Here is a 57,671-nt window from a genome sequence, read left to right as displayed (position 1 = left end):
CCCGATGACTGAGCGCATTGTATTTCTGGGGCGTTGCAAAGGTAATGACTCCCACAGAATCCTTGATCTCCAAGCGAATTTTTTCGTATGTCACGGGGGATCACCTCCGTCTTAGTTCTCCGGATTCTCTTCTGCAAAGAACGCATCGCGCCACTTGAAGGCGGCAGCAAGTCCTTCCTTATTTTGAATTTCAAAGAACTTTGCGGCCTCCGGGGTCTCGCTCATCAGCACGTCCGCAAAGATCTCCTCGTTGAAGTGGATAGCATCCAGCATACCACTGATTTCATAATTGCGGTTGATTGCCTCCTTGTTCAGCCGCATCGCCGGCACGGGCACCTTGACCAGCTTCTTGGCGAGCGCCATGACCTCTTCTTCCAGCTTGTCGTCCGGAACACAAGCTGTTACCAAGCCGATGCGCTCCGCCTCGGAAGCAGAAATGCGATCGCCGGTCAGAAGCAGTGCCTTGGTTTTCTTCATGCCAATCAGGTTCGGCATAATATTGCCGAACGGAGGCGCGGAGTTGAACTGGATCTCAGGCTCGCCCAGCATGCAGCTTTCTGCCGCAATCGTAAAGTCGCATACCATGGCCAGATCACAGCCGCCGCCCAGCGCATAGCCTTGGATCTGTGCAATGACCGGCTTTCTGCAGTTCCAAATGGAGAACATCAGACGGTTTCCATGCTTTGCGTGGGTGCGCCACTGCAGCACCGTCGTAAACGGCTCCTCTCTCGGAGAGAGATCGTAGCCGGCGCAGAAGGCCTTGCCTGCACCCTTGACAATGAGTACCCGAATCTCCTCGTCCTGATCCAGTTCCGTAACCGCCGCATACATCTCATTCAGCAGTGTATCCGTGAGAGAGTTGCGCTTGTCCGGACGATTCAGGGTGATAATGCCGATTTTTCCCCGCCTCTCTACGATAACGGTCTCCATCTCTTTGATATTGTTTGCCATCATTCATATCTCCTTTTCATTTGATTTTTTATTCATTTTCCAAGGACATGCTCGTTATTTTTTTGAGTGTCTCCTCTGCCCGCGCCATGATCTCTTCCACGATTTCTGCCGCCGTCTGTACCTTCTTCAGCGGTTCCACGCTCTGTCCCACCATGACCATGCCGTTCATGCCATCCTCTGAAATGCCTTCTCTTGCAATGGTCGGCGTCATATTTGCCGCAAACTTGTTGAGCTCCTCCGTCGGGACACCGGCGAGTTCCATCTCCAGATATTTCTCCGAAAAAGCACTGCGCAGTCCGCGCATTCCCTTGCCGCGGGTGGTTCCGATGGTGATACAGGCCTCGTCATCTGCCGCAATGATCTTCGCCACATTTTTGGGATGGAAGGAGCCGCACTCACTGGCCAGCAGGAACCGGGAGCCAATCTGCACCCCTGCCGCCCCCATCGCCAGTGCAGCCGCAAGACCTCTTCCGTCTGCAATCCCTCCGGCGGCAACCACGGGAATTTCTACCTCCGGAATGACATTCGTCATCAGTGACATGGTTGTCATGGTTCCGATATGTCCGCCGGACTCCATTCCCTCCACAATAATGCCGTCAACGCCGGCTGCCTCCATCCGCTTGGCAAGGCGGGTATTGGGTGCAATGGACAACACCTTCACACCTGCGTCCTTCAGCATCGGGATATAGGGTCTTGGGTCACCGGCTCCTGTGGTCACAAACGGAACATGTTCCTCTGCAATCACCCTAGCACTTTGCCAAACCCGATCTGCAAAGCGTCCCGCCATGTTGAGATTAACGCCGAAGGGTTGATCAGTAAGTTTTTTGATCTTCCGAATGTTCTCTCTCAGCTGTTCCAAGTCCCAGGCGTCCGTCAAAATTCCTGCACCGCCTGCATTGGAGACGGCAGAGACCAGATCGGGTGTGGAAATTGCATACATCGCACCTTGCAAAATGGGGTAGCGAATGTTCAAAAGTTCCGTTAAACGTGTACGCATACGCATCACCCTTCATCCGCAAAGAGCGCATCCCGCCACTTGAATGCAGCGGCAAGCCCCTCCTTTGCGGCCACAGCGAAAAACTGTTCGTTTTCCAGAGTCTTGGTCATATGTACTGCAGCAAAAATTCGTGCTCCCTCGTCCAACGCCTCGCACATTCCCTTCAGCCTGTAAAACTGATTGATGGCCGCCTTGTTCATCTGCATAGCGGGAACAGGGATTTTCACAAGCCTTTGGGCGAGGGACATCACGGTTTCGTCCAGGGTTTCTGCCGGAGTCAAACTGGTAACCATCCCTGCCTGCTCAGCTATGGCCGCGTCAATGCGGTCGCCGGTCAGAAGAACTTGCTTGGCTCTCTTCATGCCTGTCATCCAGGGCAGTTGGACGAGCGGGGTGGAGGAGCTGAATTGAATTTCCGGCTCCCCAAAAACTGCATTATCTGCCGCAATTGTGAAGTCGCAGGCCATTGCCAAGTCACAGCCGCCGCCCAGGGCATAGCCCTGCACTGCTGCAATGGTTGGCTTTTTGCACTCCCACAAGGCCATGAAGGTCCGGTTGCCCAGTTTCGCATGTTCATGCCAATCCATTACCGTTGTAAACGGCTTTTCCCGGGGAGAGAGATCAAAACCCGCGCAGAACGAACGTCCAGCCGCCCGCACCACAATTACGCGCAGCTTCTCGTCTTCCTCCATCTCCTTGATGCCGTTATAGAGGGAGATCAGCAGATCGTCATTCAGCGTGTTCAGTTTCTCGGGGCGGTTCATCGTCAGAATGCCGATTTTGCCCCGCCGTTCCTGTAACACTGTGGAACTCATGGAAGCCTCCTTTATACGATTCCCGCTCCGTATTGCGGGAACACGTCATTATACGTAATGCCCCTAGTGTAAGGAAACTTTTCAAATGCCTCTTCGTTGATATCAATGCCAAGGCCCGGCTTCTCCGGCGCGTGAATCGTCCCGTCCTTCAAAACGCCGCCGTTTGTGGCATCAAAGATAGGATCCACCAAAATCTCATCACGCATGGGCTGATAGTCCGCGCCATCCAGTTCCAGCATAGAGACATTGCGGCTGGCCAGCGCCACGTGAAGATTTGCCGCATATCCCACTGCGGCACAGCCGCCGATATGTGGAATGCAGGGAATGGAAAAGGCCTCCGCCATTGTACAGACGGCCAGGCATTCCTTGATTCCTCCAACAATTGTCGCATCGGGCTGAAAAATGTTTCCAATCTTTCTCTCAACCAGTTCCTTGAACGCATAGAGTGAGCAAACTCTTTCGCCGAGTGCAATGGGCACCGGCGAGATCCGGGAGATCCGCTCAAGTGAACTCAAATCATACTGGGACAGCGGCTCTTCATAGAAATAGGGTTTATACGGAGCAAACCGGTTGGCCATTTCAATGGCCGTATCTGGCTTGTAGGTCATATAAGCATCGATCATCACGTTGATATCGGGCCCTACCAACTCACGCACCCGCCGTACAAACTCCTCGTCCCAGTCCTTGCTCTTTCCAACACGGACCTTTACACCGGTATACCCTTCTCTGAGATTTCTCTCAAAAAACTCCATATGCCAGTCGTAGTCCACCGTAAAGTTTGCAGCGCCGGTGGCGTAAACCTTCACCCGATCCTTATCCGCTCCAAGCAGCTTATAAACCGGAAGTCCGGCAACCTTGCCCAAAATGTCCCAGAGCGCAATCTCCACCGCAGAAATTGCCTGGCAGGAGACACCGTTTGACCCAAGATACCCCCAGATATAGGTGCGCATTTTAGTCACCAGACGCTCAATCTGCAGCGGATCCTCGCCGACCAAAATTCTCTTGAACGTCCCGTCTATGATCTCCTTTACCACCATGGGAAAGCTGTGTCCGTAGGCGGAACTCGCCTCTCCCCAGCCGAAGATCCCCTCATCTGTCTCTACCTTCACCAATATGAATGTGCGCGGCAGCTTCGGAGAGGGTTTCATGTACATCAGCGGATACGTTTTGATATCGCGAATTTTCATACCATGCACTCCTTCTGCAAACTGTTATGCGCCGCATAATGCGCTGCGCAGCCACGGTTTCAAGTCATCTCGGAAAATATAATCCACAGCCGTCAATTGCATGTCCCGAAGTTCCGCTTCCGAAAGGCCAAAGCTCTCCTTGGCAACGGAAAACTCTCCCGAAAGCGTAATATCCGATACGCCTGGATCATCCGTATTCAAGCAAAAAGGAATTCGGTTCATACGCAGGACCGGCATTGGGTGTGCGCACATGGTTGGAACCGCCCCTGTGTGGACATTGCTGGTGAGGCAGCACTCCACGAACACATTCTGTTCCGCCACCAACCGCAGTGCCTCCGGATCCTCCAGGATATGTGTACCGTGCCCAATCCGTTCCGCCTGAAGCTCTCTGATGGCGGCAAGGACGCTCTCCGGTCCGGCGGCTTCCCCAGCGTGTACAGTGATATGAAGGCCTGCCTCCCGGGCGCGGGCAAAGGGCTTTCCAAACAGCGCGGGCGGAAACCGTTCATCGTTCATCAGGTCAATTGCTGCAATTCCGTTTGCCTGATTAGCAATTGCAAAATCAACCGTCTTTTCGGCGCAGTCCACCGGAAGCTCTCTGGATATCCCGCAAATCAGTCCTACACGGATGGGATACATCTCCTCGGCACGCTTCACTCCATCGCAGATGCCACCTATGATCTCCTCATCAGACAGGCCGTTTTCCGCAAGGCGGGAGTAATTAAAACGGATTTCAACATACCGCGTACCATCCAATGCCGCGTCCTCCACCGTCTCAAAGGTAATCCGTTCCAGCGTCTCACGATTTTTCAGCAAGCGGCGCAGCCACACGAATTTTGTCAGGAACTGCACAAGCGTCCGTTCCTCTCCGGGGCTGACCTGAAAGACCGCACGAAAGGCACGCTCGTCCTCATAGGGCAGCAAGAGTCCCTCCTTCAAAGCCAGCTCCCGAATTGTGGAGAGGCGCATCGCTCCCTCAAGATGGCGGTGCAATTCTAATTTGGGAATGGTCTTGTAGTTAGTTTTCATTCTGCCTCCCGCTGAACAACCAGGGCATCGACTGCCTTTACCCCTTTCCCGTCGGCCAGAACAATGATGGGATTGATGTCCATTTCCGCAATGCGGTCCTGATAATCATAGGCCAGGCGGCTGAATTTCTCGATGGTGTCACAGAGCGCGTCCACATCCGCAGGCTCCGCGCCCCGCGCACCGTAAAGAAGATTCTTTCCCTTCAGTGACTGTATCATCTCCATCGCGGTGGATTTATCAACGGGAGCCAGGCGCAAAGACATATCCTTGAAAATCTCCACAAAAATGCCGCCAATACCTACCATGACACAGGGGCCAAATACGGGATCCGACTTCATGCCCAGCATGACCTCCACGCCCTTATCAACCATCTCTTGTACGGAAACGCCGTTGATCCGGGCCTTGGGATTATAAGCATGGGCATTTGCCATCAGCTCGTCATAGACACGGGCGGCCTCTTCCGCAGAACCGACCCCCAGCTTTACGACCTTAGCCTCTGTTTTATGCAGGATGTCCGCAGAGTCAATCTTCATCACCACGGGATATCCAATGTTCTCGGCTGCCGCCACGGCTGCTTCCTTGCTACTGACCAGGATATCAGCAGCCACGGGAATCCCATAGGCTGACAGCAGCGCCTTACTGGCCCGCTCGCTCAAGCTGCGGTCTGTGCCGAATTCAAAAGGAACCTTCGCTTCGGACGCCGTACTGCTCTCCTCGGCGACCTCTTTGCGGTACTGCATCCACTGGAAATAAAGGGCAGCCGCGCGCATGCTCTCATGAGCGCCCTGCAGCAGAGGAATACCGTGTTCCGCAAATGTATCCGCATACTCCTGCACCAGGCCGGAGGACAGCGGCGAAAAGACGGCCATCGGCTTGTCAATTTCATCCCGCACCTTGCACAGCGCCTGGACGATATGTCGGTACAGCCCGATCTCGTCTGCACACATGTTTGCTTCACAATCCTGGCAGATCATAATCAGGCCCGTCTCTTCATCAGCCGCCAGTGCACGGACGCACTCCTGATAGGCATCCGTATCAAACAGGGCTGTTGTCACGTCCAGCGGATTTTTTGCCGTGGCAAAGTCGGGCAGCGCCGCGCGGATACGGCTCTTTGCCTCTTCGCCAATATTGGCAAATGTCAGGCCCTGCTCCGCCGCAACATCGCTGCAAAAGCCCAGTTGCCCGCCGGAAATGGCCGTCATGCTGACTTTCGCGGGGCCGGCCAGCGGAATATTCTTAAGCTTGAGGAGCAGTTCACAAGTCTCGTTGAGCTCGTCAAAGCTGTTCACCTGCAGAATGTGGTTCTGCCTGAAGAATGCGTCCGAAACATTTGCCGGGCTGGCCAATGCGCCGGAGTGCGCTGAGGCAGTCTTTTGAGCAACCTCGGACCTGCCTACTTTCAGGATGATAATCGGCTTATTGCGCTCTACTGCCAGCTTTGCCACTTCTTTCAGGCCCTCCGGATCCCGAATAGCCTCCAGGAAGCCCACGATGATCTCCGTATGCTCGTCTTCAATCATGGCGCGGAAATAATCCGGCACAGAGAGGCCCGCCTCATTGCCGCAGGAGATGTTGTAGCTGAAGCCCGCCCCGCGGTGGGCGCTTTGAAACGCAATGCAGATCGAGCCGCTGTGGGAAACCAGGCCAATCGGCCCCTTCAGGCTGGAAATGTCCGTTGCAGCACTGTACAGCAGGACATTGTCGTGGAAATTGATAAAACCAAGGCAGTTGGGGCCGCAGGCGGCAATACCAGATTCGCGCAGCTTTTCCGTCAGGCGTTTTTGCAGTTCGCGACCCTCTTTTCCTACTTCGGAAAAGCCGCTGGCATAGAAAACAGCAGCCTTCACGCCTTTTTCCTTCATTTCATCCACAGCACCCTCACACAGGGTACTTCTAAGGGCAACGACGCAGCAGTCCACGGTATCTGGAATCTCCATCAGACTCTTATAGCACGCCACGCCGCAAACTGTTTCGTGTTTCGGATGCACCGGATAGAGCTTTCCCTGATATCCGTTGCTGAGAAGGTTCTTCAGCGTCTGCCCGCCCACATTGCTTTCAGAGCAGCCAAGAAGGGCGATTGATGACGGCCGCATCAGATATTGAATGTTATTACCGGTATCCATAAGTTCTTCTGCCTTCTTTCATCAAATTAAAAATCTTAAAGCAATCCCCGAAACGCTTAGAAATTGCCTCTCACATAGATCTTGCCTGCCGCCTTGGGTTTCTTCTTGTCACCGACGCCGAACAGCGCCAGCAGTGTCACCAAGTACGGAAGCATCAAAAGCAGCTGTCCTGGAATATTGAACATAGACTGTGCCCGCATTTGGAACGCATCCAGAAGGCCCAGCAACATGGTGGTCAGCACCACGTAAATGGGGTCATAGCCAGCAAAAATAACAGCCGAATAGGCCAAAAATCCCTTGGATGCCGTCATCTGCTTCGTAAAATAGCCCATTTGCCCAATGCTCAGTTCTGCTCCTGCAAGACCGCCCAGAATACCGGCAATTCCAAGTGCGATGAACCGATACATCATCACATTTACGCCGACGGAATCCGCTGCTGCGGGATGCTCTCCGACCGCACGGATACGAAAGCCCAAATTCATCTTATTCAAAAGGAACCAGACGGCAAATACCGCAAAAATGGCAATGACAAGTGTGATGGACTGTTGTCCCAGCCACGGAAGCTCCATTTGGGGCAGCCGAACAAGCGGGGCGGAGTTTCCGGAGGAGTTCCAGACCGCTTTCAGCAGCACCGTGGTAGCACCAATCATCAGGAAATTGAAGCCAAGGCCCACAACCACATGGTTGCCGCGCCATTTGATGATAAACACTCCCATGCACAGGGAGTAAAGAAGCCCTGCAATGACCGCTGCCAGCAATCCGACAAGCGGCATATCGGTCCAGTAGGTAACCAATGCGCCAATGAAGGCGCAGAACAGCATGTTGCCCTCCATGCCCATATTGACAATTCCCGCTTTTGCGGAAACCAGAACGCCCAGCGCCGCAAGCAGCAGTGGTACACCCAGGCGCAGCATACTGGAGATCAGTGTTGAAATTTCCATACGGCTTCCTCCCTCAAGTAGACGCAGTCTTTATGGCCGGCTCTTTTCTCTTTGCAAGCCGCTTTTGCCTGATCCGATTAAATACAGATTCCACAAGATAGGGGGAGACCAGCAGCGCAATGATAATGCCCTGCAAAGCGATGGCGAAATACACAGATACGCCTGCCTGCCGATCCAGTGCAACAGCGCCCACCTTCAATGTGGAGAGGAAAAAGGCTGTCACGATAACTCCCAGTGGATTGTTTCGCGCCATATAGGCTACGGCAATCCCGTCAAATCCATAGTTCGTGAAATAGGCATCCAGATACAGATATCTGCCGCCCATCACTTCAACGGCGCCCGCCATGGCAGCCAAGCCGCCACCGATTGCCATGGAAAGGACGGACATCACGCCTACCCGCACACCCTGATAAGACGCTGCCAGCCGGTTAAAGCCCGCGCTTTTCAGTTCCAGGCCGAACCGGGTGCGGTTCATAATAAAGGCAAACAGCAAGCAGCAGCCTAGGGCAATGAACAGACCATATGATGCCTGGCTGCCTTCCGCCAGCCGCGGAATTTTCGCGGTTTCCAAAATCTCCGCGGTCTGCGGAGAGTTTGGGGAGCCACGGAATGGGTACATGGAGAGATATTGCAAGATATACATCACGACATAGTTCAGCATGATACCCGTGACAACCTCGCTGGATCCGAACTTCAGTTTCATCAGTGCGCTGATACTGGAAAGCAGGGCACCGACAAGGATTGCACCCAGCATGCAAACCACCGGATGAATTCCGGCAGGCAGCGCCAAGGCACTGCCCAGCATGGCCGCCGTCATGGCGCCTGCTGCAATTTGGCCCTCGCCGCCCATATTAAACATACCGCTTTTCACCGGAATGGCAACCGCCAGTCCGGAGAGCAGATAAATCGTCATTCTTCTCAGAATCGCTCCAAAGCTGACAAACGCCTTTTGGAACATGATGTGATACGCTTCAATCGGATTGCTGCCCAGAATCAGCAAAAAGATACCGCCGACGACCAAAGCTAATATAATGGAAATCAGCACATAAACCAGATCCAGCAACTGCCATTTCAGGCGTGCCATTCTCTCCGCAGACAGCAGGTTCTTCATGCCGTCACCTCCTCGGATTTTGCGCCACCCATGTATAAACCAATTTCATCCTTGGAGAAATCACTTGCCTTTTTAAACGCAACGATTCTGCCGTTGCGAATAATCGCAATATAATCGCTCATCGTCTTAATTTCGTCCAAGTCACTGGATATCAGGAGGATGGCCATTCCTTCGCTGCGCAATTTCAGAAGGGTCGAATGGGTGAACTGAATGGCGCCTACATCCAGTCCGCGGACAGGCTGGCTGGCCACTACTGCTTTGAGTCCCGTTCGCTCCAATTCCCGGGCAAGTACCACTTTTTGCTGGTTGCCGCCGGAAATAAAACGGCACACCGCATTGCCCCGCGCGGGCCGGATATCGTATTTTTGGATTAAATCGCCAATATATTTATTTGCGCTCTGCAGATTGATAATCCCGTGTTTTTCAAAGCGGGTATCGCTTTTATAGCCCAGCAAAATATTGTCCCGCACGGTGAGATCCAATACCAGCCCCTGCTGCGTCCGATCCTCTGGGATAATGCCGATGCCAAGTGTGCGCATCTCCTCCACAGTATTGGCAAGGATGCACTGATCGCCAGTGCGGATCTCACCTTTAGAAAGCGCTTTGGTTCCAGTCAGTACTTCCACAAGGTCTGTCTGACCATTCCCATCAATTCCGGCTACGCCCACAACTTTTCCCGGAAAGAGATCCAAGTTGATTCCCTGGAGGTTGCAGCGTTCTCCCTCCCGTTTCGTGTGCAGGTTTACTAAACGAAACACTGCATTCTGTTGCTTTGCCTCATCTTCTCCCTGCTCCACATATACATTGGAAACTTCTTTGCCGACCATGATCCGAGAGAGTTCCTGCGCATTTGTATGCGAGGTCTCCAGAACCTCCATATTTTTGCCCAAGCGCATAACCGTTACACGGTCGCTGATATCAAGCACCTCATTCAGCTTGTGTGTGATGATGATAATGGTGATTCCCTTTCTCTGCAAAGAGCGCAGCAAGACAAACAGTTCATCCACTTCCTGTGGGGTAAGCACGGTGGTGGGCTCGTCCAAAATCAAAACTTTTGTTCCGCGGTAAAGCGCTTTGAGAATTTCCACCTTTTGCTTGGTTCCCATGGGGAGTTCTCCTACAATTTGCTTTGGAGAGAGGGGAATCCCAAACTGCTCACACAGGGAATCCACCTTGGCACACGCCTTCTCCTTGCTCATCATCAGGTGACTAATTTGCTGTTCTTCCCCCAGCACAATGTTCTCCGCTACTGTGAAGGAATCGATCAGCATAAAATGCTGTGGTACCATGGATACACCCAGTTTGATTGCATCAGCCGGGGCGTACCGTTTCGGCATCACGTTTCCATCTATCACGATTTCACCGCTCTCGCGGGTGTACAGTCCATATAATATTTTCATCAGGGTGGATTTTCCGGCGCCATTTTCGCCGAGCAGTGACATAATCTCACCCTCTTTCACTTCCAGCGAAACCTTGTCATTTGCTGTCAGTGAGCCAAACCGGATTGTTACATCCTTCATGGATATCATAGTTTCAGGCATGCGTACCCTCCGTTTCAACACCAAAAGGCTTTATCCTCCCGTTTTGATGCGAACTATATTGATGTGTCTGGATGTCCGAAAGAATCAAAAAGTTCTGGCGCATTTCACATGTTGGTGGCAGAGGGGAAACTCCCCCCTGCCCCCGTCTGCATACGCGTTGTCAGCCGCCGTACACCGCGTCAAACGCCTCTACCTCTTCCCAGGTGTTGGGTGCGCTAATTTTGCCGTCCTTGATATCCTGGATAACCTGCTGGATCACAGCATCCACATCCTCCGGAACTTCAAATCCGGGATTGTAGTTGAACCCGATACCGCCGTTGGACGCGCCGTTCAGTTCCGCAGTGCCCCACTTCAGCTCACCGGTCTCGCAGAACTCTCTCAAAACACGCATGATCACATCGTTATTCTGCTTACGGGAAGAGCCGATGACACGCTCCGGATCCCACTCGGTTTGATCCTTATCATAACCGATGAAAAAGCCATCCCGCTCCTGGGCCGCAGCAATGATGCCCAGTCCGCCGCCGCCTGCATTTTGGAAGATGATATGGGCGCCCTGGTCGTACATGGAAAGTGCAAGCTCCTTATTCTTTGCCTGATCCTTCCAGTCGCCAACAATCCCATACAGATACTCGTAGTCCGGTTTCACATACTTGATGCCAGCGGCCGCGCCGGTGAGGGCAGTGACCGTGCTGGGAACCTCGTTGCCGATGATCAGTCCAATCTTGCCGGTGGTGTCGAAGGTCGTGGTGGTTCCATTGATGGTGATCTCGCCCTTTTCCTCCATCAAGGCAGCCAGGACGCCGGCAATGAATCCAATTTCGTTCTTTGCAAAATACTCAGAGATCATCTGGGGATTTCCCTCTGCGCTGATATCGTATACCAGATACCGCTGATCAGGATAATCGGCGCCCACAGCGTTCACTGGATCCAGTCCGTCATTTCCCGCCAGGAAAATCAGATCGTAGTCTCCGCTCTCGGCATATTCGATGAGAAGCGTCTCATAGTCAGGAGCGCTCATGGGCTCGGAATAGTCGAATTCAAACCCGAGCTCTTCCGCTGCCAGTTTAATTCCCTCATAGGTGGCATCGCCAATGGCACCGTCGCCCAGGCCGCCGATGGTTGTAATCAGTCCAATTCTCTTTCCAGCGCCGGGTTTGCTGGGATCTGCCGGAGTGCTGCTCTCATTGCCAGTGTCTTCCGGTGCGCTGCTGTTTGCGTCCTTGCTGCCGCAGCCAGTCGCTGCGAACATAGATAGCGCCATCAAAAGAGCTAACATAATGCTGGTTACTCTTTTCATCGTTTCATTTCCTTTCTTTTTCAGGTAATCGGATTTCATTACATCTGGGTTTTCTTTGCTGCCTTTGCCTCGATGCGGGCTTTGTCCACAATTGCTCTGGAGTGCTTGCAGGTACAAATCCGGCCGCTGCCGTCCATGGCCTCCGCCTCAAAATACAGCATGATGCCATCTTGTTTTACAAGCGTTGTACGACACTCCACTTCCATGTGAATGGGGGTGGGGGATGAATGAGACAGATCCAATGTACAGCCCACTGTTGTCTGTCCTTCATCCAGGTCCCCGGCCACTGCCTCATGAGAAGTGCGTTCAATCAACGCCACCAGAGATGGTGTCCCGAACACATGCGGGACGCCTGTCACCGCATTGTTTGCCGCCATATCCTCTGTTACCTGTATACGGCAGCTATGAACCTTTCCAATTTCCACAGCTTCTCCCTCCTTTCATTTTTATTTTTTGATAATTTTTCTGTTCAGTCGGCCCCTTCCAGCTCTTCCTTCCAGGCCTTTGTCCCACACCTATGAAAAGCGGAATTGTTGCCGCCATTCCCAGCCTCTTTGTCTGAAATTCCCTAAAAAAACAACCACTTATGAAAGAAAAAAGCAAAAATGGCCACTCCACCCGTCTATAATAAACGGATGAGTAGCCATCATTAGCCATTACAACAGCACCAGCCATAAGTACTATGTAATCTCGCTTTATTGTATTTGTTTTTAAAAAAATGGCTGCTCTTTCTGTTTCTATAACCGAAAGAGTAGCCACCATTGACTATTACATTGACACCAGCCATAAGTGCCATGCAAGCTTATCGCGTATGTCTATTTTATATATAGCACTTTTCTCAAAATCTGTCAATAGGTTTCATGGTTGCTTTCATATAAAGCTTCGTCGGAAAATGTCAGCACTGTGCAGGCGCCGTTGTCATTATAAGTCCGGATACTCCCCCAATATTCCGTCCGCACAGTTGCCTCCATAATTGTCATTCCAACGCCTTTGGCAATGTTTTCATCCGGAAAACCCACTCCATTGTCCCGGTATTGAATTTCAACCAAGCCGTCTTTCTTCATGATGGAAATATTGCAGCTCAGATGTTCCTTCCCTTGGTTATGCTTAATGCTGTTATTGATCAGCTCATTCATAACCAGCGCAAAGGAGGATGCCATGGATTGGGAAATGGGTGCATCCAGTAAATTTTCCACATGGATCTCAATCAGTTCTCTGTAAAAACGGTGCAGCTCATCAAGAACAGACTGCGTGGTGACCATGTCGTTTAGGACCGTGCTTCTCGTAAGTAAATTATGGATCGTTGCCATCCCCTGTATGCGGGCAATGGTGGTATCTATCAGTTGTTCGATGTCCTCCGCACGATAACTGCTTCGCCCAGACATCTTATAATGGTTTTTCTCCAGCATCAGCATGCTGGTCACCAGTTGCAGGTTATTTTTAATTCTGTGGTGCATCTCTTGCAGGTAAGACGAATTTCCCGCCAAGCGGCAATTGTCCAGAATCAGAAAAATCTCATCGCTGACGGTCTGCAAATAATCCACATCACTCTTGGTAACACTGTACGGTTTTAAGAATGCAATCTGAAAGATTCCACCGCATTCTTCGTTTCGCTTAATCGTTTTATAGAGGATGCTTGTATAGGGAAAGTCCGCAACTGTCGAATGAATACTTGCGTCAAATGGTATCATATTCAGCGGTTCGTTGAGAGACAGAATGTGCTGCAGTGCAGCATCGCCGGTCAGCGGAACCTGTTCCGCCGTATATTGACTGCCAAAATATGGTTTCATCCGCTTTTGGGTGCCCAAGTTTTGAATATAGATGGCGCAGCGGGCATCAGAAAAGTATTGCTCCGTCAAACAAGCATATTTTTGAAAGGAATCGCTGACATTTTCATGGGAAAACATGCATTGCGTTCCAATCCGGACAATATCCAACGCATCAAAATCACCATCTGAAAGAGCAAACTGCTCGTCTGCAAAAATGCTGCTGCCGCCCAAAAAGGCCTCATAGAAACGCTGAGGTTCCCGGAAAATCTCGTCATCCGAAAAGGATTCTATCAAGTGTCCATTGCGCAACACAGAAATACTGTCCCCGAGCTTGAACACATCGTCGTATTTTCTTGTCAGCAGGATGATATAGGTCCCCCTTGCACGCATATCCACCAAGAGGTTTTTTACATGAAGAAGGTTCTCTAGTGAAAGACTGTCAAACGGCTCTGAAAGCACCAGAACCTTCGGCTGCTTCACATATGCGCGCAGGAGTTCAACAATTTCTCTGTGTTCCCAGTTCAGCTGAGCAATCAGACAATCCGCTTTCAGATGAAATCCGAACCGATGAATGAGTGCATTGCACTTCTGCTCAATTTTTTTCTCATTAAAGAATACACCGCTGTTTAAGCCGTAGAGATTTTGCCCAATGGAAAATGACTCTATCAGGAAATTTCGTCCGGAACTCACACTGATAATGGACCTGCTTCTATCATAAGGTTGTCCATCAATTAAAATTTCCCCAGATGTCGGATACATTTGGCAGGATAACAGGCTTTGCACCGCCTCCAGGGTATTCGTATCCAGCATGGCTATCACGTTGAAGTCGCACTGGTGGAATGTCAGTGACACATTATACAAACGCTTTGTGCCCTGCAGCACGCTCACTTGATGAAACTCAATCATACTGGCTCACCCGTTCAGCAAGCTGCGGGCTGCAATTACCTCCTTAGCAATGATCACAAGCTTCTTGTTGTTCTCTTTGCTCTTTTGCTGCAGCAGCCGCATTGCCGATTCTTCGTCAATATGATTATACTTCATCAAAATTCCCTTTGCCCGCTCAATCAGCTTTCTATCCTCCAGCGCGCTTTTCAGATCGGCCGCTTCCCTGCGTAAAATGCCGAATTCCTTGGCCCGGCATTGGGCGATGTGAATTGCGGCCAAAATCTGTTGTTCCTGAACCGGTTTCAGAATATATCCGAATGCCCCAACCTTGTTTGCCTCTTCCATCAGCTCGTTGCTGAAATACGCCGTTATAAACACGCAGGGCACAATCTGCTCCTGATTAAACTGCCGCAAAATGTCAATTCCATTTGCATCCGGAAGCTTGATATCCATCAGAATAATGTCTGCTTCTAAATTTTGAAAACGCTGCAGGGCTTGCTTTCCGGTGCATGCGGTACCAACAACTTCAAAGCCGTTTACCTTCAGAAGTGAACAATAGCTTTCCAGGATTAGTGCTTCATCCTCTACAACAAAAACCCTGCTCTTTTTCATGTCCATTCAGATCCCCTCCAGCTTTTTATCTACGGAGTCCTTGCCGCCTCGCCGCTCATTGCCATGAAATACTTTTTCAATTACGCTGTGGTCATCCCTGCCGTATAAGCCATATAACTGACATTAATTGGGTATCTCTTTAATATATCAGCTTTTTATAAGTTTTTAACAATGATACGATATTTTCTTTTTATTGTCCAATATTCTATCTTGAGAATAACGGTCAATTTAACGTATTTTTTCAGCTCCATTCTTTGGTACGAGACGCCCATCTGCCGAATAATATCTCCACGAAAGCATGGGAAGGAAAGCAGGAACAAGTGCTTCCGGTACCTGCTCCTACATGACGCCTGCTGTTTGCTTTAGAGGGCGTCTCTCCAGCCCATCTCAGTATGAGCCTTCCCGCCGCCAGACAGTGGTTTTCCTGTCTTTTCAATCATTCCGGGAAAATTACTCCTACAGGATTCAGGCACACAAAGAATCAGTTGCTGCCCAGCAGTCTGGCCGGTATCGCATAAGGATCTTTCCCCTCCAGTCGCAGAGTAATTACTGCTTAATAAGCAAATTCATGCCGTTCCGGCAAACATGCCCAATTCCCTTGGGATGAAGCCGCTGTTGGTGGCGGAACTCAAAAAGAAAGGCACGGCAACAGTCGTGTCTTTCTTTTTGTAGCAATGCTATAAAAGTACTATCCAATGCTAAAAGTTTGCACCCAAAACCAAATCGCAAAGGAACGGAATGCAGTTTTAAGGCGGACCCAAACGGGCCCGCCTTAAAACGGAGTGGAGCGGATTTCGCTCCGACATGGAGCTACTGGTCAGAATCGAACTGACAACCTTCTCATTACGAGTGAGATGCTCTGCCATTGAGCCACAGTAGCATACTATTTTCTGTCTGTAAATGAACCCCTATCTCATTCCAGCCGCAAATTATTTTACCACAAGTTTATTCCATCGTCAATATTATATTTTTCTCTGGTTCTGCCAAATATGTGCCGCGCAAATATTACAAATTGTATTTTTGCAAGTTATCTTTCAAAAAATCATTAGGCATTTTGTCGCTTTCCTTACTTTTCCTGTAATATTTTCACTCTTTATGTCAAAATTTTTCCCGGTTTCTTTCTGTTTTTCTGACAAATTTTTTTATGCTTCTTTCGTTTTTTCCATTATCATCCATGTTTTACCATAAAAAACCATTTACATAATTTGTATGATAAGATATCACTACAAAGAGTTATTCACATTCTCCACACAGTTTTCAACAATTAAATTTTCTTTATATTTCAACATTTTTGTTTATATTTGTAATTTTTTTACACATCCGCAAACCGAGTTTTCTTTTCTTTTAAATATTTGTTTTGAATTTACATAAAATTTTCAAATTTGACGCCTTCTATCATTTCCCTTTCTGATTTTTTTGTCCAGTAAAGATTTTGCCTATTTTTCTTCTCTATTTTTCAAAAAAAGAAAGTTCGTCTGCCTCACATGCAGAATTTTGTAACTCCAGAAATTGACTTGATACTTCATGTAAAAATGGATAGGGAGATGAAAAAGCACGGCTGTATAAAGCCGTGCTTTTTCATCTCCCTATCCAACCGCAATGTCCCGCGTAGCATAGGCATTCAGATTCATTCCGGCAGTATGCCCTGCCAGATATTCATAATACCCTTGCGCGCCGATCATAGCGCCATTATCACCACAAAGCTTCAGCGGCGGCAGATATAATCTGTATCCCTGTCTTTCACAAGCCCGTTCCAAGTCTCCCCGAATTACGGAATTGGCAGCCACGCCGCCGGCGGCAACCAACACTTTCCGCCCCGCCAGAGAGGCTGCCTGCATAGCCCGGGGCACCAGTGCATCGCTGACGGCCTGGGCGAAATCCCTGGCCAGTGCTGCCCGGTTCAGGGGCTCCCCCACTTGTTCTGCATGGTGCGCCAAATTTACCACTGCCGTCTTCAGGCCCGAGAAACTCATATCCAGCTCTGCTCCCTCTACATGGACATGGGGCAGCTTATAGACGCCACCTTGAGATTGCTGGGCCAGGGCGTCCATCGGCGCCCCTCCCGGATAAGGCAGTCCCAGCACGCGGGCGGCCTTATCAAAGCACTCTCCCGCCGCGTCATCCCGGGTAGCACCCAGCACCTGCAGTTCTGTATAACCTTTCACATCCATAATCAGCGTATTGCCGCCGGAGATAGCCAGTGCCAGAAATGGCGGTTCCAAATCCGGAAAAGCCAAATAGTTGGCTGCGATGTGGCCCCGGACATGGTGCACCGGAATCAGCGGCACGTCCCACGCAAATGCCACAGACTTTGCAAAGCTGAGGCCCACCAGAACGGCGCCAATTAAACCCGGTGCGTACGTGACCGCGACGGCATCAATATCCGCGCGGGTACAGTTTGCATCTTTCAGAGCCTGCTCCATCAGTGCCGCAATCGCCTCCACATGCTTCCGGGAGGCAATCTCTGGCACCACGCCGCCGTAAAGCGCATGCATATCCGCCTGTGAGGCAATGGCATCTGACAGAACTGTGCGGCCATCCTCTACCACTGCCACCGCTGTCTCATCACAGGAGGATTCAAAAGCCAAAATTTTCACAGGATTCCCCTCACTCTTCCTCGCTCCACGGTGTCAGCTGCCGAGGCCTTTGCGGATCGAAGGGAATTTGGACAAACTTTGCGTACCGTCTCGGAGAAAACCACCCCTGATAAATCGATTGGTGGTGTTCCATCAGCTCCTCATCCGGGATCTGGGCGTCCGCCCAATACAGGGTCTTATAGGGCACGCCAAACATTGCTGTGTCGTATCCAGCTGTTTTTGCGCCGTTTCTGGTGTAGAATCCGAGCCGCCGTTCCGCCATGGCCGGATCGGGCGCATACGCAGGGATCTCGCTCTCTCCAAAAATGACCGTTCCCGCTTCGGCCTCCAAAAGCTTTTGTATAATCAGGGAGCCTGTACCGCTGTTACGGCAGCCGGGGGAAACGCACAGGTAGTCAAACAGAGCCCAGCCGGGCTTGCCCAGCCACAGGAAGCACTCCCCTACAATTGTCTCCCCATCAAACAAACACCAGGGGCGGTAACATTCCTTTTTCCACATTTCCTGTATTTCCCGGAGGGATTTCAGTTCCGCCGGCGGAAATGATTTTTTTAAGTCGGATTCATACACTGCTGTCAGTTGTTCTGGTGTCGCGATTCTCAGTTCCATCTCGAAACTCCTTTGTCATAATAATGGCATCCTCCCTGGGGTGCTCGTAATAATTCTTCCGGCGGCCGACACTGCGGAATCCCCGCCCGCCATACAAGGCGATGGCATCATAGTTGGAAGCCCGTACCTCCAAGGTTAAAAAGGCCAAGTGATTTCCCGCCGCAAAGTCCAGGAATACCTGCAGGAGCTTTCCGGCAATTCCCTGGTGCCGGCACTCCGGCCGGACTGCCACATTGGTAATATAGCCCTCGTCCAGCACCACCTGAAGTCCGGCATATCCCACCACGCTGCCCTCGTCATCCAGCGCCACCAAAAACGCAGAGAGTGCATTGTCCAACTCTTCCGCCAGCATGTTCCGGGACCAGGGCATCGAAAAGCAAATGCGCTCCAGTTCCGCCACCTCGTCCAGATGGTCGGCGCTCATGGGCACAATCCGCACGTGCATCTGTTGTCTCATCAATTCATATTCCTTTCCGCGGTGAAACCAGGAGTCCGTATAGCAGGCCCTGCCTTCTGTGACGGCTGCGCGGTACAGAATCCCGCCGCATGCCTCCCTATCAGAACCGCCCCTCTTTATTCCTTGGCCTCCAGCCAGTTTTTGCCCCAATGGGCCTCGGCAGTCAGCGGGACGCTCAGGTGCACCACCCGTTCCATCTCCTCTTCCAACAGCTTGGCAACTGCCGGTGCCTCCGCCTCTGGGCACTCCACAATCAGTTCGTCATGGACCTGAAGCACCAGACGGGCCTGGAGCTTTTCCGTCTTCAGTCGCTTCCACACCGCCACCATAGCCAGCTTCATTACATCTGCCGCCGTACCCTGAATGGGCATGTTCAGTGCCACCCGTTCTCCAAAGGACCGCAGGTTGAAATTGGAGGATTTCAGCTCCGGCAAATCCCGGCGGCGGTGGAACAGTGTCTCCACATAACCGTTCTCTTTGGCAAGGGCCACCACGCCATCCATGTACTGGCGGACACCGGGAAAGGTTGCAAAATATGCCTCCATGTAATTCTTGGCCTCCGCCACGGTCACACCGATGTCCTGGGACAGGGAAAATGCAGAAATGCCATAGACAATTCCAAAGTTCACCGCCTTGGCCCGGCGGCGCATTTCGTGAGTCACATCCGCCCGATCCACATGGAATACCTTGGCCGCCGTCTCCGCATGGAAGTCGCCGCCGGAGCGAAATGCCTCCCGCATGACCTCATCTCCGGCAATATGGGCCAGCAGCCTCAGCTCAATTTGGGAGTAGTCCGCATCCACCAGAACACATCCTTCTGCCGGTACGAACATCTTTCGGATTTCACTGCCCAGATCGGTGCGCGTGGGGATATTCTGCAGATTCGGTTCCGTGGAGGACAGTCGGCCGGTTGCCGTCACCGTCATCTGGAAGCTGGTGCGAATCCGGCCATCCGGATCCATCGTTTTCAAAAGTCCGTCGGCATAGGTGGATTTCAACTTGGCATACTGGCGGTATTCCAGCACAGCATTGACAATTGGATGCTGCAACCGGAGCTTTTCCAGCACGTCGGCGTTGGTAGACCATCCGGTTTTCGTCTTCTTCCCGTGGGGCAGACCCAAACGTTCAAAAAGCACCTCGCCCAGCTGCTTGGGTGAGTTGATATTAAAGGTTCCCCCTGCCATTTCATAAATGGCTGTCTCCAGTTCTCCCGCCCGGTTGGACAGCAGATCCCCAAATTCGGCCAGGGCTTTTGCATCTACCTGGCAGCCTGTCATTTCCATCTCTGCCAGTATGGCGCATAGCGGCATCTCAATGTTTTGGAACAGCAACCACTGTCCACGTTCCTTCAGCTTTTCCGAAAGCGTTCCGTACAGGGCCTCCACCGCAGCGGTATACCTGTCAAAAGCCGACTCTGCCGCGCTGGTATCTCCCAGAAGGGAAAAGGCATCCGGCTCCAGGTAAACCGGTTTCGGAAGCTCTTCATTGTAATAGGAGACGGACAGTCGCTGGAGATCATAACCTCCCGCTGTGGCATCCAGGAGATAGGCCGCCAAGGCGGTATCAAAAAAGAAACCATCGGCTGGCAATTGATTTTCCAGGAGTGCACGCATCAGATCCTTTACATTGTGGGAAACCTTTTTCACATCTTTGGAAAACAGCGCCTTCAAAAGGCTGTTCCAGTCCCCCTGATACTTTTCAAAAAACAGCTCTGCCGCCACCGCAGTCTGCTCTCCAGTCCTGCAGAACACAGAAACGCCCGTAAACTCCGGCAGTGTCAAAAGCGACACATGGTCCGCCTTCCGCCAAGCCGCCAGCAATGCGTCCGCTTGTTCAGGAGTCGTCACCTGTTCCACCGTTACTGCGAAATTCTCCTGCCGGCCATCAGCTGCCGTTTTTTCCGTCTGGGGCGTCAACCCGAACTTCTCAATCAGCTTGGAAAATTCCAGCTTCAAAAACAGGCCGTAGGCCTCGCTGCCGGGAGCCCGGCAAAGGTTGTCCTCCGGCCGAAAATCCAGGGGTGCATCGGTGACGATGGTAGCCAGCCAGTAAGATTCCCGGGCACTGTTCTCCCCCTCCGTCAGCTTTTTCACCACGTTTGGCTTTGCCGGGGTTCCCGGTGCCGTCATAATTTCCGGCATATGGCCGTACAGCTGATCGATGGAGCCATACATCTGCACCAATCCCATGGCCGTTTTCTCTCCGATGCCCGGGACGCCGGGGATATTGTCAGAGCTGTCCCCCATCAATGCCTTTAAATCAATCATATGGATGGGAGCGAAGCCATACTGCTCCCGGAACACTGCTTCTGTCATATCCTTTGTGGTGGTCTGCCCCATCCGGGTGGACACCAGCTTCACCATCGTGTGGTCTGTGATCAGCTGAAGGCTGTCCTTGTCTCCGGTGACCACTACGCAGTCCCAGCCCGCAGCCTCGCACCGGCGGGAAATCGTGCCAATCAGATCATCTGCCTCCCACCCCTCCATCTCATACCGCGGGATGTTCAGCACGTCCAGCACTTCTTTCAAAACCGGCACCTGCATCTGCAGCTCCTCCGGCATGGGCTTCCGGGTGGCCTTGTACGCCTCGGATGCCTGGTGCCGGAAGGTAGGGGCGTGGACATCGAAGGTGACACACAGCGCATCCGGCTTCTCCTCGTTTCTCAAACGAAGCAGCGTGGTGAGGAATCCGAAGACCGCGTGGGTGTATAATCCCTCCCGCGTGGTAAGGGGCCGGATTCCATAGTAGGCTCGATTGATGATGCTGTTACCGTCGATGACCATGAGTTTCATGGGTGGTCCTCCTGACTGTGGGTAATTTTGATAATTTTTCCGTTAAACCCATAGATAGTATAGTATACCCCAACTTCCCCAATTCCGCAAGGCAGGTTCTTGACAGGCCGGAAAACTATGGTAAACTAAAGTTCTCTTGTGTTTTTTGCAGATTCTGGAATACAAAGGAAGTTTTCCTATGCTTACAAATCTCTTTACGGTCTCTGGACAAGTTCTGGTTCTCTTCTGCCTGATGGCCGTCGGCTTCGTCTGTGCCAAATCCGGGATTATTCAGTATTCCGCTGTCGGCAGCCTGAACAATCTGATTTTATATGTCGCACTTCCCTGTTCCCTGCTTTCCGCATTTCAGTTGGATTTGACAGCGGATACGCTGCATGATTTTTTGTTATCCCTTGGCCTCTCCGCGGTTCTTTGTTTTCTGTTTTTTCTTCTCTCACACATCGCCATCCGGGATAAAAGCATTCACCGCAAACGGCTTTTAGCACTCTCCGCTGTTCTCTCCAATTGTAATTTCATGGGGCTTCCTTTGCAAATGGCCGTTATCGGCAGTGTGGGTGTTTTTTACGGATCCGCCTACTCCGCTGTGACAACGCTGTTCATGTGGACCGTCGGAGTTGTGTATCTCAAGGGCAGCCTGAACCGTGCCAGTCTCAAAAAGGCGCTTTTGAACCCAGGTTTCCTCGGCATTCTCATGGGCCTGGCCCTTTTTCTCAGCGGTACTCACCTGCCCGCTCTGCTCAATCAGGGCGTCTCCTATCTTGGCAGCATGGCAATTCCCGTTCCCATGCTGATCATCGGCATTCAACTGGCCCACACAGATCTGCGCACCGCGCTTCGGGACAGAACCGGTTGGCTGGCCGCTTTCCTGCGCCTTGTTATATTTCCCCTGCTTGGAATCTTTTTGATGCGCCTTTTCGGCATCCAGGGAAATATGCTGATTGCCATCACCATTGCCGCCTCCACGCCTCCCGCTGTAGTACTTGCCATGTTCGACGATCCGGAATCCACATTAGCTGCGGAGCTGATTTCTCTTCAAACGCTCTGTTCAGTTGTCACCATGCCGCTGCTTGTCTCTCTGGCACAGACCCTTGCCTGAATGCAAAGGCCGTCGGAACACCGGGCGATCCGGCAGCTCTTTCTGCCCCCTGACGGTCTTTACCGCTTCCCCCGCAGGCATTTCTCTCCAAATACAACCACCCGGGGGGCCAGATATCCCAGTGCCGCCCCCAGCAAAGCGCCGGCCAGCACATCGCTGGGCCAGTGGACGTAAAGATACAGCCGCGAAAACGCAATGGCCGCCGCCAGAGCCAAAGAAGGTATCCAAAGCCTGCTCCCATCTGCCCGCAGAGCAAAGGCAGCCGCAAAGGAGGAAGCCGTATGCCCGGACGGAAACGATGCATCCAGCGGCGGCGCAATCAGCAGCTCCACGGCAGGATTTACGGCAAACGGGCGAATGCGGCCGATAAGCGGCTTTAAGACCAAGTTGCAGCAAATCAGATCCAATGTCAGTGCACAGGCCACGGATATCCCCGTCCGGCGGTATTTTTTTGTCAGCATAAGGCAGCCTGCCAACAGGATCCAAACCTCTCCGTGGTTGCAAATCCAACTGATCGTCGGCAGCACCGCGTCCAGAAAGCCGCACCGCAGGTTGGCCTGGATCCAGTTCAGCACCGAAAGCTCCAGCATCTGCATGTTCTCAGTCCTCCCGAAATGATTATGTAAACTTTTTGTTGGATTCGTATCATGACTATATCATAGACAACAGGAAATTTCCTCCGTTTTTCTCTGACAACCTGCACAAAATTTCTGCATTTTCCAGGAGATCCCGTTGACAGTGTCCGTGTACCGTGATACGATACCTTCAAAATTGAATCGCTTAGATAGAGGCGCGGCGTTCATCAGTACCGTTCCGGCAAGGCCAGGCAACCGCCGGACGCGAAAGGGTTCTCCGCCGAAGTTCCGGAAAGAGCCTGCTTTTCGGGGCTGGGTCGTCAGGAAATACCTGCCGGACTGTCACAAGACTTTGTGAAGCGCTATCAATGGCTGTTCGGAACGGCATCTTTGCGCCCCTTCCGTATTTTCCATGGACCGCTTGACAGAGCGGTCCAATTTTTTGTTCTTCGGCGCAGATGTATGCGCCAAATATCTGATATCTGGAAAGGTGATTGAAATGAAGAAGTTCCTGTCTTTGCTTATGGCCGCGGCCATCTGCCTGTCTCTGGCCGCCTGCGGCGGCTCCGGTGATTCCTCCCCCGCAGATACCGAACCCCCCGCCGGCACGGAAACCCCTGCAGATGCCGGCGCCGCTGCCTCTGGTGTGGAGGATGGTGTTTTCACCGTCGGTATGGAGTGCGCTTACGCTCCCTATAACTGGACGCAGATGGATGACTCCAACGGAGCCGTCCCCATTTCCAACGTTCCCGGCTCCTATGCCAACGGCTACGATGTGATGATCGCCAAGAAAATTGCCGAGGCCAACGGCTGGGAGTTGGAGATTGTCTCCAGCGCCTGGGACTCCCTGTGTCCCGCCGTTCAGTCCGGTACTATGGATGCCAACATCGCCGGCCAGTCCATGACTGCCGACCGCATGGAGCAGGTTGACATGGCCGGTCCTTACTACTATGCCACCATCGTCTGTGTCACCACCAAGGACAGTCCCTATGCCTCCGCCACCTCCATCGCAGATCTGGCCGGCGGCAAGTGCACTGCCCAGTCCGGCACTATCTGGTATGACTCCTGCCTGCCTCAGATCGAAAATGCTCAGCTGCAGTCCCCCGCCGAGACCGCCCCTGCTATGATCATGTCCCTGCAGACCGGCACGGTGGACTTCATCTGCACCGACATGCCCACTGCTATGGGCGCCGCTGCCAAGGATGACAGCCTGGTCATTCTGAACTTCTCCGGCACTGACGGTGACTTCCAGTTCGCCACAGAGGAGGAGCGGGCTGAAAACGTAAATATCGGCATTTCCGTAGCCAAGGGGAACACTGTTCTGAAGGATGCCATTGACTCCGTTCTCTCCTGCATGACCGAGGACGACTTCAATGCCCTGATGGATGAAGCCATCTCCGTACAGCCCGAGATCTGAATTTCTAAAATTGTAAATTTGTAACGCATCATCCGGCTTTGACTGCAAGGCCGGATGATGCGCCTTGCGCGTGAAAGGAGCGTGTCCCATGGATAAGCTGATCAAACTGGGGCAGGATATGGCCCTGCTTTGGGCCAACTACAGATCCGCATATTGGGGCGGCATAAAAAATACGCTGATTCTGGCTTTGGTAGCTACCTTTATCGGCTGTCTCATCGGTCTGGCCTGCGGTATTTTGAACACCATTCCCTATACGAAGAACGATCCGCTTCCAAAGCGGATTCTTCTGAAAGTGATCCGTGTGATCGTCCGGGCCTATGTGGAGATTTTCCGCGGCACCCCCATGGTGCTGCAGGCAGTGTTCATCTTCTACGGCCTGCCCTATTTTTCAGACAACACCATGCGGTTTTCCAATCTCTGGTCTGCGGCTATATTGATCGTGTCTATCAATACCGGCGCATATATGGCGGAGTCTGTCCGAGGCGGCATTATCTCCATTGACCCCGGCCAGACAGAGGGTGCCAAGGCCATCGGCATGACGCACTTTCAAACCATGACCAATGTCATTCTCCCCCAGGCGCTGCGGAACATTATGCCACAGATTGGCAACAACTTCATCATCAACGTGAAGGACACCTCCGTCATGTTCATCATCGGCTTTACGGAATTCTTTGCATTCCACCGCTATATCACCGGCGTCAACAACATGTATTTCCCCTCTGCTGCCATTGAGATGATTGGGTATCTCTGCATGACGCTGATTGCCTCTTTCGTTCTGCGCTGGGTGGAAAAGATAATGGATGGATCCGACAGCTATGATCTGGTGCAAGACGATCAGCTGACCATGGCTGCCGGAACATACAGCCACCCGGATCGTGGGACTCCTTTTGACGAGCACAGCAAGGAGTATCGGGAGAAAACCCGCCAGGGCCTGAAATATGGCCGTACGAGAGGAGGACGCTGATATGGGTGATATGATTTTGGAAATCCGGCATCTCAGCAAATCCTTTGGTTCCCATGAGGTTCTCCGGGACATTGACTTTTGTGTGGAAAAAGGTGACGTAACCAGCATCATCGGCGCCTCCGGCTCGGGTAAGAGCACGCTGCTGCGGTGTGTGAACCTGCTGGAGACTCCCACCAGCGGCGAGGTGCTCTTCCACGGCAAAAATGTGGCGGACCGGAGTGTCAACACCGCGGAGTACCGCTCCCATGTGGGGATGGTGTTCCAATCCTTTAACCTGTTTAACAATATGACCGTGCTGGAAAACTGCATGGTCGGCCAGATAAAGGTTTTGAAAAAAAGCAAAGGTATTGCCCGCGAAAACGCCATGCGGTATCTGTCCCAGGTGGGAATGGCCCCTTATATCAATGCCAAGCCCCGGCAGATTTCAGGCGGCCAGAAGCAGCGGGTGGCCATTGCGCGGGCCCTCGCCATGGAGCCGGAGGTTTTGCTGTTTGATGAGCCCACTTCCGCCCTGGATCCTGAGATGGTGGGCGAAGTTCTCTCTGTTATGCAGGATTTGGCGCAAGGCGGCATGACCATGCTGGTGGTGACCCATGAGATGGCATTTGCACGGGATGTCTCCAATCACGTGGTATATATGAATCAGGGCATTATCTGTGAAGAGGGTACTCCCGCCGAAGTCTTTGGCAATCCGCAAAAACAGGAGACAAAGGATTTCCTCTCCCGCTTCCGGAAAAACTGATAGCTGATATGGAAAAGGACCGTCCAAATCGGGACGGCCCTTTTCTTGCATCCTTCAGGGCCCGGCGCGGACGGCCCGGAGACGTTTCTCCTTTGGTCGGCTTTTTATTCCACCGGAGTTGCAACGATAAACAGCATGTCATTGCCGCCTTCGCTGTCGGGGAAAGAATCATACATCGTGAAGTTATAGAGCAGACGCTCCGCGCCATAGACGCCGTAGCCGTCCTGGTTGTGATCGGTAGTGTCATAGGGATCCGCCACCAGCAGCACATCATCCTGGGTTGTCTCTGTCCCCATTGTATCGTAACCGACAATCACCTGCCAGTGTCCGCCCCAGTCGTTCCAGCAAATCATGACAGGTTTCCCTTCCGCCAGCCAGCCTTGGATATCCTCCATCCAAATACCGTCTGGGCGATCGTATGTTGTCACCATATCAAAACCGCCTACACCATTAAAAATGTCCATCGCCTGATTTAAGGTTGTACCAGGATAGCCCTCCAGCTCCGTGCCGTCCAGAGAGTGGCGCAAGGCCGCAAGACTTTCCTCCGTCCAATCTCCCAGCTTGCCGTACCACTCCAGCACCATCAGTGCGGAAGTCACACCGCAGGCCCATTCGCTGGTTTGCTGTTGCGTTTTGAAATTGTGGAGAACTGTCAAGGTATCCGTGGATTCCATATTGTAAACATCCGGGTGAGCAAAGTAGGGGGAGTTTTCATGATCCCCCGCACGTTCCACAGAATCCGCCCCATCCTCAGGGGACAAGTCTATAGCATAAGGGATTTTCATCTCATCGCTGAAATTTTCAGCAGCTTCTGAAACCACTGCGCCTTTTGCAGCGTTCTCGCTCTCGGCATTGTCAGCCGGTGTGTCATTGGCGCCGCAACCGGGCAGAAGTCCCAGCACCATTGTCATGGTAAGCGCCAGTGTGACTGTTTTTTTCATTGTCGATCTCCTTTTCGGGGTATTTTTCCGCATCCGATTTTGCGCACACCGTGCGCAATGAGTGTCATTATAGAAAAAATCAGGTGCTTTCGCAATGCATAAACTGTCTCGATTTTTGGCCGGTATTTCTCTAAAATCAGAAAAAATAGACAACTTTATTTAGATATGTAAATTTTCCAATGCTGGGAACGGCCGGCGCTTTTTCCACATTTGTTGCATTTACCACTTGTTCTTGTATGCGCTTCAGTTTAAAATAACAATATCTAGTGCATCTATTTGTTTAAGACGAGGTGTTGTCATGCTGTTCTGCGGTCTGCAAAAGCTGGCCATGGTGGACTATCCCGGCAAACTGGCGGCCACGGTATTCACCGGCGGCTGTAATCTGCAGTGTCCCTTCTGCCACAATGCGCTGTTGGTGACAAGGCTGAATGAAACGCCGTCCCTCACCGAGACGGAGATTTTGGACTTTTTGTCCAGCCGGCAAAAACTGCTGGACGGCGTAGTGCTTACCGGCGGCGAACCGCTCCTTCATCCGGATGCGGCAGACTTTCTTCGCAAGGTACGGGCCATGGGATTTTTCGTGAAGCTGGATACCAACGGCTGCTTTCCCAATCGATTGGCTCCGCTTCTGGCAGAGGGCCTTGTGGACTATGTGGCGATGGATATCAAAAACTGTTTGGAGAAATATTCGGAAACCTGTGGCGTTTCAGAGATGGATCTTGCACCGGTCTTGGAGAGCATCCGCCTTTTGCGGAACAGCGGCGTCGAATTCGAATTCCGCACCACCGCTGTAAGGGAGCTTCACACCGCCGATGACTTTTTGGCCATTGGCCGGTGGCTGGAGGGTGCTCCACAGTATTTCATACAGAATTTTGTGGACTCCGGCAACCTGATTGAAACTGGCTACCATGGCTTTACACCCCAGGAACTGCAATGCTTTGCCGACCTTGTCCGCCCGTATTTCGGCACAGTAGCTTTGCGGGGAGTTTAACTAAATATTGTTAATTTCAGCGTTTTTTACGAAAAGCAGCACTATATATAGTGTTTATTCTAATTGACTTCAGATCCGGATGTGGTACAATATTGCATGTAGGGCGACGTGCTACCCGTATGTGTGTACGCGCAGAAAAACACAGAGAAAGCAGGGAGTTTTCATGTATCAAGTAGTAAAACGGGATGGTAAGGTTACAGATTTTAATATTTCTAAAATTAGCGTCGCCATCACCAAGGCTTTCGAGGCCACACACAAAGAGTACAATCCTGACATCATCGACCTGCTGGCCTTGAAGGTCACAGCAGACTATCAGGATAAGATTTCTGACGGCAAAATTTCTGTGGAACAAATTCAGGACAGTGTGGAGGACGTGCTCAGCAAAACCGGCTATGCCGATGTTGCCAAGGCTTACATTCTCTACCGCAAGCAGCGTGAGAAGATCCGCAACCTAAATTCCACAATGCTGGATTACAAGGAGTTGGTGGATAACTATGTCCATATCAACGACTGGCGGGTAAAGGAAAACTCCACCGTCACGTATTCTGTGGGCGGCCTGATTCTTTCCAACTCCGGTGCCATTACCGCGAACTACTGGCTCTCTGAAATTTATGATGAGGAAATTGCCAAGGCCCATCGGGACGGTGACATCCACCTCCACGATCTCTCCATGCTCACCGGCTATTGCGCCGGCTGGAGTTTGAAGCAGTTGATTCAGCAGGGTCTTGGAATCCCCGGCAAGATCAATTCCACCCCTGCCAGCCATCTTTCCACCCTGTGCAATCAGATGGTCAACTTCCTGGGGATTATGCAGAACGAATGGGCCGGCGCCCAGGCTTTTTCCTCCTTTGATACCTATCTGGCTCCCTTTGTAAAGGTGGACAATCTCACTCAAAAAGAAGTCAAGCAGTGCATCCAGTCTTTTGTCTTCGGCGTCAACACTCCGTCCCGCTGGGGTACGCAGGCTCCCTTCTCCAATATTACACTGGACTGGACCGTGCCCAAGGACTTGGAGAATCTTCCCGCTATTGTGGGCGGTAAGGAAATGGACTTTACCTACGGCGACTGCAAAAAGGAAATGGATATGGTGAATAAGGCGTTCATCGAAATCATGACCGAGGGTGACGCCGATGGCCGCGGTTTCCAATACCCCATCCCCACCTACTCCATCACCAAGGACTTTGACTGGAGTGACACGGAGAACAACCGTCTGCTCTTTGCCATGACTGCCAAGTACGGCACCCCCTATTTCTCCAACTATATCAACTCCGATATGGAGCCCTCCGACGTCCGCTCCATGTGCTGCCGCCTGCGGCTGGATCTGCGGGAGCTGCGGAAGAAATCCGGCGGCTTCTTTGGTTCCGGAGAATCCACCGGCTCTGTGGGTGTGGTGACCATCAATCTGCCGCGAATTGCATATCTCTCCAAAACACCGGAGGAATTTTACCAGCGGCTGGACAAGATTATGGACATCGCCGCCCGATCTCTGAAAACCAAGCGCACAGTCATTACCAAGCTGCTGGAGGCAGGGCTGTATCCCTACACGAAGTATTATCTGGGCACCTTTGAGAATCACTTCTCCACCATCGGCCTCATCGGTATGAACGAGGTGGGTCTGAATGCTGCATGGCTGCGGCAGGATCTGACCCATCCGGCAACGCAGGCCTTTGCCAAGGATGTTCTGAACCATATGCGGGAGCGCCTCTCTGACTATCAGGAACAGTATGGCGACCTCTACAACCTGGAGGCCACCCCCGCCGAGTCCACCACTTACCGCCTGGCCAAGCATGATGTGGAGAAATATCCGGATATTATCACCGCTGCCAAAAAGCCTGGTGACACCCCCTATTACACCAACAGTTCCCACCTGCCGGTTGGTTACACCGCTGATATCTTCGACGCCCTAGCGGTGCAGGATGAGCTGCAGACCCTGTACACCTCCGGAACGGTATTCCACGCTTTCCTGGGTGAGAAGCTGCCGGACTGGAAGGCCGCCGCAGATCTGGTTCGGAAAATCGCAGAAAACTTCAAGCTCCCCTACTACACCATGTCTCCCACATACTCCATCTGCCCGGAACACGGCTATCTCTCCGGTGAGCACGCCACCTGCCCGGAATGCGGAAAAACCTGCGAGGTTTGGAGCCGGATTACCGGTTATTATCGTCCCGTTCAGAACTGGAATGACGGCAAAGTCCAGGAGTTCAAGGATCGGAAGGAATATGAGGTGGAGAATTCCCAGCTGGCAGGACGCCGGCTTTGTGATCGGGAAAGCGCTTCCGTTCCTGCTAATACGGAAAGTTCTTGTGATGCAGATAGCCAGGCACAGGACGGGTTGTTCCTGTTCACCACCAAGACCTGCCCAAATTGCAAAATCGCCAAGAGTGAACTGGAAAAGGCCGGTCTGTCCTATCAAGTGATGGATGTGGACGAAAATCTGGATCTGGTGAAGCAATACGGCATCCAGCAGGCACCCACACTGATTGTCCGGCACGGCGATCAGGTGGACAAGCTGGTAAACGCCTCCGTCATCAAAAAATTTGCCACAGCAAGATAAGACAATTGAAGCAGGAGGGACAGTGTCCCTCCTGTTTTCATGATTTTGACAAGAGAGGGGTTTCATTATGGCAGAGCATTTTGACATCATCATCATCGGCGGCGGTCCGGCGGGGCTGACGGCCGCCATTTATGCACGCCGGGCTGGTAAAACTGTATTGCTGCTGGAAAAGGAAGGCTTTGGCGGTCAGATTGCCTCCTCTCCCAATGTGGAGAATTTTCCTGGGTTTCCCTCCATTTCCGGAGCAGAGCTGGCGGATCGCCTGTATGACCAGGCCTGCGGTCTAGGCGCACAGATTGATCTGGAAGAGGTTCTTGAGGTGCAGGACGGAAGTATCAAAACCGTGTCAACGGATTACGGCTCCTATTCCTGCACCGCATTGATTCTGGCTACCGGTATGAAGCACCGGACGCTGGGCCTCCCCGGTGAGGATGCTCTGTCCGGCATCTCCTTTTGCGCCGTGTGCGATGGCGCCTTCTACGCCGGGAAGGATGTAGTCGTCTGCGGCGGCGGCAACACCGCCCTGCAGGATGCCTTGTTTCTCTCAGAGTTATGCCGCCACGTAACGGTCATTCACCGCCGGACGGACTTCCGCGGGGATCCCATTCTGGTAGAGCGCTTACAGAGGCTGGAAAACGTCTCTTTTATCCTGCCGGCAGAAGTCGTCGGGCTGCACAGCCAGGACAGCGTCCTCACCGGTCTCGTTCTGCAGGATACGATCAGCGGTACCCGGTCTAATCTAGCGGTTTCCGGTTTGTTTGAAGCAGTTGGACAGCTTCCGGAGCAGCGGCTGGCCGCCTCTTTGGTGCCCGTAGATGCCGACGGTTTTGTTCCCGCCGGGGAGAATTGCCTTACGCCGGCAAAGGGCATATTTGTCGCCGGAGACTGCCGTTCCAAAGAGGTTCGGCAACTGACCACCGCCTGCGCCGATGGCGCTGTGGCGGCCCTTGCCGCCTGCAAGTACTGCAGCAACACCTGATTGCGGCGCTGCGCCCCCTGCTGAAAATCCGGCAGGGGGCGCCCTTTATCACCGTGTGTACGCAGCAATGGCGGCGGCCATAAAGGCCGCTGTACCTGATCCAAACCGCTCCAAATTCTCCCGGAAGCGGCTGTCGGCGGTGTACATCTCTCCCAGCCCCTTCAGAATTTCCCGGGTACAAGGATAGTGATTGACACGAATCCAAGCCTGCCAATCCCGAACCACTGCCTGCGCCTTCTCTGAAGCCGGATCCGTTTCCCGCAGTGCTGCAAAGCGGCGGAAAATATCGTTCATCTCCTCCGTCAACCGCTCTTGCACTGTCTGCGTGCGGTTCTGTTCCCTTGCTTGACTCTCCCGCCAAGCCTCTGTGGCACCCCAACGTTTTTCAGCCTCTTCTGCATAACGCTGTCTAGCCGTTTCATATTCTGTCCGGTCAAACCCCGCAAATTCCATCGTCCGTTCTCCTTTCAAATTAGCTTCCAGCAATTTCAGCAATCGATCCAAACGCATCCGCTTCAGCTGCAGCAAATGTCTCTGACGCCGAAGCGCCTCCTGTTTGTCATATTGAGGATCCGATAAAATTGCGGCAATTTCCTTCAACGAAAACTCCAACTCCCGGTAAAACAGAATCTGCTGCATCCGCTCCACATCGGTTTTCCCGTACCAGCGATAGCCGGAATTTTCTGATATCTCCGGGCAGAGAAGTCCAATTTGGTCGTAGTAGCGCAGGGTGCGTACGCTCACCCCGCTCAATTTTGCCATTTCACTGATGGATAACCGCATATGCCTCACCTCATCGATTAGTGTATGCCCTGACGGAGCGTCAGAGTCAAGAGGTTTTTCATTTTTTGACGTTTTTTTGCTTTATGGTATGATTTTCCCATTATCGCCTGAGGAGGGAGAGCTTTTCATGCACCTGACCTATCACCTTGCTGGGCCGTCAGATCTTGATCTGCTGGTCCGCACCAGAATACAGGTCCTGCGCGCCGCCAATCTTCTGCCAGAGGGTGCGCCTCTGCCCGCTGTGGAGGATACCACGCGTCCCTATTATCAAACAGCCCTGGCAAATGGCGATCATGTGGCATATTTGGTTTTTGATGGGAACTTGTGGGTTGGTTCCGGCGGAGTCAGCTTTTACCAAGTTATGCCGACCGTCCGCAATCCCAGTGGGCGCAAGGCCTATATCATGAACATGTATACGCGCCCGGACTACCGGTGCCGGGGAATCGCCTCTTATGTGTTGGATCTGCTGGTTCAGGAGGCCCGGCAGCGCGGTGTGGCGCAGATTGGACTGGAAGCCACCGCCATGGGCCGCCCAGTCTACGAATCATATGGGTTTCTCCCCGCTGGCGCCGAAATGGAACTGGTGTAGCGGCCATAGAAAAAGCCCCAGGGCGGAAGAATGTGCGCCCTGGGGCTTTTTCTATGGCTCTATACCAACCGCACGCATAACAGTTTCCACCTGCCGGGCCGTATCGTCCTCCCCCTTCCGGCTGGCCACAATGAGATCCGCATATTGCGCATACAGCGGCGCGCGCTGTTCATAAATCTGTTGAATGGTAACGCCAGGTGGTGCGGCGATGCCCCGATCCACCAAGTTCTCCGGCATCCGATCTGCAATTTGGGAGAGTGGCGTCTCCAACCAGACCGCAGTCCCGTTTTTCCGCAGATGTACCATCGCCGCATCAGAGAGCACCATGCTGCCGCCGGTGGCAATGACGGTGTTTTCGCACTTCAGATTCATTCCTATCCGCCCTTCGGTAGAAAGAAAGGCCTCCAATCCCTCTGTCCGTAAAATTTCCGGCAGCGTCTTGCCCGTTGCCCGGACAATCAGGTCATCGACATCCACAAAGGTATAGCCCAGCCGAACTGCCAACGCGCGGCCCACCACGCTTTTGCCGGTGCCCGGCATTCCAATCAGCACAATATTCCTCACGCCGTTATTCCACCCCATTTACAATGTTGTCCGGCTTGTGTCCGTCCGCCACCCGCTCTGCGTTTCGCCACATATGCAAATGCCCCCGGCGGAAGCTGGCCTCTGTAATCCCTCCCAAATGAGGAGAAAGCACAATCCGATCACCGGCTGGTGCCGGCATCGTCACCAACGGATGATCGGCAGGTACCGGTTCCGGAGACAGCGTATCCAGGCCTGCTCCCGCAATCTTCCCCTGTATCAGCGCCTCACGCAGTGCCAAGTTATCCACCAGCTCCCCACGGGCTGTATTGATGAGATAGGCCGAATCCTTCATTCTTTCCAAAAAGTGTTCATCCACCATGCCTCGGGTTTCTTCCGTAACCGCGCAATGCAGGCTCACAAAATCACATGTCGCCGCCAGCTCCTCCAGCGAGAGATAGGTCAAACCATGCTGCATCTCTTCCTCCCGGCCCCTGCGGTGCTTCGTGTAATAGTAAAGCTCACAGTCAAAGGGAAGGAGCCGTTCGGCAACCGCCTTTGCAATATCCCCGTACCCCACCAGACCAATCCGGCAATCTGAGAGTTCTTTGATTCCAGCGGACATACATCGCTCCTTCATCTCCATCTGCCGTCCGGTGCGGACGGCCCGATCTCCTCTGAGACTGCTGCGCAGGAGCATCAGCATCAGCAAAACCGTCTGCTCCGCCACCGCTCCGGCGTTGCACCCTTTGTTGTTGCAGACATAGATGCCCCGCGCTTTTGCAGCGGCAAGATCAATCTTATCAAATGCCACTCCTTCGGAGTGAATCATTTTTAAATTTGGCAAGCTGCAGATGACGGAGGCTGGCACAGGCGTAATTGCATCCACAAATAAAATAGAGGCATCTCCGGCAGCTGCCAGGATGTCCTCACGACTGCTCTCCTGATTCAGGAATACCAACTCCTGCTGCCGAATAAAGGGCAACGGCGGAAGATAGGTCTCATATCTGGCTTGGGAGCCTAAAATTAGAATCTTCGTAAAAATCCCTCCCATTTGAATTTTCACTATTATAGCACGCAATGGACAAATATCCACAGTGAAATTACACGAAAAACCGACGGTTCTGACTAAGATGTCCGATGGTTTCTGTGAAGAGACAGCCTTACCAACCATTGTCGAAAAAGCTCTTTTTAAACTGTTACATTTGTCAATTGCGGGTTTCGCACAAATTCGATACAATAGGTACGACCTTTCGATATGGTACTACCTATCATATGAACACAAAATTTGAGGTGAATATCATGAGCAGTCAGCCGACTCAATCCAAGACCATTCGCGCCCAGCTGCTGTCCTCCATGAGAAACGGCGAGTATGCAAACTGTGAACGTCTCCCACGGGAAAGCGTTCTGGCAGACAAAATGGGAATCAGCCGCACACAGCTGCGGGACATTCTGGCCTCGCTGGAGAGAGAGGGCTTTATTACCCGCCGTCATGGCGTCGGCACGATTATCAACCGCCATGTGCTCAATGCCCAGACCCGCATGGATATTGAGGTGGAATTCCTGGACATGATTCGCCAAAACGGGCACCAGGCTGAAGTGGCCTTTGTCCGGGTGTCTGACGGTACCGCCAGCGAAAAAATTGCCAGGCAGCTGCAGATTCCGGTGGGCACACCGGTGATTTCCATTGCACGTCTTTGTACAGCCGACGGGAAACCCGCCATCTATTGCGAAGATGTCGTTGAGAAAGCACTTGCAAAGGGAAACTACACCATTAATGACTTCAAGCTGCCGATTTTTCACTTTCTGCAGCAATTCTGCAGCATATATCCCTATATGGATCTGACGGATGTGCGCCCTGCTGTGGCAGATGCTGTACTGGCAGAGATTTTCCAGGTGCCCGTCGGTTCCCCGCTTCTGAACATGGACGAAGTGGACTTCGATATTGAAGGAAAGCCGGTCTTTTGCTCCAACGAATATTTTGCAGACGGTGTCTTCCGCCACACGGTGATGCGGAAAAAGCTGTAATCAAAGGAGGATTTTCCATTGAAAAAAGTTGCCGTCATTATGGGATCGGATTCCGACTGGCCGGTTGTCAAAGGTGCCTGTACCCAATTGGAGGCCCTTGCCATCCCCTATGAGGCCCACATTCTCAGCGCACACCGCACACCTGCCGCGGCCGCGGAGTTTGCCCAGAACGCCCGTGCAGCTGGCTTTGGTGCGCTAATCTGCGCCGCCGGTATGGCGGCACATCTGGCGGGCGCTTTCGCCGCCAATACCACGCTGCCTGTCATCGGCATTCCCATGGGAGGCGGCGCTATGGACGGGTTGGATGCGTTGTTGGCCACTGTTCAGATGCCAGGCGGCATTCCGGTAGCCACGGTCGCCATCAACGGTGCCAAAAATGCCGCTGTTCTGGCAGCTCAGATCCTGGCAGTTTCTGACGAGGCGCTGGCCGCCAGGCTGGACGCTGCACGCATAGAAATGGCTTCCCAGATTGCGAAAAAGGAAGCCAGGCTCCAAGCGGAACTGCTATGATTCGCACAAACTTTCTGCTGGTAATCAAACTTTTTACGGAAGGATATGGAGATAATGCAAAAGCTGGAACAGGTTTATGAGGGAAAGGCAAAAAAAGTCTTCCGAACAGACGACCCCGAACTGTTTATTGTGGATTACAAGGATGACGCCACCGCTTTCAATGGTTTGAAAAAGGGAACCATTGCAGGTAAAGGTGTGATCAATAACCAGATGACAAACCGACTGATGGTCAAAATGGAGAAAGCTGGCATTCCCACCCATTTTGTCAAGGAGCTATCCGAGCGGGAAACTCTGGTGAAAAGAGTCTCCATTGTACCGCTGGAGGTTATCATCCGCAATCTCTCCGCCGGTTCCTTTGCCAAACGCTACGGTGTGGAGGAGGGGATCGTGTTTGACGCCCCCACCATTGAATTCTCCTACAAAAACGACGATCTGGGGGATCCCCTTCTGAACCGCTATCACGCCCTGGCCCTGAAGCTGGCTACCAGCGAGGAAATTGAGGCCATCGAGAAGTATGCCTTTGCCGTCAACGACGTCCTGAAGGCCTTCTGGGCTGAGTGCGACGTCACGCTGGTGGACTTCAAGCTGGAGTTCGGGAAGCTTCCGGACGGCACCATTGTGCTGGCTGACGAGATCAGCCCTGACACCTGCCGCCTGTGGGATTCCAAGACCCACGAAAAGCTGGACAAGGACCGTTTCCGCCGGGATATGGGCGGTGTGGAGGACGCTTACACCGAGATTATGAAGAGACTGCTGGCCCATGATGCAGACTGATCAATTCCAGGCCGCTCCCGCCATGCCGGGTGACACCGCCACCGATACTGCCGTTCAGGAGCGCCATATCCATGAGGAGTGCGGTGTGTTCGGGGTATATGCGAAGGAAACCACCGATGTGGCGCCGCTGGCGTATTACGCGCTGTATGCCCTGCAGCACCGCGGGCAAGAAAGCGCCGGTATTGCGGTCAATGATGACGGCGTATTCACCTCTTACCGGGACGTGGGGCTTGTCAGCGAAGTATTCCCGCCGGAGCACCTGGCCGCGCTTGGCCGCGGCAACATCGCCGTGGGGCATGTGCGCTACGGTACTACCGGAAGCGACAACAAGCGCAATGTCCAGCCGATTCTGGTCAATCACTATAAAGGCCGCATGGCCCTGGCACACAACGGCAACCTTACCAACTCCCACGAGCTACGCCAGGATCTGGAGAGTAAGGGCTCCATTTTTCAGACCACCACCGATTCCGAGGTCATCGCCTATATCATTGTCCAGGAACGATTGAAGGCCCCTTCCATTGAGGAAGCGGTAGCCGCCGCCATGGATCGTATGGAAGGTGCATACTCGCTGGTCCTCTCCTCTCCCACCAAGCTGATTGCCGTCCGGGATCCACATGGTTTCCGCCCCCTTTGTATGGGCCGGACAAAGGATGGCGCCGTGGTATTTGCCTCCGAGTCCTGTGCCTTGGACGCCATCGGTGCCAAATTCGAACGCGATATTCTCCCCGGTGAGATTGTGGTGGCCGACAAGACCGGAGTCAAATCAGACACCCGCCACTGCAGGAAGGCACCTAAAAAGCTGTGCGTGTTTGAATTTATCTACTTTGCAAGACCTGACTCCGTGATTGACGGTTCCAGCGTCCATGTGGCCCGCCAGCGGGCCGGCGCTTTTTTGGCGCTGGAGCACCCTGTCCAAGCGGACATTGTTGTGGGCGTGCCGGACTCCGGGCTGGACGCCGCCCTGGGATATTCCCGTCAGTCCGGCATTCCCTATGAAATCGGATTTATCAAAAACAAATATATTGGACGCACGTTCATCTCCCCCACCCAGACCATGCGGGAAAACGAGGTCAATATCAAGCTGAACCCCGTGCGCTCCGTGGTGGAGGGGAAGCGCGTCGTTTTAATTGATGACTCCATCGTCCGCGGCACCACTTGCCGCCGGACCATCGATCTGCTGCGGAAAGCCGGTGCCAAGGAGGTCCACATGCGGGTATCCGCGCCTCCATTTGTCTCCGAATGTTATTATGGTACGGACATTGACGACAAAAACAAGCTGATTGCCACCCATCACACCGTGGAGGAAATCGCGCAGATCATCGGTGTGGATTCTCTGGGATATCTCAGCATTCAGGATGTAGTAAAGCTGGCCGACAATACAGAGTGCAGCTTCTGTACCGCCTGCTTCGGCGGCGGCTATCCCACCCCGATCCCCCAAGCGGGCGGTAAGGACCGTTTTGAGTGCAAAATCAGTGAAAAGGAGAACCAGCATGCGTAGTTTTTCCGAGAGCTATCGGGAAGCTGGCGTGGACATCACTGCTGGCTATGAAGGTGTAAAGCTCATGAGCGCCCACGTGAAGCGCACGATGATTCCCGGCGTGGTTTCTGACATCGGCGGCTTCGGCGGCCTGTTCGCCCCGGATCTTTCCGGTATGCGTGAGCCAGTACTGGTTTCCGGCACGGACGGCGTGGGTACCAAGCAGCGCATTGCCCAGCTTCTGGACAAGCATGACACCGTGGGCATCGACTGTGTGGCAATGTGTGTCAACGACATCATCTGCTGCGGTGCCAAGCCGATTTTCTTCCTGGACTATATCGCCATCGGCAAAAATGTTCCGGAAAAGGTCGCCACACTGGTCTCCGGTGTGGCCGAGGGCTGCGTCCAGGCAGGCTGTGCCCTGATTGGCGGCGAGACCGCCGAACACCCCGGCACGATGGCCCCGGAAGATTACGATCTGGCCGGGTTCGCCGTTGGCATTGTGGACAAGCCCAAGGTCATCGACCACAGCGCCACCCGTCCGGGCGACATCATTCTGGCCCTTCCCTCCTCCGGCATCCACTCCAACGGCTACTCTCTGGTGCGGAAGGTCTTTGATGTGGAACATACGGATCTCAATGTCTATTCCGGTGAACTGGGGCAAACACTGGGCGAAGCTCTGCTCACCCCAACAAAAATCTATGTAAAGCCCGTCCTGGCCTGTATGGCCGCTGCGAATATCCGCGGCATCAGCCACATTACCGGCGGCGGTTTTTATGAAAACCTCCCCCGCTGTCTGCCGGCTGGTCTCACTGCCAGGATCGAAAAGGCCTCTATCCGGACACAGCCGATTTTTCATCTGCTGCAGCGGATGGGCGATATTTCTGATCACGACATGTTTAACACCTATAACATGGGCGTTGGTATGGCCGTAATTGTGGCGAAGAGCGACGCCGACAAGGCGCTGTCCGCCTTCCATGCCGCAGGCTGCAGCGCCTATATCATCGGCGAGATTGTCCCCGGCGCGGAACGGGTGGTTCTATGCTGAAAAAAGCCCGTATTGCCGTGTTCGTCTCCGGCGGCGGCACCAATCTACAGGCACTGATCGACGCCCAGAGGGCCGGGACGCTTCATAGCGGAGAGCTTGCGCTGGTTCTCTCCAGCAATCCCGGTGCCTATGCCCTGGAACGGGCAAAAGCGGCAGGCATCCCCACGGCAGTCTGCTCCAGAAAGGAGCTGGGCACGCAGGAGGCCTTTGAGTCCGCCATCCACAGAGCCTTGGCCGCACACGCTGTCCACCTGATTGTCCTGGCGGGCTTTATGAGCATTTTGAGCGCAGACTTCGTCTCCTGGTGGCCCAAGCGCATCCTCAACGTCCACCCCTCCCTGATTCCCTCCTTCTGCGGAAAGGGTTACTATGGTCTGAAGGTTCATGAGGCCGCCTTGGCCCGGGGTGTGAAAGTCACCGGTGCCACTGTGCACTTCGTCAACGAGATTCCCGACGGCGGAGAAATTCTGCTGCAGAAGGCGGTGGACATCTTGCCGGGAGACACACCTGAGGCCTTGCAGAAGCGCGTCATGGAGCAAGCGGAGTGGGTACTGCTTCCCCGGGCCGCAGAGCTGCTGTCCGCCCAAATCATTCAGGAAAAGGAGGGCGTTTGATGAACGTCTATGAGATTGGTTCCCTTCGCGAAAAACTCTCTTCCAACACCTACCCCGGCCGGGGAATCGTGCTGGGATTGACGGCCGACGGCAAACAGTCCGTGGCCGCATATTTCATCATGGGCCGCAGTGTTAACAGCCGCAACCGTGTCTTTGCCGAAGAGGCGGACGGCATCCGCACCGAGGCTTTCGATCCCTCCAAACTGAAAGATCCCAGTCTCATTATCTACCACCCCGTCCGGGAGATAGGCCGCGGCCTCATCGTCACAAACGGCGATCAAACCGACACCATCCGGGCGTTTTTGGAGCGGGGACTCCCCATGGAGCAGGCCTTGCGAACCCGGGAATTTGAGCCTGACGCCCCCAATTGGACCCCCCGCATTTCCGGCCTTCTCAGCCCGGACGGCAGCTACAAGCTGTCCATTTTGAAGTCCGCCGACGCCCAGGGCTCCGCCTGCGTCCGCCAGACCTTTGAATATCCCGGCCTCCCGGGCCTGGGCCACTTTTTGCACACCTACGTGTGCGACGGCAGCCCGATTCCCACCTTCCAAGGAGAGCCGGAACGGGTGGCCATCGGCGGCGACATCGACGCATTCACCGCCCAGTTGTGGGACAGCCTGAACGCCGACAACAAAATTTCTCTTTTTGTGCGCTTCACGGATCTGGAGACCCGGGTCTTCCAGCAGCGCATTTTGAACAAACACCAGTAAAGGAGCGCTACCATGAACGAACTGGAACTAAAATACGGCTGCAACCCCAACCAGAAGCCATCCCGCATCTTCATGAAGGACGGCTCCGATCTGCCCATCACGGTCTTGAACGGCAAGCCCGGCTACATCAACTTTCTGGACGCCTTCAATTCCTGGCAGCTTGTCAGGGAGCTGAAGGCCGCCACCGGTCTGCCTGCCGCCGCCAGCTTTAAGCATGTCTCCCCTGCCGGCGCCGCGGTTGGCCTGCCGCTGAGTGACGTGGACAAGAAGATTTACTTTGTAGACGAAGCCGCAACGCTCAGCCCCATTGCCTGCGCCTATATCCGGGCCCGCGGCGCTGACCGCCTGTGCTCCTACGGCGACTGGGCAGCCCTCTCCGATGTGTGCGACGCTGCCACTGCCGCCTATTTGAAGTATGAGGTCTCCGACGGCATCATCGCCCCCGGCTACACGGCCGAGGCTCTGGAGATTCTCAAAACCAAGAAGAAGGGCGGCTATAATGTTGTCCAAATTGACCCCGGCTATGTCCCCGTCCCCCAGGAATACAAGGATGTATTCGGCGTTACCTTCCAGCAGGGCCGCAACAACTTTGTGATCAATGAGGCGCTCTTGGAAAATATTGTAACAAAGCGCAAGGAACTGCCGGCACAGGCCAAAATCGATATGATTGTCTCTCTCATCACGCTGAAGTACACCCAGTCCAACTCCGTTTGCTATGTGAAGGACGGCCAGGCCATCGGTGTGGGTGCCGGCCAGCAGAGCCGCATTCACTGCACCCGTCTGGCCGGTCAAAAGGCCGACAACTGGTATCTGCGGCAGCATCCCAAGGTTCTGGGACTTCAATTTGCAGACGGTATCCGCCGCCCGGACCGGGACAACGCCATTGACATCTACACCTCTGATGAATATGAAGACATCTTGGCCGACGGCGTGTGGCAGACTATCTTCCAGGTAAAGCCCGAGGCTCTGACCGCGGAGGAAAAAAGGGCCTGGATCGCCACCCAATCCGGCGTGACCGTGGGCAGCGATGCCTTTTTCCCCTTTGGCGATAACGTGGAGCGTGCCCGGAAGTCCGGCGTTCAGTACATTGCAGAGCCAGGCGGCAGCATCCGGGATGACCACGTGATCGAAACCGCCGACAAGTACGGTATCACCATGTGCTTCACAGGGATGCGGCTGTTCCACCACTAACTCGCCGCAAGTTTTATTTTTCTCGGTTTTGAGTGCAGTCCAGCTTCTCTCTTCCCGGAAAAAACAATCCAAGGAGGATCTCTATGAATCTTCTCGTCGTTGGCGGCGGCGGCCGTGAACACGCCATCATCAAAAAGCTGAAAGAAAATCCGTCTGTGGAAACCATTTATGCCCTGCCGGGCAACGGCGGCATTGCCGCCGACGCCGTGTGCGTCCCGGAGATTGGAACCAAGGATATCGAAGCCATCGTGGCATTTGCGAAAGCCCACTCCATTGATTTCGCCGTGGTGGCGCCGGATGATCCGCTGGCCCTGGGCTGTGTGGACCGACTCCATGCAGCGGGCATCCCCTGCTTCGGCCCGGATGCCCAAGCCGCCCGCATAGAGGCCAGCAAGGTCTTCTCCAAGAATCTCATGCGCAAGTACAACATTCCAACCGCCGCCTATGAAGTATTTGACGACCCGGTCAAGGCCCTCTTCTATCTGCGCACCGCCTCTTTCCCCATCGTGATCAAAGCAGATGGCCTGGCTCTGGGCAAGGGCGTCCTCATTCCGCAGGATTTGACCGAAGCAGAAAATGCCGTGAAAGCCATTATGGAGGATAAGGTCTTTGGTTCCTCCGGTAATCAAATCGTGGTGGAAGAGTTTTTGACCGGCCCGGAGGTCAGCGTACTGGCGTTTACCGACGGCACTGCCATCGCCCCCATGGTATCCTCTATGGACCACAAGCGCGCCGGGGACGACGACACCGGCCTTAACACAGGCGGCATGGGCACCGTGGCCCCCAACCCCTACTACACGGCTGAAATTGCCCAGCTCTGCATGGACACCATCTTTCTGCCCACGCTTGCCGCCATGCGGGCGGAGGGCTGTCCCTTCAAGGGCTGCCTCTATTTCGGGCTGATGCTGACGCCCAACGGCCCCAAGGTGATTGAATACAACTGCCGGTTTGGGGACCCGGAGACCCAGGTGGTGCTGCCGCTTTTAAAAACGGATCTGCTGACCGTTATGCAGGCAGTGGAAAATGAAACCCTGTCCAGTCTGCAGGTTGAATGGCTGGATGAAACCGCCGCCTGTGTCATCCTGGCTTCTGGTGGGTATCCCGCCAGCTATGAAAAGGGAAAACGCATCCACTTCTCTGCGGCCCTTCCGAAAAACGTCACCGTTTACCATGCCGGTGACAAGCTGACGGATGAGGGCCTTGTCACCAGCGGCGGCCGGGTACTGGGCGTTACCGCCACTGCCCTCTCCCTGGAAGAGGCACTAAACGACGCCTATGCCGCCGCAGAAACCATTTATTTTGACGGCGTGTATCTGCGTCACGATATCGGGCGGCGCGCACTGGCTGCTTTGATCCACTGACACCGTATCCGTGCTGTCCATCGGACACGCCGCTCCGCTGTAAAAGCTGAGCCGCCCGATAAGAGCCGGCCGTCCCCCGCAGGGCAGTTTCCAATCTTGATTCAAGCGCCTGCCGGCGCATGGAGGTTACTATGGTACGTCGCATCTATGTAGAAAAAAAAGAATCCTTGCGCCAAGAGGCCACAGCTCTTCTGAATGAACTGCGGACCCTGCTGGGAATCTCCGCCCTGACAGGTCTGCGTCTTTTAAACCGCTATGATGTGGAGGGGCTGGAGGAGGAGACTTTCCAGCGTGCTGTCCAAACGGTGCTCTCTGAGCCCCAGGTAGATGATGTCTGTGCAGTTCTGCCCGCTGGATATTCCGCAGCTTTTGCTGTGGAATATCTGCCGGGCCAGTTTGATCAGCGGGCTGATTCGGCGAGCCAATGCATCCAGCTGATGACCCAGGGTGACCGCCCTGCAGTCCGCACTGCAAAGGTCTATTTGCTGTCCGGGACGCTGTCCACCGCTGACATAGAGGCAGTCAAGCGCTATGTCATCAATCCTGTGGAGGCACGGGAGGCCAGCCTTATGGAGGCGGCTACCCTCCAAATGGAAGTGGAAGCTCCCACCTCCGTGGAGACCATTACCGGCTTCACCGCCCTGGATGAAGACGGTCTTTCCTCCCTGCTGGACAGGATGGGACTGGCGATGGATTTGGACGATCTCACGTTTCTTCAGACGTATTTTCGCAATGAGGAACATCGTGATCCTACGATTACAGAGGTTCGGGTTGTGGATACCTATTGGTCTGACCACTGCCGCCACACCACCTTTTCCACCCATATTGATCAGGTAGAAATTCTGGATCCAGCCGTCCAGGCCGCCTATGAGCGGTATCTGGCCGCGCGGGCAGAGGTCTACGGGGCGGAAAAAGCCTCTGTGAGGCCCCAGACCTTGATGGATATGGCCACCCTTGGCACCAAGGTTTTGAAAAAACGGGGACTGCTCCAGAATCTGGACCAGAGTGAGGAGATCAATGCCTGCTCCATCCATGTCACCGCCACGGTGGACGGCGAAGCGCAGGACTGGCTTCTGATGTTCAAAAATGAAACGCACAATCATCCCACGGAGATTGAGCCCTTCGGCGGTGCAGCTACCTGTATCGGCGGCTGCATCCGGGATCCCCTCTCCGGCCGTGCCTATGTCTATCAGGCTATGCGCCTTACCGGGTGCGGGGATCCCCGCACCCCTGTAGCAGGTACCATTCCCGGCAAGCTGCCTCAGCGCAAACTGGCGCAGACGGCAGCGGCGGGCTACTCTTCCTACGGCAACCAGATCGGCCTGGCTACCGGCCTCGTCAGTGAGGTCTACCACCCCGGCTATGTGGCCAAGCACCTGGAAGTCGGCGCCGTAGTTGGTGCCGCCCCTGCGGAAAACGTGGTACGGGAGCGCCCTGTCCCCGGAGATGTAGTGATCCTTCTGGGCGGCCGCACCGGCCGGGACGGCATCGGCGGCGCCACCGGCTCCTCCAAGAGCCACAACCGCAAGTCTCTGACCACCATGGCCTCGGAGGTGCAAAAGGGCAATGCCCCCGAGGAACGGAAGATTCAGCGGCTGTTCCGGAACGGGAAGGTCACGAAGCTGATCAAGCGCTGCAACGATTTCGGTGCTGGCGGCGTTTCTGTCGCCATCGGCGAGCTGGCGGACGGCCTGCAGATCGATCTGGATAAGGTCCGTAAGAAATATGAAGGACTCGACGGTACAGATCTTGCCATTTCGGAGTCCCAGGAGCGGATGGCGGTGGTGGTCGCTCCGGAAAATGCCCCCCCTTTCATCGCCGCAGCGGAACAGGAAAATCTGGAGGCCTATCAGGTAGCCGTCGTCACGGAAACACCCCGGATGGTGATGCAGTGGCAGGGAACTACCATTGTGGATTTGAGCCGCGCCTTCCTGGATACCAACGGTGCCGTAAAGCACACCACCGTGTCCGTGGACAAAAGCACATGCACCACCCCAAGTCAGGAAAACGCCAAGTCCCTCCGTGAGATGGCCGCCAGTCTGAAATCCGCCTCCCGCCGGGGTCTTGGCGAGCGGTTCGACTCTACCATCGGCGCAGGCAGCATATTGATGCCCTTCGGCGGCAAGTACCAGCGTACCCCCGCCCAGGTGATGGCCGCTTTGCTGCCGGTGCTGCCAGGCCAGGAGACAGAAGATTGCTCCGTGATGGCCTGGGGGTTTGACGCCGAGCAGATGACCGCAGATCCTTATACCGGCGCCTACCAGTCCGTCATCACTTCCGTTGCCAAACTGGCGGCAGCCGGCTGCGATTATCGCGCCGCCTATCTCACCTTTCAGGAATATTTTGAAAAGCTGCGGGAGGAGCCCCGCCGCTGGGGCAAGCCCTTTTCAGCGCTTCTGGGCGCATTGGACGCCCAGCTGGATCTGGGCATCGCCGCCATCGGCGGCAAGGACTCCATGTCCGGTTCCTTCTTGGATATGGATGTTCCTCCCACGCTGATCTCGTTTGCCATCGCCCCTTCCAAGGCAGGGCAGGTGCTCTCTCCAGAGTTTAAAGAGGCTGAACACCCGGTGTATCTCTTTGGAGGCGCTGATACGGCGGCCCTCCGGCAAAGCTGGGACCAGTTCCGCATCCTGTGTGAAAGCGGCAAAGTCAAAGCCGCCTGGGCCGTGGAACACAGTCTGAGCGAGGCCATTATGAACATGTCCTTCGGCAACCGCATCGGCTTCTCCGCAGCGCCTCAGGGACAGGCTATCTGGTATGTCCCCATGCCGGGTGTCATTGTGGCCGAACTGACGCAGGAGTTGGCATGCCCAAATGCCGTGAGGTTGGGTGAAACCACTGCGGACGGCATCATCACCATCGGCAGCGACAGTGCCTCTATTGACAAGCTGCTGGCTTTGAACGAGGGAGTTCTGGAGGATATCTACCCCAATCGCGCAGTCTCTGTGCAGGAAGCTGTTCCCACACTGGAGGCCCCCGCTTTCACCTATCCCACGCCAAAGATTGGCGTGGCGAGGCCGAAGGTGCTCATCCCTGTGTTCCCCGGCACCAACTGCGAGTATGACAGCGCACGGGCGGTACTGCGAGCGGGCCTGACGCCGGAAATTCTGGTGGTGAACAACCAGTCCGCCCAGGGTGTGGCGGACTCTGCCGCCCGGTTTGCACGGGCAGCCCGGGACAGCCAGATCATCTTCGTTCCCGGTGGTTTCTCCGGCGGCGACGAGCCGGATGGATCCGGGAAATTCATCACTGCCTTCTTCCGCAATCCAGCGGTGACGGATGCCACCATGGATTTGCTGAAAAACCGGGATGGCCTGTGCCTTGGTATCTGCAACGGCTTCCAGGCGCTTATCAAGCTGGGCCTGGTGCCTTACGGCGAGATTCGGGACACCGATGAGGCCTGCCCCACTCTGACCTATAATGTCATCGGTCGTCACCAGTCCAAAATTGTCCGCACCCGTATCGCCTCCAACCGCTCTCCATGGCTTTCCAAGATGCAGGTGGGCGATGTGGTCAACGTCCCCATTTCCCATGGGGAAGGGCGCTTCCTATGCACCCAGGACCTGCTGGCAGTTCTTGCAGAAAATGGCCAAATTACCACCCAATATGTGGATTTGGACAATGTGCCTTCCATGGATGTGGATTTCAACCCCAACGGATCGGTTTGGGCCGTGGAGGGCATCACCTCTCCCGATGGCCGGGTTTTCGGCAAGATGGGGCATGCGGAACGCGTGGGGCCGAACCTCTATCAAAATGTCCCCGGCAATTATGCTCTGCATCTGTTCGAATCCGCGAAAAATTATTTTGATCTGTGAGTTGCATTTTTACCGATTTGTGGTATCCTAGGAAAAATACATTTAAAGCGAGGTGCCCTCATGGCATACTTTTTTGAAGAACCCTCCCGCACATTCAGTGAATATCTGTTGGTGCCCGGTTATTCTGACGAGAACTGCATTCCCGCCAATGTATCCCTGAAAACGCCCGTCGTGAAATTCAAGAAAGGGGAGGAATGCCCCCTGACCATGAACGTTCCAATGGTTTCCGCCGTCATGCAGGCGGTTTCCGGCGAGCAGATGGGCATCGGCTTGGCCAAAGAGGGCGGTATCGCCTTCATCTATGTCTCTCAGCCGATTGAAGAACAGGCGGAGATGGTCCGCAAAGTCAAAAACTATAAGGCCGGCTTCGTTTTCAGCGATTCCAACCTACGGATTGGTGACACACTCGCGGACGTGCTGGCCCTGAAAGAGCGCACCGGACATTCCACCATGGCCGTCACCGACGACGGAACTGGATCCGGTAAGCTTCTGGGGCTGGTAACCAGCCGGGACTACCGAGTGAGCCGCATGGATCCCGCCACCCCGGTTTCTGACTTCATGACACCCATCGAAAAGATCATTTATGCCCCTGAGGGCACCAGTCTGAAAGAGGCCAACAATATCATCTGGGATCACAAGCTCAACGCCCTGCCCATTCTGTCTGCGGACGGCCATCTGGCGTCCTTCGTGTTCCGGAAGGACTATGACTCTCACAAGGGCAATCCTCTGGAGTTGCTGGATGCACAGAAGCGCTATGTGGTGGGCGCGGGTATCAATACCCGGGACTATGCCCAGCGGGTTCCCGCGCTGGTAGAGGCCGGCGCGGACGTGCTGGTCATGGACTCCTCCGAGGGCTACTCCGTCTGGCAGAAGCGCTGCCTGGAATGGGTGCGTGAGCACTACGGCGACACGGTCAAGGTGGGCGCCGGCAACGTGGTGGACGGCGAAGGCTTCCGCTTTCTGGCGGACGCCGGCGCGGACTTCGTAAAGGTCGGCATCGGCGGCGGCTCCATCTGCATCACCCGCGAAACCAAGGGCATTGGCCGCGGGCAGGCCACCTCCGTCATTGATGTGGCCCGGGAGCGGGACAAGTATTTTGAGGAAACCGGCGTATACGTGCCCATCTGCGCCGACGGCGGCATCGTGCAGGACTACCACATCACCCTGGCTCTGGCCATGGGCGCGGACTTCTGCATGCTGGGCCGGTATTTCTCCCGGTTCGATGAATCCCCCTCCGCCAAGGTACTCATCGGCGGCAGCTATATGAAGGAATACTGGGGCGAGGGCAGTGCCCGTGCCCGGAACTGGCAGCGCTATGACCTGGGCGGAGCCTCCAAGCTCTCCTTTGAGGAAGGTGTGGACTCCTATGTGCCCTACGCCGGTTCTTTGACCGACGGCATGGCCACCACGCTGGCCAAGGTCCGCTCCACCATGTGCAACTGCGGTGCCCTGACCATCCCGGAACTGCGGGAAAAGGCCAAGCTGACTCTGGTTTCCTCCGTCTCCATCGTGGAGGGCGGCGCACATGATGTCCTGTTGAAGGATACCACCAATTCCGGCAATCGGATCTAAAATTTTTCCTGTACGCGCCATCCTGCCGCCTTCCACGGCGCGCCGAATGGCGCGTACAAGCGTTTTGCGTATGCAAAACCTTGAAATGGACAGGCTCTGCCTGTCCATTTGAGTTCTATGCGGGGCCCCCGCGGGACCTGTCCCGTGGGGTGCGGTAACGCACATGACGTGCTGTTGAAAGATACCACCAACTCCGGCAGCCGGAGCTAAGCGCCATTTACCTGATAAAAATCCCGGAGGATGTTCCTCCGGGATTTTTACCGTTTATCTGTCCAAACAGACCGATTGCCTTCAAGGCATTGACACCTTGTTTTCCACCGTGATACGCTGACACCGAAAGGAGGCGTGCACATGAATTGGAAAATGCTGTTCCGCAATTTGGCTTTGCTGCTGGGGGTTTCTCTTTCTGTGGGACCCTTTTTGCTCCTCTTTCTGGTATTCGGCGCCCTGGGCGCCTATCCGCCGTATGTGACCTATGCCGGTCTGGCTGTTGGCGTCTTTGGTCTGTTGGCCTTGTTTTTGGGAAACTGCGACTATTTCCCAACACCATGGCACCGCCATCTCAGCCGGGGAATGCTCCTCGTTCTGGCAGCCGCAGCAATCTATGTCGGCCACGGTGTCTGGCGGGACTCGCTTCCCACTGTGGATGACCGGGATTTGCTGCTGTGGGAATACGAACCCTTTGCCGAAAACAGCAAAGCTGTAAGACTGGAGGAACCGTCTACGCTTCAGCTTACACTGGCCGAACGTCCTCGGCTGGACGGAGCCACCGCTCTATACCCGGTATATGCCGCCTTTGTTCAGGCTGTCTACCCGGACACATACAGTACCAGCGATTATACGCTGAAATCCCGTCACCATATTGCAGAATGCAGCGGTACCATCGGTGCCTACGAACGGCTGATTGCGCAAGAAGCCGATGTCATCTTTGCCGCAGCTCCCTCCCAGGCGCAGTTGGAGCTTGCGGAGAATGCCGGGATGGAGCTGCACCTGCTCCCTATTGGCCGGGAGGCCTTTGTATTTTTTGTCAACAGTAAAAATCCAGTGGAGGATCTGACTGTTGCGCAAATTCAGGGAATCTACACCGGTGAACTTACCAACTGGCACCAGCTTGGCGGAAAGCGGCAATCCATCCGTCCTTTCCAGCGCCCGGAGAACAGCGGCAGCCAGACCGCGCTGCAGCATCTGATGAACGGTCTGCCCCTTCTGGCGCCGGAGGAAGAAGACCGCATCACCGGCATGGACGGCATCATCCGGCAGGTCGCCAACTACCGCAATTACCGCAATGCCATCGGATTCTCGTTCCGGTTTTATGCTACGGAAATGGTCACCAGCAATGAAATCCGTCTGCTGGCCCTGGACGGCGTTGCCCCCACACAGGAAACCATAAGGGACGGCAGCTATCCGCTCTCTTCCGAATTTTATGCTGTTACCGCAGCGCCGGTCGGACAGCCGGATCCACGTGAAGCCAATCCATTCATCAGCGCTTTTCTGGACTGGATTTTGTCGGAACAGGGACAGTTCCTGATTGAAAAAACAGGATACGTGGCATTGTCGTGACTTTTTTCTTCCACAGTCACGTGCAAACGGCTTCTCTCCATATAACACAAAACTTTTTTTGTTTGTTTAATCGTTTTTTTATTATTTTTTAGATGGGTCTTGTATTTTCAAATCCGGTTTTGTATAATAAGGGCAAGTACAAAACCACCCCCGGTTTTCGATAGGAGTGTACAAGCAATGGACGTGAAGCCAAATATTCTGGTTGTGGGCAGTTTTGTGATGGATGTCATTGCCACCACGGAGCGGGTTCCCAATTCCGGCCAAACCGTTTATGGAAAGTCCTTTCATACCGCCCCCGGCGGCAAGGGTGCCAATCAGGCCCTGCAATGCGCACGGCTGGGTGCTAAAGTTACCATGGTTGGCTGCGTTGGAGACGATCTGTTCGGTCAAGAGCTCTTGGGAATTCCAAGCGCCGCAGGGGTTGATCTCTCTCATGTACTGGTTCGTCCAGGTGTCACCTCCGGAGTTGGGCATGTAACATTGGAGGTCACTGAGCATACGGCTCAGAACCGCATTGTGGTAATTCCCGGTGCCAACCGCACCTTGACGGTGGAAGAAGTTTCTTGGATCAAAGACTGTATTTCCAGCTATGACATGGTCATGCTTCAGCTTGAGGTTCCACTGGAGGTAAATCGCGCCGTGGCCCGCTGGGCAAAGGATGCCGGTGTCCCGGTAATGCTGAATCCCGCCCCCGCCACAGAGCTGGATGATGAATTATTATCTCTTGTAACCTACCTGACGCCCAATGAACAGGAAGCTTCCATGGAAACCGGATTGCCGCTTCAAATGGATCAGCGGGGAATTCAGCGGGATGACCTCAAGCGGATTGCCGCGGCTCTTTGGGCTAAGGGCGTGGAAAATGTGATCATCACGCTGGGCGGAAACGGGTCGGCCGTGGTGAAGGGTGAGTCCATTCAGTACATCCCTTGTGTAAAAATGAGCCATGTGGCAGATCCAACTGCCGCAGGGGATTCTTTTGTCGGCGCACTGGCAGTCGGTTTAACAGCAGGACTTTCACAGGAGCAGGCGCTGGCATTTGCCAGCCACACTGCCGCTATTACCGTTTCCCGGATGGGTGCAATGCCCTCCCTTCCCACACTGGAAGAAGTGATTGCCCTGCTGCGGGAACGGGATTATCAGGGATTCGATCTCTCTTGTTTGGACGTACTGATGAAATAATGCAAAAAGGGCCACCAGTCATGAACTGGCGGTCCTTCTATTTTTGTTCAATGTCAACAACTCTGATTATCTCCAAAAAGCCCGGAAATACGGGCATTTCACGGGATATAAGAACTGAATTTACTACCGATTTACTACTTTCGGATTGAGCTTTGACACGCTTCTGCCTCCCGTGAAGCCCACCGCCCAAATAGTGACACATCGAAAATTGAATACGACACCGCAGACAGCGGCGTTCTCTTTTCCCCTTTGGGGAGATCAGGACGCCGCTTTTTTTGCGCCCAAAACCAGAAAGGAGGCGACCGCCTATGTACTTTACTTCCGGCAGCGACCGGGCCTTTGAACAGCTCATGCAGACGAGGCCGGGCGCAGACCACTTTGACAGCGGCGAGGCCGGAGCGCCGGAGGACTGCGGCACCTGCCGTTTCTACCGCCCGCACTGGAAGTACCAGTTTTGTGTGTATGAGGAATGTCCCTACCAGCCGGGCAAGCTGACCGCCTACGACGCGGTGACATTTCGAGTGAAAGGAGTTGAGAACATGGCAGTATTTCGTGTAGAGCGTAACAAGGGCTACACGGTGATGTCCAATCACCACCTGCGGAACAAGGACTTATCCCTGAAAGCCAAGGGCCTGTTATCGCAAATGCTCTCCCTGCCGGAAGATTGGGACTATACGCTCAAAGGCTTATCCCTTATCAACCGGGAGCAGATCGACGCGATCCGGGCCGCAATCCGGGAGCTGGAACAGGCCGGGTACATCGTCCGATCCCGTGAGCGCGACAGCCAAGGGCGCTTGCGCGGCGCGGACTATGTGATCTATGAACAGCCCCAGCCTGTGCCGGATTCACCTACGTTGGAAAATCCAATGTTGGATAATCCAACGCAGGAAAAGCCTACGTTGGGAAAACCAACGCAATTAAATAAAGATATATCAAGTAAAGAAAAATCAATTACTGATGTATCAATTACCGATCCCATTCCTATCCTTTCTCGACCCTCTCCTTTGGAGGACGAAGCGGCACAGCCGCCGGAACGGAAAGGAACGGAAGCGAAATCACAGAGCGCCATAGAGATTTATCGTCAAATCATCATGGACAACATCGAGTACGAACACCTTTGCCAGCACGTCAAGGGCATTGACCGGGAAACACTGGACGAGATTGTGGACTTGCTGGTGGAAACTGTATGCAGCGCCCGCAAGACCATCCGCATTGCCGGGGACGATTACCCGGCAGAGCTGGTGAAATCCAAGTTTGTGAAGCTGGACAGCTCTCACATCGAGTTTGTCTTTGACTGTTTGAGCAAGAACACTTCGGAAATCCGCAATATCAAGAAATACCTGCTGGCTATGCTGTTCAATGCGCCCAGTACGATCAACGGTTACTATGCCGCGCTGGTGGCCCATGACATGAATACCGGCAAAATCTGAAAGGAGGACGGCTCTATGAAACAGGGTGCATTGATTTTCGACGAGCGCAGCGACCGTTACGACATTCGCTTTGATCTGGCGGACTACTACGGCGGCCTGCACTGTGGGGAAACCTTTGACGTGATGGTGGGCGGCAGGTGGAAGCCCACCCGCATTGAGTACGGGGCCAACTGGTATCTGGTTGGCATCCGTGCCGACGACCTTTCCGGCCTGCGGGTGAGGATTTAATCGGGGACAACCGGCGCAAGCGGCTGTCCCTTTTCTGTTTTCTGCGGCGGCTGACGGTGCCACCTTAACCGTGCCGCCGCACTTCTGCGAAAGGAGGGATAGCGATTGCAGGAGGAAGTAACCCAAAAGACAATAGCCTTTTCCATCAAATCGGCCAAGCTGACAATCCAAGTGCTGCAAGCGGCGGCCCGTAAGTTTCTGGAAACCCAAAACAAGGGCAAGACCAAGCTGCACCACGGCCAGCAGAGCCTAAAGCAGCTCAAAAAGCACGGGGCGGTCCTGTCCAATATCGAGATCACCGACGCCAATATCGGCCTTTTCCGGCCTTGCGCCAAGAAATACGGCGTGGACTTCACGCTGCGGAAAGACGCCACTACCCAGCCCCCGCACTACATCGTGATTTTCAAGGCCAAGGACGCCGACAACATGGAACAGGCGTTCAAGGAGTTCACGGCCAAGAAGTTGCAGCGGGAAGAACGGCCCTCGATCCGCAAGGACATTGCCGCAAGCAAGGAAAAGGCAGCGGCCCGCAACGCTGACCGGGCCAAGGAGAAATTCAAAGAAAGGGGGCTGTCACGATGAAGCCGGAAATGAAAAAACTGATAATCGCCAATCTGCCCTATCTGCTGTTTGTCTATCTGTTCGGTAAGCTGGGGCAGGCGTACCGGCTGGCGGAGGGCATCGACCTTTCCCAAAAGCTCCTGCACTTTGCGGACGGCTGCGCGGCGGCCTTTGAAAGTGCCGCCCCCAGCTTCCACCCCATTGACCTGCTGATCGGCGTCGCCGGTGCTGCGGCGCTGCGGCTCATGGTGTACTGCAAGGGCAAGAACGCCAAGAAATACCGCAAAGGCGTGGAGTACGGCAGCGCCCGATGGGGCGGCCCCAAGGATATAGCCCCCTATATCGACCCCAATTTTGACAACAACATTCTGCTGACACAGACGGAACGGCTCACCATGAACAACAGGCCGAAAGACCCCAAAACCGCAAGAAATAAAAATGTTCTGGTGATCGGAGGCAGCGGCAGCGGCAAGACCCGGTTCTTTGTAAAACCGAACCTCATGCAATGCGTGTCCAAGGACTATCCGACCTCATTTGTGATAACCGATCCCAAGGGCAGCTTGATCGGCGAAGTGGGCCAGCTCCTTATCCGCAGCGGCTACCGCGTGAAAATGCTGAACACCATCAACTTTTCCAAGAGCATGAAATACAATCCTTTTCGGTATCTGCACTCGGAAAAAGACGTGTTGAAGCTGGTAAACACCCTGATCTGCAACACCAAGGGAGAGGGCGAAAAAAGCGCGGAAGATTTTTGGGTGAAATCGGAACGGCTGTTCTACACGGCCCTGATCGGCTATATCTGGCAGGAAGCGCCGGAGGAAGAAATGAACTTCACGACGCTGCTCGAAATGATAAATGCCAGCGAAGCCCGCGAGGACGACCCGGAATTTCAATCGCCGGTGGATTTGATGTTTGAGCGATTGGAGGAACGCGACCCCGACCATTTTGCCGTCCGCCAGTATAAAAAATTCCTGCTTTCGGCGGGCAAGACCCGTTCCTCAATCCTTATCAGCGCGGGCGCAAGAATGGCCCCGTTTGACATCCGCGAGGTGCGGGAGCTGATGGAGGACGACGAACTGGAACTTGACACCATCGGGGACGAGAAAACGGCGCTGTTCCTGATTATGTCGGACACGGACACCACCTTTAATTTCATTCTGGCAATGGTACAGAGCCAGCTTATCAACCTGCTTTGTGACCGGGCCGATGATAAATACGGCGGGCGGCTGCCGGTTCACGTCCGCATGATACTGGACGAGTTTGCGAACATCGGCCAGATACCCAACTTCGACAAGCTGATCGCCACCATCCGAAGCCGTGAAATCTCGGCTTCTATTATTTTGCAAAGCCAGTCACAGTTAAAGGCCATCTACAAGGACGCTGCGGAAATCATTTCCGACAACTGCGACTGTACGCTTTTTCTTAGTGGGCGGGGCAAGAACGCCAAGGAAATCTCTGACGTGCTGGGCAAAGAAACGATTGACAGCTACAACCAGAGCGAAAACCGGGGCGCACAGACCTCTCACGGATTGAATTATCAGAAGTTAGGAAAGGAGTTGATGTCACAGGACGAGATCGCAACGATGGACGGAGGCAAGTGTATTTTGCAGGTGCGCGGTGTAAGGCCGTTTTTCAGTGAGAAATACGACATTACCCGTCACCCCCGCTATAAATACCTTTCCGACGCCGACAAGAAGAACTATTTTGATGTGGACAGGTACTTGACCGCCCTGCGCCGGAAACGGCAGCGGGTGGTTTCGCAGGAGGAAACCTTTGACCTCTACGACATTGACCTGTCGGATGAAGATATGGCTGCCGTGAATGAATAACCGGCGGCTTTCCCTTATCAACAAATCATATCAATCTAAAATTATGGAGGTAAATTTATGGAATTTTTCAATAGTGCGGTTACTACTTTGCAGACTATCGTTGTGGGCCTCGGCGGTGCGCTGTGTGTTTGGGGCGGCATCAACCTTCTGGAAGGTTACGGTCAGGATAACCCGGCCAGCAATGCTCATGTACGGTAAAGTATCACAAGAAAATTATGTCGAATTGACAGCCGCCTCCGCTATACCGAATAAGGAAATAAAGAGTCCTCAAATTTTGCGCTACTAAATGAAGACGAGCGGAAGTAATCTCCCGCTCGTCAGTAAACTTAACTATGCCATATCAATCCCGCTTCTTTCCCGCCACCGGCACTAAGAACAGCGCGGGCAACAGCAGGAAAGCGGTACAGACCAGCCCCCAGGGTATGGACACCTGCTGGGCTACCAGCCCCACAATAGGCCCGCCGATGATCTGCCCGAAAGAGTCCAGCTGTCCGCTGGTGGAAAAGACTGTGGCGCGCATTTTCTCATCCACATGGTCGTTCATCCAGGCGGCCAGCACAGGCTCCTTGATGGTGCGCATAAGCCCCGCCAGCAGGAACACCAACAACATGAACCAAAAGCTCCGCCCCACCGCGAAGAGAACCAGGCACAGGATATACCCGGCGCTGGTGGACATGACCACACTGGTTCGGCTGACAGTCCCTTTTTTCTCCATGCGGGCGATGAGCAACTGAGAAGCCAGAATACCTAAGCCGCTGCCGATAAGACTGATAACACCGAACCAAGTGACGCTGTTCAGCGGCCCGATAACGGGTATTACCGTGTCATCCAGAAAATGAGCGGTGGAGAGCCGGTCAAAGCCTTCACTGGCAAGTCCCCCGCATAGTGTGATTGCTAAGAGCGCCAGCAACACAGGTGCGCCTTTCACAAAGCCCAGGTTGAGCTTGAACAGGCAGACAAAGTCTTTAAGCAAGCCCTGCCGTTCCTCAATAGCAGGGGAGAAGTTGGTTTCTGGCATGATGCGAACCAACACCAGCCCCAACAACAAGCACAAACTGCCCCCCAAGATGACAGGCATTTGCAGGTTTATGTTTCCCAGCAGTGTGCCCAGCACCACGCCCAGAACGCCGCCGATTTGCCCCATTTGACTGCCCCGCAGGAACACCTTGTCTATGGGTTTGTCCTCTTCCTCCGAGGCAATCCACGCCTCCAGAGCGCCGGTGATGAAGGTATCACCGCAACCCCAGACAACCTGGGCCAGCAGAACCGGCGCGAACCACGGTAGCGCACCCTCCATCAGAAAGCCCAGGCCGTAGAGGAACATTCCAATCAGCACCGAGCGCCGACGGCTATACAAATCCGCCACCACACCGGTGGGTATCTCGAACAGAAAGCAGGAGGTCTCCAGAACCGTCCCTACCAGGACAAGCTGGAAAGCATCCAGCTGCACCACCTCCAGGTGGTACACGATGGAAAGCACTGTGGACATAGAAACCGCCAGGGAAAAGACAAATCGGAACAGCAGGTAGACAGAATATGCCTTTGAATTTTTAGCAAACATGAAGTTACATTCTCCTTTACGAATCAGTGGGTTGTTTTGTGAAACAAGCCCGACTGCCGCGCAGGAAGGGCAAACTTCTCAGCCCTTTCTAACAGTGATTTTAGAAAAGGCCTCCTAAAGTGCCCAAAGCGCCGTTAAAAGACTTGTTTCTGTTTTTGCAGTTTGCCATATGAATACCTCCGATACTGAAATTAGAACAACATGGCTGTTCTTCTTCGCGATATTATAGCAAATGGGCTTTGTGTTGTCAATGTAAAGAGAAGCGAGAGCGAGAGCGAGAGCGAGAGCGAGAGCGAGAGCGAGAGCGAGAGCGAGAGCGAGAGCGAGAGCGAGAGCGAGAGCGAGAGCGAGAGCGA

At 53.9% G+C, this 57,671-nt stretch carries 51 protein-coding genes, 1 tRNA gene and 1 riboswitch (1 of these 53 running past the window's edge); of the genes, 26 read left to right on the top strand and 26 right to left on the bottom strand.

Translation table 11 applies throughout. The features are described from left to right. From BMZ81_RS11840 to polA, 20 genes are all read right to left on the bottom strand, one after another. On the bottom strand, nucleotides 1–94 hold the 5' end (the start) of the coding sequence (locus tag BMZ81_RS11840; protein ID WP_091132359.1) for an enoyl-CoA hydratase/isomerase family protein. It extends 707 nt beyond the left edge of the window; only the first 94 of its 801 coding nucleotides appear in the window; its start codon is at nucleotides 92–94; the stop codon falls past the left edge of the window. A 17-nt stretch (nucleotides 95–111) separates the two neighbouring features. Next, nucleotides 112–954, bottom strand: coding sequence for an enoyl-CoA hydratase/isomerase family protein (locus BMZ81_RS11835; RefSeq protein WP_207645626.1), 843 nt, complete (start codon nucleotides 952–954; stop codon nucleotides 112–114). 25 nt (nucleotides 955–979) lie between these two features. Continuing rightward, nucleotides 980–1,948: a nitronate monooxygenase gene (locus tag BMZ81_RS11830; RefSeq protein ID WP_091132356.1), complete on the bottom strand. Its 969-nt coding sequence runs from the start codon at nucleotides 1,946–1,948 to the stop codon at nucleotides 980–982. A 5-nt stretch (nucleotides 1,949–1,953) separates the two neighbouring features. Continuing rightward, complete coding sequence (locus tag BMZ81_RS11825) at nucleotides 1,954–2,763, bottom strand: enoyl-CoA hydratase/isomerase family protein (RefSeq protein WP_091132354.1); 810 nt, start codon at nucleotides 2,761–2,763, stop codon at nucleotides 1,954–1,956. A gap of 11 nt (nucleotides 2,764–2,774) precedes the next feature. Beyond that, nucleotides 2,775–3,950 (bottom strand): mandelate racemase/muconate lactonizing enzyme family protein, encoded by a 1,176-nt coding sequence (locus BMZ81_RS11820; RefSeq protein ID WP_091132352.1) that lies wholly within the window; start codon nucleotides 3,948–3,950, stop codon nucleotides 2,775–2,777. 24 nt (nucleotides 3,951–3,974) lie between these two features. Next, nucleotides 3,975–4,979: an adenosine deaminase gene (add, locus tag BMZ81_RS11815; RefSeq protein ID WP_091132350.1), complete on the bottom strand. Its 1,005-nt coding sequence runs from the start codon at nucleotides 4,977–4,979 to the stop codon at nucleotides 3,975–3,977. Then, complete coding sequence (locus BMZ81_RS11810) at nucleotides 4,976–7,102, bottom strand: acetate--CoA ligase family protein (RefSeq protein ID WP_091132348.1); 2,127 nt, start codon at nucleotides 7,100–7,102, stop codon at nucleotides 4,976–4,978. The genes add and BMZ81_RS11810 overlap by 4 nt, the downstream gene beginning before the upstream one ends. 56 nt (nucleotides 7,103–7,158) lie before the next feature. Then, entirely contained in the window at nucleotides 7,159–8,043 is an 885-nt protein-coding gene (locus BMZ81_RS11805; RefSeq protein ID WP_091132346.1) for an ABC transporter permease, read from the bottom strand. A 13-nt stretch (nucleotides 8,044–8,056) separates the two neighbouring features. Continuing rightward, nucleotides 8,057–9,154, bottom strand: a complete 1,098-nt coding sequence (locus BMZ81_RS11800; RefSeq protein ID WP_091132343.1) for an ABC transporter permease — start codon at nucleotides 9,152–9,154, stop codon at nucleotides 8,057–8,059. Next, a complete protein-coding gene (locus BMZ81_RS11795; RefSeq protein ID WP_091132340.1) occupies nucleotides 9,151–10,695 on the bottom strand; it encodes an ABC transporter ATP-binding protein in 1,545 nt (514 codons plus the stop codon). Before BMZ81_RS11795 ends, BMZ81_RS11800 begins: the two co-directional genes overlap by 4 nt. A gap of 160 nt (nucleotides 10,696–10,855) precedes the next feature. Then, nucleotides 10,856–11,992 carry a BMP family lipoprotein gene (locus tag BMZ81_RS11790; protein ID WP_177187305.1) on the bottom strand — a complete coding sequence of 379 codons (1,137 nt, stop codon included), beginning with the start codon at nucleotides 11,990–11,992 and terminating at the stop codon, nucleotides 10,856–10,858. A 38-nt stretch (nucleotides 11,993–12,030) separates the two neighbouring features. Then, the gene (locus BMZ81_RS11785; RefSeq protein ID WP_091132336.1) at nucleotides 12,031–12,417 is read right to left on the bottom strand and encodes a thioesterase family protein; all 387 of its coding nucleotides are present in this window, start codon (nucleotides 12,415–12,417) and stop codon (nucleotides 12,031–12,033) included. Continuing rightward, complete coding sequence (locus tag BMZ81_RS13940) at nucleotides 12,395–12,754, bottom strand: hypothetical protein (RefSeq protein WP_143072778.1); 360 nt, start codon at nucleotides 12,752–12,754, stop codon at nucleotides 12,395–12,397. The genes BMZ81_RS11785 and BMZ81_RS13940 overlap by 23 nt, the downstream gene beginning before the upstream one ends. A gap of 86 nt (nucleotides 12,755–12,840) precedes the next feature. Next, nucleotides 12,841–14,667, bottom strand: coding sequence for a histidine kinase dimerization/phosphoacceptor domain -containing protein (locus tag BMZ81_RS11780; RefSeq protein ID WP_091132333.1), 1,827 nt, complete (start codon nucleotides 14,665–14,667; stop codon nucleotides 12,841–12,843). 6 nt (nucleotides 14,668–14,673) lie between these two features. Next, a complete protein-coding gene (locus tag BMZ81_RS11775; protein WP_091132332.1) occupies nucleotides 14,674–15,264 on the bottom strand; it encodes an ANTAR domain-containing response regulator in 591 nt (196 codons plus the stop codon). 799 nt (nucleotides 15,265–16,063) lie between these two features. Further along, nucleotides 16,064–16,138 (bottom strand) — tRNA-Thr (locus tag BMZ81_RS11770). Nucleotides 16,139–16,844: 706 nt separating this feature from the next. Beyond that, a complete protein-coding gene (gene tsaD / locus BMZ81_RS11765; RefSeq protein ID WP_091132329.1) occupies nucleotides 16,845–17,855 on the bottom strand; it encodes a tRNA (adenosine(37)-N6)-threonylcarbamoyltransferase complex transferase subunit TsaD in 1,011 nt (336 codons plus the stop codon). Between the two features lie 10 nt (nucleotides 17,856–17,865). Beyond that, a complete protein-coding gene (locus tag BMZ81_RS11760) occupies nucleotides 17,866–18,462 on the bottom strand; it encodes a GNAT family N-acetyltransferase (protein ID WP_091132327.1) in 597 nt (198 codons plus the stop codon). Then, a complete protein-coding gene (gene rimI / locus BMZ81_RS11755; RefSeq protein ID WP_177187304.1) occupies nucleotides 18,416–18,919 on the bottom strand; it encodes a ribosomal protein S18-alanine N-acetyltransferase in 504 nt (167 codons plus the stop codon). Before rimI ends, BMZ81_RS11760 begins: the two co-directional genes overlap by 47 nt. A gap of 116 nt (nucleotides 18,920–19,035) precedes the next feature. Continuing rightward, nucleotides 19,036–21,711: a DNA polymerase I gene (polA, locus tag BMZ81_RS11750; protein ID WP_091132323.1), complete on the bottom strand. Its 2,676-nt coding sequence runs from the start codon at nucleotides 21,709–21,711 to the stop codon at nucleotides 19,036–19,038. 178 nt (nucleotides 21,712–21,889) lie between these two features. Here polA and BMZ81_RS11745 point away from each other — a divergent pair, with 178 nt between their 5' ends. Beyond that, a complete protein-coding gene (locus BMZ81_RS11745; RefSeq protein ID WP_091132321.1) occupies nucleotides 21,890–22,807 on the top strand; it encodes an AEC family transporter in 918 nt (305 codons plus the stop codon). Nucleotides 22,808–22,866: 59 nt separating this feature from the next. Here the strand turns inward: BMZ81_RS11745 and BMZ81_RS11740 are convergent, their stop codons facing one another. Continuing rightward, nucleotides 22,867–23,403, bottom strand: a complete 537-nt coding sequence (locus tag BMZ81_RS11740) for a phosphatase PAP2 family protein (RefSeq protein WP_091132319.1) — start codon at nucleotides 23,401–23,403, stop codon at nucleotides 22,867–22,869. Between the two features lie 181 nt (nucleotides 23,404–23,584). Next, nucleotides 23,585–23,755, top strand: a riboswitch (Lysine riboswitch). A gap of 126 nt (nucleotides 23,756–23,881) precedes the next feature. Between BMZ81_RS11740 and BMZ81_RS11735 the strand changes: the two genes are divergently transcribed. The 3 genes from BMZ81_RS11735 (at nucleotide 23,882) to BMZ81_RS11725 (ending at nucleotide 26,505) form a co-directional block, all read left to right on the top strand. Next, nucleotides 23,882–24,799 (top strand): transporter substrate-binding domain-containing protein, encoded by a 918-nt coding sequence (locus BMZ81_RS11735; RefSeq protein ID WP_091132389.1) that lies wholly within the window; start codon nucleotides 23,882–23,884, stop codon nucleotides 24,797–24,799. Nucleotides 24,800–24,887: 88 nt separating this feature from the next. Then, nucleotides 24,888–25,763 (top strand): amino acid ABC transporter permease, encoded by an 876-nt coding sequence (locus BMZ81_RS11730; RefSeq protein WP_091132317.1) that lies wholly within the window; start codon nucleotides 24,888–24,890, stop codon nucleotides 25,761–25,763. Nucleotide 25,764: 1 nt separating this feature from the next. Then, on the top strand, nucleotides 25,765–26,505 hold the full coding sequence (locus BMZ81_RS11725) for an amino acid ABC transporter ATP-binding protein (protein ID WP_091132315.1): 741 nt from the start codon (nucleotides 25,765–25,767) through the stop codon (nucleotides 26,503–26,505). Between the two features lie 104 nt (nucleotides 26,506–26,609). Here the strand turns inward: BMZ81_RS11725 and BMZ81_RS11720 are convergent, their stop codons facing one another. Further along, on the bottom strand, nucleotides 26,610–27,446 hold the full coding sequence (locus BMZ81_RS11720) for a C39 family peptidase (protein ID WP_091132313.1): 837 nt from the start codon (nucleotides 27,444–27,446) through the stop codon (nucleotides 26,610–26,612). Nucleotides 27,447–27,744: 298 nt separating this feature from the next. Here BMZ81_RS11720 and BMZ81_RS11715 point away from each other — a divergent pair, with 298 nt between their 5' ends. The 3 genes from BMZ81_RS11715 (at nucleotide 27,745) to BMZ81_RS11705 (ending at nucleotide 31,970) form a co-directional block, all read left to right on the top strand. Further along, complete coding sequence (locus BMZ81_RS11715; protein WP_091132311.1) at nucleotides 27,745–28,437, top strand: anaerobic ribonucleoside-triphosphate reductase activating protein; 693 nt, start codon at nucleotides 27,745–27,747, stop codon at nucleotides 28,435–28,437. Nucleotides 28,438–28,600: 163 nt separating this feature from the next. Beyond that, on the top strand, nucleotides 28,601–30,991 hold the full coding sequence (locus tag BMZ81_RS11710) for a ribonucleoside triphosphate reductase (RefSeq protein ID WP_091132308.1): 2,391 nt from the start codon (nucleotides 28,601–28,603) through the stop codon (nucleotides 30,989–30,991). 67 nt (nucleotides 30,992–31,058) lie between these two features. After that, nucleotides 31,059–31,970 carry an NAD(P)/FAD-dependent oxidoreductase gene (locus BMZ81_RS11705; protein ID WP_091132307.1) on the top strand — a complete coding sequence of 304 codons (912 nt, stop codon included), beginning with the start codon at nucleotides 31,059–31,061 and terminating at the stop codon, nucleotides 31,968–31,970. 48 nt (nucleotides 31,971–32,018) lie between these two features. Here the strand turns inward: BMZ81_RS11705 and BMZ81_RS11700 are convergent, their stop codons facing one another. After that, nucleotides 32,019–32,753 carry a MerR family transcriptional regulator gene (locus BMZ81_RS11700; RefSeq protein ID WP_091132305.1) on the bottom strand — a complete coding sequence of 245 codons (735 nt, stop codon included), beginning with the start codon at nucleotides 32,751–32,753 and terminating at the stop codon, nucleotides 32,019–32,021. 127 nt (nucleotides 32,754–32,880) lie between these two features. Here BMZ81_RS11700 and BMZ81_RS11695 point away from each other — a divergent pair, with 127 nt between their 5' ends. Then, a complete protein-coding gene (locus BMZ81_RS11695; protein ID WP_091132303.1) occupies nucleotides 32,881–33,342 on the top strand; it encodes a GNAT family N-acetyltransferase in 462 nt (153 codons plus the stop codon). A 51-nt stretch (nucleotides 33,343–33,393) separates the two neighbouring features. Here the strand turns inward: BMZ81_RS11695 and BMZ81_RS11690 are convergent, their stop codons facing one another. Further along, nucleotides 33,394–33,906, bottom strand: coding sequence for a shikimate kinase (locus BMZ81_RS11690; protein ID WP_091132387.1), 513 nt, complete (start codon nucleotides 33,904–33,906; stop codon nucleotides 33,394–33,396). 4 nt (nucleotides 33,907–33,910) lie between these two features. Next, the gene (locus tag BMZ81_RS11685; RefSeq protein ID WP_091132300.1) at nucleotides 33,911–34,918 is read right to left on the bottom strand and encodes a 2-hydroxyacid dehydrogenase; all 1,008 of its coding nucleotides are present in this window, start codon (nucleotides 34,916–34,918) and stop codon (nucleotides 33,911–33,913) included. 248 nt (nucleotides 34,919–35,166) lie between these two features. Between BMZ81_RS11685 and BMZ81_RS11680 the strand changes: the two genes are divergently transcribed. The 18 genes from BMZ81_RS11680 to BMZ81_RS11595 all read left to right on the top strand — a co-directional run bounded on the left by BMZ81_RS11680 (nucleotide 35,167) and on the right by BMZ81_RS11595 (nucleotide 55,952). Further along, the gene (locus BMZ81_RS11680; RefSeq protein ID WP_091132298.1) at nucleotides 35,167–35,892 is read left to right on the top strand and encodes a GntR family transcriptional regulator; all 726 of its coding nucleotides are present in this window, start codon (nucleotides 35,167–35,169) and stop codon (nucleotides 35,890–35,892) included. An 18-nt stretch (nucleotides 35,893–35,910) separates the two neighbouring features. Then, nucleotides 35,911–36,402 (top strand): 5-(carboxyamino)imidazole ribonucleotide mutase, encoded by a 492-nt coding sequence (gene purE, locus BMZ81_RS11675; RefSeq protein ID WP_278308891.1) that lies wholly within the window; start codon nucleotides 35,911–35,913, stop codon nucleotides 36,400–36,402. A gap of 54 nt (nucleotides 36,403–36,456) precedes the next feature. After that, nucleotides 36,457–37,176: a phosphoribosylaminoimidazolesuccinocarboxamide synthase gene (purC, locus tag BMZ81_RS11670; protein ID WP_091132295.1), complete on the top strand. Its 720-nt coding sequence runs from the start codon at nucleotides 36,457–36,459 to the stop codon at nucleotides 37,174–37,176. A 22-nt stretch (nucleotides 37,177–37,198) separates the two neighbouring features. Next, nucleotides 37,199–38,674: an amidophosphoribosyltransferase gene (purF, locus tag BMZ81_RS11665; protein ID WP_091132381.1), complete on the top strand. Its 1,476-nt coding sequence runs from the start codon at nucleotides 37,199–37,201 to the stop codon at nucleotides 38,672–38,674. After that, on the top strand, nucleotides 38,667–39,701 hold the full coding sequence (gene purM, locus BMZ81_RS11660) for a phosphoribosylformylglycinamidine cyclo-ligase (RefSeq protein ID WP_091132294.1): 1,035 nt from the start codon (nucleotides 38,667–38,669) through the stop codon (nucleotides 39,699–39,701). Before purF ends, purM begins: the two co-directional genes overlap by 8 nt. Continuing rightward, nucleotides 39,695–40,315: a phosphoribosylglycinamide formyltransferase gene (gene purN, locus BMZ81_RS11655; protein ID WP_091132291.1), complete on the top strand. Its 621-nt coding sequence runs from the start codon at nucleotides 39,695–39,697 to the stop codon at nucleotides 40,313–40,315. The genes purM and purN overlap by 7 nt, the downstream gene beginning before the upstream one ends. Next, on the top strand, nucleotides 40,315–41,025 hold the full coding sequence (locus tag BMZ81_RS11650) for an IMP cyclohydrolase (RefSeq protein ID WP_091132288.1): 711 nt from the start codon (nucleotides 40,315–40,317) through the stop codon (nucleotides 41,023–41,025). Before purN ends, BMZ81_RS11650 begins: the two co-directional genes overlap by 1 nt. Nucleotides 41,026–41,037: 12 nt before the next feature. Beyond that, on the top strand, nucleotides 41,038–42,216 hold the full coding sequence (locus BMZ81_RS11645; protein WP_091132285.1) for a phosphoribosylaminoimidazolecarboxamide formyltransferase: 1,179 nt from the start codon (nucleotides 41,038–41,040) through the stop codon (nucleotides 42,214–42,216). 83 nt (nucleotides 42,217–42,299) lie between these two features. After that, nucleotides 42,300–43,577 (top strand): phosphoribosylamine--glycine ligase, encoded by a 1,278-nt coding sequence (gene purD, locus BMZ81_RS11640; RefSeq protein WP_091132283.1) that lies wholly within the window; start codon nucleotides 42,300–42,302, stop codon nucleotides 43,575–43,577. A 131-nt stretch (nucleotides 43,578–43,708) separates the two neighbouring features. Then, entirely contained in the window at nucleotides 43,709–47,395 is a 3,687-nt protein-coding gene (locus tag BMZ81_RS11635) for a phosphoribosylformylglycinamidine synthase (RefSeq protein ID WP_091132280.1), read from the top strand. Nucleotides 47,396–47,455: 60 nt separating this feature from the next. Then, the gene (locus BMZ81_RS11630; protein ID WP_091132278.1) at nucleotides 47,456–48,967 is read left to right on the top strand and encodes an IMP dehydrogenase; all 1,512 of its coding nucleotides are present in this window, start codon (nucleotides 47,456–47,458) and stop codon (nucleotides 48,965–48,967) included. Between the two features lie 351 nt (nucleotides 48,968–49,318). After that, a complete protein-coding gene (locus BMZ81_RS11625; protein ID WP_091132276.1) occupies nucleotides 49,319–50,527 on the top strand; it encodes a PstS family phosphate ABC transporter substrate-binding protein in 1,209 nt (402 codons plus the stop codon). Nucleotides 50,528–50,704: 177 nt separating this feature from the next. Then, complete coding sequence (gene rbsK, locus BMZ81_RS11620) at nucleotides 50,705–51,706, top strand: ribokinase (RefSeq protein WP_091132273.1); 1,002 nt, start codon at nucleotides 50,705–50,707, stop codon at nucleotides 51,704–51,706. A 539-nt stretch (nucleotides 51,707–52,245) separates the two neighbouring features. Beyond that, nucleotides 52,246–53,136: a DUF6017 domain-containing protein gene (locus BMZ81_RS11615; protein WP_330370713.1), complete on the top strand. Its 891-nt coding sequence runs from the start codon at nucleotides 52,246–52,248 to the stop codon at nucleotides 53,134–53,136. 15 nt (nucleotides 53,137–53,151) lie between these two features. Beyond that, a complete protein-coding gene (locus BMZ81_RS11610) occupies nucleotides 53,152–53,364 on the top strand; it encodes a DUF5348 domain-containing protein (protein ID WP_002574007.1) in 213 nt (70 codons plus the stop codon). Nucleotides 53,365–53,469: 105 nt separating this feature from the next. Beyond that, the gene (locus tag BMZ81_RS11605) at nucleotides 53,470–53,946 is read left to right on the top strand and encodes a PcfB family protein (RefSeq protein ID WP_002574006.1); all 477 of its coding nucleotides are present in this window, start codon (nucleotides 53,470–53,472) and stop codon (nucleotides 53,944–53,946) included. Beyond that, nucleotides 53,943–55,754, top strand: a complete 1,812-nt coding sequence (locus BMZ81_RS11600; RefSeq protein WP_002574005.1) for a VirD4-like conjugal transfer protein, CD1115 family — start codon at nucleotides 53,943–53,945, stop codon at nucleotides 55,752–55,754. Before BMZ81_RS11605 ends, BMZ81_RS11600 begins: the two co-directional genes overlap by 4 nt. Before the next feature lie 57 nt (nucleotides 55,755–55,811). Then, nucleotides 55,812–55,952, top strand: coding sequence for a Maff2 family mobile element protein (locus BMZ81_RS11595; RefSeq protein ID WP_091132270.1), 141 nt, complete (start codon nucleotides 55,812–55,814; stop codon nucleotides 55,950–55,952). 142 nt (nucleotides 55,953–56,094) lie between these two features. On the opposite strand, the gene tet(40) is transcribed toward BMZ81_RS11595, so the two are convergent. Then, nucleotides 56,095–57,315 (bottom strand): tetracycline efflux MFS transporter Tet(40), encoded by a 1,221-nt coding sequence (gene tet(40), locus BMZ81_RS11590; protein WP_002578914.1) that lies wholly within the window; start codon nucleotides 57,313–57,315, stop codon nucleotides 56,095–56,097. Nucleotides 57,316–57,671: the final 356 nt, after the last annotated feature.

This window comes from Oscillibacter sp. PC13 (assembly GCF_900115635.1).
Taxonomy (GTDB): Bacteria; Bacillota; Clostridia; order Oscillospirales; family Oscillospiraceae; genus Oscillibacter.
The sequence above is the reverse complement of the archived record's forward strand: the minus strand, read 5'-3'. Positions and strand labels throughout refer to the sequence as shown.

Coding starts and splice junctions, on each gene's coding strand:
- BMZ81_RS11680 (WP_091132298.1), top strand. CDS start 35,167: ATGAGCAGTCAGCCGACTCAATCCAAGACCATTCGCGCCCAGCTGCTG.
- BMZ81_RS11710 (WP_091132308.1), top strand. CDS start 28,601: ATGTATCAAGTAGTAAAACGGGATGGTAAGGTTACAGATTTTAATATT.
- BMZ81_RS11705 (WP_091132307.1), top strand. CDS start 31,059: ATGGCAGAGCATTTTGACATCATCATCATCGGCGGCGGTCCGGCGGGG.
- BMZ81_RS11610 (WP_002574007.1), top strand. CDS start 53,152: ATGAAACAGGGTGCATTGATTTTCGACGAGCGCAGCGACCGTTACGAC.
- BMZ81_RS11780 (WP_091132333.1), bottom strand. CDS start 14,667: ATGATTGAGTTTCATCAAGTGAGCGTGCTGCAGGGCACAAAGCGTTTG.
- purM (WP_091132294.1), top strand. CDS start 38,667: ATGCGTAGTTTTTCCGAGAGCTATCGGGAAGCTGGCGTGGACATCACT.
- BMZ81_RS11725 (WP_091132315.1), top strand. CDS start 25,765: ATGGGTGATATGATTTTGGAAATCCGGCATCTCAGCAAATCCTTTGGT.
- BMZ81_RS11625 (WP_091132276.1), top strand. CDS start 49,319: ATGAATTGGAAAATGCTGTTCCGCAATTTGGCTTTGCTGCTGGGGGTT.
- rimI (WP_177187304.1), bottom strand. CDS start 18,919: ATGAGACAACAGATGCACGTGCGGATTGTGCCCATGAGCGCCGACCAT.
- BMZ81_RS11615 (WP_330370713.1), top strand. CDS start 52,246: ATGGCAGTATTTCGTGTAGAGCGTAACAAGGGCTACACGGTGATGTCC.
- BMZ81_RS11600 (WP_002574005.1), top strand. CDS start 53,943: ATGAAGCCGGAAATGAAAAAACTGATAATCGCCAATCTGCCCTATCTG.
- BMZ81_RS11790 (WP_177187305.1), bottom strand. CDS start 11,992: ATGAAAAGAGTAACCAGCATTATGTTAGCTCTTTTGATGGCGCTATCT.
- purC (WP_091132295.1), top strand. CDS start 36,457: ATGCAAAAGCTGGAACAGGTTTATGAGGGAAAGGCAAAAAAAGTCTTC.
- BMZ81_RS11740 (WP_091132319.1), bottom strand. CDS start 23,403: ATGCAGATGCTGGAGCTTTCGGTGCTGAACTGGATCCAGGCCAACCTG.
- BMZ81_RS11595 (WP_091132270.1), top strand. CDS start 55,812: ATGGAATTTTTCAATAGTGCGGTTACTACTTTGCAGACTATCGTTGTG.
- BMZ81_RS11645 (WP_091132285.1), top strand. CDS start 41,038: ATGAACGAACTGGAACTAAAATACGGCTGCAACCCCAACCAGAAGCCA.
- BMZ81_RS11745 (WP_091132321.1), top strand. CDS start 21,890: ATGCTTACAAATCTCTTTACGGTCTCTGGACAAGTTCTGGTTCTCTTC.
- BMZ81_RS11805 (WP_091132346.1), bottom strand. CDS start 8,043: ATGGAAATTTCAACACTGATCTCCAGTATGCTGCGCCTGGGTGTACCA.
- BMZ81_RS11820 (WP_091132352.1), bottom strand. CDS start 3,950: ATGAAAATTCGCGATATCAAAACGTATCCGCTGATGTACATGAAACCC.
- BMZ81_RS11650 (WP_091132288.1), top strand. CDS start 40,315: ATGAACGTCTATGAGATTGGTTCCCTTCGCGAAAAACTCTCTTCCAAC.
- add (WP_091132350.1), bottom strand. CDS start 4,979: ATGAAAACTAACTACAAGACCATTCCCAAATTAGAATTGCACCGCCAT.
- BMZ81_RS11730 (WP_091132317.1), top strand. CDS start 24,888: ATGGATAAGCTGATCAAACTGGGGCAGGATATGGCCCTGCTTTGGGCC.
- BMZ81_RS11835 (WP_207645626.1), bottom strand. CDS start 954: ATGATGGCAAACAATATCAAAGAGATGGAGACCGTTATCGTAGAGAGG.
- purD (WP_091132283.1), top strand. CDS start 42,300: ATGAATCTTCTCGTCGTTGGCGGCGGCGGCCGTGAACACGCCATCATC.
- BMZ81_RS11700 (WP_091132305.1), bottom strand. CDS start 32,753: ATGCGGTTATCCATCAGTGAAATGGCAAAATTGAGCGGGGTGAGCGTA.
- BMZ81_RS11635 (WP_091132280.1), top strand. CDS start 43,709: ATGGTACGTCGCATCTATGTAGAAAAAAAAGAATCCTTGCGCCAAGAG.
- BMZ81_RS11830 (WP_091132356.1), bottom strand. CDS start 1,948: ATGCGTACACGTTTAACGGAACTTTTGAACATTCGCTACCCCATTTTG.
- BMZ81_RS11695 (WP_091132303.1), top strand. CDS start 32,881: ATGCACCTGACCTATCACCTTGCTGGGCCGTCAGATCTTGATCTGCTG.
- BMZ81_RS13940 (WP_143072778.1), bottom strand. CDS start 12,754: ATGGTGGCTACTCTTTCGGTTATAGAAACAGAAAGAGCAGCCATTTTT.
- BMZ81_RS11735 (WP_091132389.1), top strand. CDS start 23,882: ATGAAGAAGTTCCTGTCTTTGCTTATGGCCGCGGCCATCTGCCTGTCT.
- purF (WP_091132381.1), top strand. CDS start 37,199: ATGCCGGGTGACACCGCCACCGATACTGCCGTTCAGGAGCGCCATATC.
- BMZ81_RS11795 (WP_091132340.1), bottom strand. CDS start 10,695: ATGCCTGAAACTATGATATCCATGAAGGATGTAACAATCCGGTTTGGC.
- BMZ81_RS11715 (WP_091132311.1), top strand. CDS start 27,745: ATGCTGTTCTGCGGTCTGCAAAAGCTGGCCATGGTGGACTATCCCGGC.
- polA (WP_091132323.1), bottom strand. CDS start 21,711: ATGAAACTCATGGTCATCGACGGTAACAGCATCATCAATCGAGCCTAC.
- BMZ81_RS11825 (WP_091132354.1), bottom strand. CDS start 2,763: ATGAGTTCCACAGTGTTACAGGAACGGCGGGGCAAAATCGGCATTCTG.
- BMZ81_RS11720 (WP_091132313.1), bottom strand. CDS start 27,446: ATGAAAAAAACAGTCACACTGGCGCTTACCATGACAATGGTGCTGGGA.
- rbsK (WP_091132273.1), top strand. CDS start 50,705: ATGGACGTGAAGCCAAATATTCTGGTTGTGGGCAGTTTTGTGATGGAT.
- BMZ81_RS11800 (WP_091132343.1), bottom strand. CDS start 9,154: ATGAAGAACCTGCTGTCTGCGGAGAGAATGGCACGCCTGAAATGGCAG.
- BMZ81_RS11760 (WP_091132327.1), bottom strand. CDS start 18,462: ATGGAACTGAGAATCGCGACACCAGAACAACTGACAGCAGTGTATGAA.
- BMZ81_RS11810 (WP_091132348.1), bottom strand. CDS start 7,102: ATGGATACCGGTAATAACATTCAATATCTGATGCGGCCGTCATCAATC.
- BMZ81_RS11685 (WP_091132300.1), bottom strand. CDS start 34,918: ATGGGAGGGATTTTTACGAAGATTCTAATTTTAGGCTCCCAAGCCAGA.
- BMZ81_RS11775 (WP_091132332.1), bottom strand. CDS start 15,264: ATGGACATGAAAAAGAGCAGGGTTTTTGTTGTAGAGGATGAAGCACTA.
- BMZ81_RS11630 (WP_091132278.1), top strand. CDS start 47,456: ATGGCATACTTTTTTGAAGAACCCTCCCGCACATTCAGTGAATATCTG.
- purN (WP_091132291.1), top strand. CDS start 39,695: ATGCTGAAAAAAGCCCGTATTGCCGTGTTCGTCTCCGGCGGCGGCACC.